Raw genomic sequence first — 57671 nt, forward strand, 5'->3', positions numbered from 1 at the left:
TTCTGGTACTTTCACAGCATAATCAGCTGTAACAATACATTGTTCTGCCATACCACCATCTACTGAATAACCAGCATTCTTAACTTCACGGCAAAATGTTTCTCTACCAGTTATGCAATATTCACAACGTCCACAAGATTGGAACATCCATGCAATACTTACACGGTCACCTATTTTTAGTGAAGTTACATCATCAGCAATTTTCGTAACAATACCTACACCCTCATGACCAAGAATACGGCCATCTGTGTTTCCAAAATCATGATTTGCAACGTGTAAATCAGTATGACAAACTCCACAATACTCTACATCTACTAGCGCTTCACCTGAGTGTAACGGACGTAATTCCTTTTCAATAACTTCAATGTTTGCTTTACTATTTTTATTAACTACTACTGCTTTCATATGTGATCTCCCCTTTAGTGTTTTAGAATTTTAATGAGTTCATCTCACAACTTCTACCTGCACTGTTTCGGCCAATTATTGCACCAAATTTAAATGTTCAATCATCATTACACGTTCATCATAACATGTAATTTTAAAAGCTTATTGTTAAATATTGAACAATATTTGAATTATTAACCAAATGTTTATTTGAAGGGAAAACCGAAATTGCATCTATGTATAGTTTATTAGAACTCTACGCGGGAGTAAAAAACTCAATTAATAAAGATTTTTTAAAACAGGAAATTATAATCATCAAATTTTCACAAAAGACTATTTGCCAATATAAAAAGCCCTTCAATTGAAGGACTTTTTATATTCGTTTCATCGAAATTGTTTCGCGTATACTTTGTAAATTTTGCAATGTCTCTTCTTGGCGTTGTAACGATAACCCAACGTATAAAGTATCTAACAAACTTAACTGTGCTAATCTTGATGAACTTGCTTCTGTACGGAATTCCGTCTCACGTGTTGAAGTATATAATGTAATATTAGCAAGTTGACTTAATGCTGATTTCTGATAGCTCGTAATTGCAATAATGCGAGCTCCTCTTGCTTTTGCTACTTCTAACGCTTCCAGTAACCCTTTATTGCTACCAGAATGAGAAATTGCAATTACCACTGCTTCTTTAGTAAGTAAACCCGCACCCATAATTTGAAAATGTGAATCTGTATGAGCAATACAAGAAATACCCGTTCTCATAAATTTATGATATGCATCCATCGCTATAATACCAGAACCACCATTTCCATAAAACTCAATACGACTTGCATCTTGCAATACCTTTACGGCTTGCTCTAGCGCTGTATCATTTAACAAATGCAATGTATCTTGCAGTCCTGTAATATGCGAATGAAAAACTTTTTTAGCAACAGTTACCATACTATCTTCTGCCGATACTTCTTCATGAATATTTTGCATAGGAGTATGTACAATTTCACGAGCTAATGTAATCTTTAAATCTTGAAACCCTTGAAAACCGAGGTGCTTACATAAGCGGAATATCGTAGCTTCAGAACTATTCGTAACTTCAGCTAATTCTGTAATAGATTTATGTACAACATCTTGTGGATGTTTCAATATATGTTCGGCAATACTTCGCAATTTCGGTGATAAACCATTTAACGAAGCCTGAATCTTTCCAATCCCACTTCTTGTACCTGGCATAGCATATCTTCCCCTTCCATCGTAGTTTTATTGTACCTAATTATAGAAAGAAGAAAAACCTTTATTTAGCACTACTATAAATTGAAACTTTAATCAGTGAGAGTATTGTACATCTCCCACTAATTATAAGCCCGCAAATAGCGGGATAAATTTTAAATACTCCTATGTATTCTGTCGTAACATGGGACATAATTATTCATACTTATTATTTCCCCCGTGCTTCACCGCATATAATGCAGCTTGCGTACGATCATCTACTTCCAATTTAGCTAAAACATTTGAAACATGTGTTTTCACAGTCTGTTCTGTAATATGAAGCTCTGCTGCAATTTCTTTATTACTTCGCCCTTTCGCAATTTCACGAAGTACTTCTTGCTCTCTTTTTGTTAACATGGAAAAAGGGTTCTCTTTTTCTTTCTTAACTGCTGATCGTCCGAATAGTGCTGGTGTTACTTTCGGATGAAAATTCGCATTTCCTTCATGTACTGCAATGATAGAAGCAACAAGTTGCTCTGGTTGTACTTCTTTTAATTGATAACCATCTGCTCCAGCTTCCAGTGCTGGTAAAACATAATCTTGCTCTGAAAAACTGCTTAATATAAGTATCTTTATTGTTTTATCATATTGCTTTATCCGTTTTGTTGCTTCTATACCATCCATCTTCGGCATTGATAGATCCATTAATACTACATCTGGTCTTTCCGTTTGAATGAATGTTAATGCCTCTTCACCATTTTCTGCTTCCCCAACTATTTCAAATTCTTCTCTCGTTTTTAAAAAGAACACAAGTCCTCTTCGAACGATATGATGATCCTCAACTAGTAGTAATTTAATCTTCAATCTTCTTCTCCCCTTTAAACCGGCAATTGAATTTCAATTTTTGTACCCTTTTTCAGCTCAGTTTTTATTTGAAATGATCCCCTCATTAACTGAATACGTTCCTTCATACTTTTTAAACCGAGCGCTGACTCTCTTACGTGATCTTGTATAAATCCTATTCCGTTATCCTCTATGTAAAAATACAACTGGTTATTTTCTATTTTTAAAAGAACATTTACCTTTTCACATGAAGCATGTTTTTTACAATTATGTATTGCTTCTTGACTAATACGCCATAAAACTTCTTCAATTTCATCTCCAATTGAAACCATACCATCAATTCGAACTTCCACGTGGGTCCCTAACAACTTTCCGTAATTTTTAATTGCTTCTGCTAAACCTTTCTCTAATCCTTCCGGTCTTAATTGCCAAATTAAAAGTGTCATTTCTTGTAATGCTTCCTGTGATAATTCTCCAATATAGCTCAACATCTCTTGCAAGTCTCTATCTTGCGTCATATTTAAAGTACCTTTTGCTGTTAGCATTATAGAAAATAACAATTGTTTTACTGAATCATGTAAATCACGTGCAAGTCGATTTCTTTCAGCTACCACTACGTATTTACGTTCTTTCTCTACTAACTGAATACGTTGTATTGTCGTTCCTATTTGAAATGCAATCGATTCTAATAATGCCAATTCTTCCTCTGAAAAGTGTGTTTTTTGAGGTGAGGCTACATTTAATAGACCAAACTTCTCCGATCCAGACCTAAGTGGAATCGTCGCATGATGCGTAACATCTTCTGTCTCTCCCCAATTACACTCAATCGCATCCTCTATTCGCTTACATTCAATAATATTTGTCGCTTTTTCCAATCTGCCATTCACAAAACGCTCTACACACCAGCAGTCCCCTTCACACATCGGCTTCTTCTCTTTCCATGTAAGAGCCGGTGGTAAGTTTTCATCTACAAGCATACGGTGCTTTCCACTTTCATCGATAAAGAATATCCACCCTGTTTGTAAATTCATAACTTGTAACAATGTATGTAACACTTTTTCTAACATGACTTGTAAGTCTGTTGCTTCATTTAATAATTCTGCAATTGCTTTTAATGCTTCTAAACGATGCATCTCTTTTTCTTCAAAGTTCATTTTCATCACCATCTATCATTATAACATTAAGAAATTTCTAAATTCTACAAATAAGAAAGAACTGAATTCCTTCAGTTCTTTCTTTAAATTAATCATTTTATTATTTTTCTATCCAATGTTGGAAGCTAGATTTTTGTTAACAAACTATTCTATTTTAGCTGTCCGATAAAGATTGTCCACCATGGTTATGCTGTAAACTTTCAGTAGTAACGACCATATTTGCTGCTGGCATTTGCACTTGATTCTTATGGAACATAGACATTAATTCAAACCTTACTTGTCTAGAAGTTTCAAAATAATCTTCTGGCTTTATTAAACCTGTAATACAAAATTCATATCCAACATATTTAAGGTTCGGGTTTAAATCTGTGACACCAACATATTTAAACGGCTCAACAGCTTCATCCTCTACTTTATAAAGACTCGAAGCCAATCTTTCATTACAATTAACACAAACTTCTTCTAACAATTCCTTAACTCTTGTAGGATCTTCCTGATAACTTACCGTAATCCGTTCAATTACGCGCATCCATCCTTTATTAAAATTTTGTATCGTCCTAATCTCTCCGTGTGGTATCGTAAGAAGTTTTCCTGACCATTCACGAATTTGCATAAAACGAATACTAATTTCCTCAATTGTTCCTGAATTTGTTCCGTTAAAAGTAACAAAATCGCCAACACGAAACTCTTTGTCCGCTAATCTCGCAAAGCCTAATATAACATCTTTTAACATCTGTTGTGCAGCAAAACCAATAACGACTCCCGCTATCCCTGCACCTGCAATGATACTTTTTATATCTACAAATTGGCTAATTAAATATATGATTAGACTGATGATAATGATATATCTAAAAATAGATCGAATCACACTTTGAATCGTTTGCTCTACCTCTTCATCAAAAAAGCTTGATTTCCTAAAAAACCAATCAATAATACGGTTGATTACAAAAGAGATAATGATTAAAACTAATGCAAATAGTAAAAATCTTAAAAGTAAAAACTCACGTACATAATTAAAAAATTCTTCAGTATACGTTAATAAACTCATCCATCCACACCCTTAACTAATGAAAATTTCATGAAAAACTAATTTATTGTCATACCTTTTGATTTCCTTAAAACTTGTTACACTTTCTTCTATAAATATACCCTTTTTCATTATCTAAAGGGAGATTACATTAGAATTTTTTTATAACCGACTTTATTTTATGACTGCGCTACATATCTCAAAAAAGGAAAATATTAACACAATACCGAATAGTTCATTTGTAAATATTTTGACTCGCGGAGGTTAACTAACAATGGGCTATATCGAAGAACTAAGAGAAGTTATTGGATCAAGACCACTCAATTTATCTGGCGTTGCTGTAGCTGTCTTCAATGAAAAAGAACAAATATTACTACAACAGAGACGAAGTGGTATTTGGGCTTCTTCCGTTGATTCGTTGAACTTGGCGAATCAACGGAAGAAGCCGGAAAACGGGAAGTGCTTGAAGAAACAGGGATTGAAATAGGCTCTTTACAGTTAATAAGCGTATTTTCCGGAAAAGAATTTTTTGTAAAATTACCGAACGGAGATGAATTTTACCCTATAACAATCGCATATCTTTGCAAAGATATTACAGGTGGTACGTTAAAAGCTGATGGATTAGAATCATTACATGTACAATTTTTTGACTTAAATGGGTTACCAGAAAAAATTAGTCCGTTCATAAAAAAACTAATCGAGCGAAACCTCGTCTCAATTTAAACGAAAAAAGAGACCTTTTTAAAGGCCTCTTTTTTTCACTTCACTTCTGCATGTAAGCATGACTTAAAATGTCCAAGTGCAAATTCATGTCCTTGCACATTAAAAGATGCAACTGCCTTTTCGTAAACTACAATTTTAAATCCTTTATTATAAGCGTCTACTGCTGTGTGAAGAACACAAATATCAGTACAAACACCTACAAGATGAACTTCTTCTATTCCTCTTTCTCTTAACTTCATCTCTAAGTTTGTTCCTGCAAATGCACTATATCGTGTTTTATCCATATAATATACATTCTCTGCATTTTTATATGTTTCGTACACATCTTGTAATTCACCAAACAAATCTCTTCCATTTGTACCAGCTATATTATGAGGCGGGAATAACTTTGATTCTGGATGATATACATCATTTTCATCGTGTTTATCGATCGCAAAGACAACATAATCTCCATTTTCAATATATTCTTTCGTTATATGGACAATTTCCTTCTCAATTTCTTGTCCTGGTTTCCCGCATGTTAAAGCACCTTTTTCAGCTACAAAATCATATGTATAATCAATATTAATAAGAGCTCGTTTCATAACCACTATCTCCCCTTCTCCTGTTTCACAGTAAACAATAGAAAATTTGTTATTACGACATCGTATGTACTATTCGACATTTCAAATGAAATACCTACATTTTTCATGTAAAACTTACCTTAACCATTGTTTATCATATAATAGATAAACAATGGTAAAACAAATAGCTCCTATTAACAAATCATGAATTTGCTAATTGAGCGTAATTTGAGTCACCTCTTGGATTATAAACCAAATGACTGACATCGTTAAAATAATCAAGACGATACGAATACATCGATTCACATCTTCAGCCTCTTTCTCTATCATAGTAGAAACAAGTGATTTCTTCCTACTTAATCGTATTAGAAAACGAAACAAGTTATTCACTGTTACATCCTCTAGTATAAACAAAAAAGCACACTACTTTTTGAGTAATGTACTTTTTATTCTTCTTATGACGCTGGTTTTGTTTCGAATGTTGCTTGATTTAAACTAATAACCTTTCCTTTTGGATCATTGTTTTCATACTGAACTGCAGTAATCGTATGACTACCTGTCTCAAGTGTCTTTTCTTTTAATTGTACTGTTGTCTGTGTTGTACTAGTGACTTGATGTTTATCTGCATATACTTGATCTACAAATATAAATGTTTCTTTATCATTTTGAAAATTAGAAAGCTCTAATTCAACATGTTGAATTAAAGTATCCTTTTTGATGAATACAGTTGGTATATTGCCGTTTTCAGAAGTACCATCTGGTGTAATAACTTTTACTTTTCCTTCACCAACTGGTACTGCGCCTTCAGGGAATACTACTATATTCTCATTACTTGCATTTACAACTCGTTCTTCCTGCTTTGATTGCGCATCCTCTTTTTCTTGTGGAGCACCGCAACCGGCTAATAACAATACAGACAATCCAGTGATTATGAATTTTTTCAAAATTCATCCCCCCTGTCATTTCATTATAATTTATTATACAAAAATAACTTTTAAATTTTAAGACTATTTTCAACACTTTCATGAACAAATAGAATCTTGCCCACGATTAATGTATCATACTTTCCTTAATAGAACATTAATTTTTTTTATGAAATAAATAGTAATTCCCTCTTATCTATCATTTTAGCCCAACAAATTAATTACATACCTGTCCAAAATAAAAAGACATTGTTCATTCAATGTCTTTTTATTTTAAGCTTTAAAAAACAAATGTTGTAATCTCATCTACTTCTTTTCTTGGAAGTTTCTTCGGCTTATCTTTCGGAAAACCGAGTGAAATAACCATATTTATTTGTTTTTCAGACTCAATTTGTAAATATTGTCGTAGTTCATCTTGAGCTAACAATACCGGTCCTGTCATTGGACAAGTACCCAGCCCTTTCGCATGTGCAGCCAACATTAAGTTTTGTGCCGCTAAACAGCTACTCTTAATTCCTTCTTCTTCCCAAACTGAATCTGGAACAAAAGCAATTGGATCAAATATCTTTTCGCGAAATTTTGATTCATATGGTGTTGCCAAACACACGATTAATACAGGTGCCTCTGAGAAAGCTGTTGCATATGGTCCAAATGAACGGGTAAGTAATTTCCCTGCTTTCTCTTCTCCGTTTTCTGCCGCTTTTGCCGCAAGTTTATGTAATGCATCCCAAGTCATTTGCTCAATTTCTTTAATTTTCTCTCGGTTCATAATGACCAAGAACTCCCAAGTTTGTGAGTTCGTATCACTCGGTGCATAACGAGCACAATCAATAATTTCTTTTATGTCACTAATGGATACTTCTTGTTCTGTGAACTTCCTAACACTTCGTCTACCGTGAATTACTTCTTTAAAATCTTCATAATTCATACATTAAATCCCCTTTTTACAACGTTTTCAAATCTTGTCCTATGTTTGAATTATATCATGAAAAAAAGCTGGAGGAATACCAGCTTTTTTCTTCAATATTAGTTCGTAACTTTAAATAAACGAATACTTTCTTCATATGCAACTTGGAGTTTCTTTGTAATTGGTCCTCTTTCGCCGGTTCTAAACTGTTCATCACCTATTTGAACGACTGGGAATATTTCAAGTGGTGTCGCTGTAAAGAAGCACTCATCAGCCTCATATACTTCTTGTAGTGAAAATTCTCGTTCTTCTACTTCAATATGTAACTCTTTCGCTAATGTAATAACGAAGTGACGTGTAATGCCGTGTAGAATGAAGTTGTCAGCCGGATGTGTAATCAATTTATTATTCTTCACCATAAAGAAATTTGAATGACACCCTTCAGTTACAATTCCATCTCGTACTAATATCGCTTCTTGATAGCCTTGTTCGTTTATTTTATTTTTAATCATAATATTAGGTAGCAGATTTAAAGATTTTATATGACAAAACTTCCACCGTATATCCTCTTCTACCGTAACTTTTATTCCCAGTTCCATAGCAGCAATTGGTCTTGGAAACGAAACAATATTTGCAAAATATGTTGGTTGCATATTTGACTCATATACATGATTACGTGCTTGAGCACCTCTTGATATTTGCAAATATACATTCCCATCTTCTTGAAATTGATTTTTTTCAATCATTTGATGCAACTCTTCCACTAACTCCTCCTTAGTAAGAGGTGGAATTAGTTTTATTTCTTCCATAGAATTAAAGAATCGTTCCAAATGTAGATCTAATAAATGCGGCTTCCCATCATATAGTCTGAATACCTCGTATATACCATCACCAAATTGAAAGCCTCTCTCCTCTAATGGAATCATCGGCTGTTCTTCCTTCGTATTTACAATTCTTCCGTTAAACAAAATCCAATCTTTATGAGTAGCTTTCATTCATTCCCACTCCTTTATTCCATAATTGGTTTAATTGTACAACTTATCCACACTCAAAAAAAGGAATTTTCTGTATTTTCACAAATAAAAAAGTACATCACCCATTTAAGGTGATGTACTCGACCATTCATTTACTTTAAAAAATATTTTTCAATATCATCTAACATAAGGTTTGCAGCTACAATACCACCTGCTGTATTCCAAATCACTTCATCTACTTCGAATACTTTATTATCTTTAGAAGCCTGTAACTGCTTAAAGAGCGGATCTTCTGTCCATTCTTTCGCTAACGTGTTTCCTTTATTATTCTTATCCGCATCTTTATCAGATGTGAAATAGAATAAGTAGTCCCCGTCCATATTTGGTATTTGTTCTTTTGTAATTCCTTTTATCGCAAATTCATCTTTATCTTGTAATGGTGGTCGTTTAAATCCAATATCATTTAATACAACGCCTGAGAATGAATTTTTTTGATAAATACGAACATCACCTGGGACGAAGCGAATAATTGAAACTTTAGAGTTAATTTTATCACCTAATTGTTCTTTTATTCCTGCAATACGCTTTTTATAATCATTAAGAGCATTTTGCCCTTCTTTTTCTTTATTTACAGCTTTTGTATAAAGCGTAAAGTTTTCTTTCCAATCACCGCGCAATGTTTCAGCATATACTGTTGGCGCGATTTCTTTTAACTGCTCGTATATTTTTTCGTGACGCATTTTATTTCCAATAATTAAATCCGGCTGAAGCTTCATTACTGCCTCTAAATTAATGTCACGCTCAGTTCCTACTACTTTCGTATCTTTTAACTCATTCGCTAAATGAGGATACCATTCATCCCCAGCTCGTGGTTTTGTCGTTCCAACTGGCGTTACTCCAACAGTTAAAAGTGCCTCAGCACCCTCATTCGTTAAAACAACAACTCTTTTTGGTGTACCATTTACTGTCGTTTCGCCCATTGCATGCTTTATACTATATGAATCTTTTGCCTTTACTGATGTATCTTTATCTTTCTTCTCTTCTTCTTTACCGCAACCTGCAATTATGACCATTAATAACATAATGCAAAGTATAAGAATATTTTTAGTGCGTGTCATAAATCCTCCTAGTTGAAAATGATTTTCATTAACATTTAAAGATTAATGTATATCTCATACATTGTCAATAGATATATCAGAAAACTTTTTCAATATATATAATTTCGACCTCATTTTTATTCAAAATATTTTTGTACTTATTTGCTATTCACTTTTTAACCGTAACATGTGAAACATAAACGGACATAAGAAAGTAATTGTAATTCCAGTCAATGCATAACGTACATAATACATATCAGGTATTACTTTTTTTAGTATGAGCTGTATCATTAACATGAAACTAAGGCCTAAAACTGTTTTTACTACTTGTATTTTAAAATTATTATTTTCATTCATTTTAATAAAGTGATTTTCTAACATGATACCAATCGTAGAACCTGTCAAAACTCCAAGTAATTTTAAATTATCTATTTGGTCAGTCATAAAATACATAATGAGTGAAACTGCCAATACAATTCGTTGTAACAATATAAATTTCCTATCACTTAATTCCCCTGTTACTTTCGTATATAAATAAACAACTATGACACTAATTAAAACGGCACCTATTATATCACTGAGCCAATGTACACGTAAATATAGACGAGAAGTAGCAACCAATATTATAAAAATAATTCCAATGATCCAAATGATTCTCTTTTTACATAACATCATAAAAGAGCCCCAAAATGTTGTCGCTAACTGGACGTGTGTACTTGGAAAAGAATAACCTGCAGCTGATTTTTCATATAAAGCCTGAATTCCTTCGTATGTATACGGTCGCGGGATTTTCATGAATTCTTTTACCACTATCCCTATATACCCAGAGAAACAAAGCATAACAATCATATGAAATGCTTTTCTTTTAGAAACGCACCAATATAAAATCGAAATAATGACTAAATACAACGTTTCATTTGCAATACTAGATATAAGTTTAAAAAGTATTGTAAGCACACTTCCCTCCACACTGGTCATCCATTCAAGAAATAAAATATCCAAATTAAACATAAAAAAAACGAAACCTCCCCAAAATTTAATCCTGCTATTTGTCAGCACTTAAGATAAACTAGTTGATTAACATTTCAAATTTATACACCTACTTACGTTACAGATTAAGAATATATAGTACCACATACTAATAATAGATAATATGTTAAATCATCTAATTATTTTTATAAATTTTAATGAAATTTTGAGCTTTATATACAAAAATATCTGTATCTTGTTATCCACTTATTTATATTCCATGTCAAATTGCACCTCGTTGTTTTTTGATATATGGAACTACTATTAAATAAATCAGCATACGTATAACTTTCAAAACCATTACAATTACAAATAAAAAAACCGCCTTATGTAAGGCGGTTTCTATCATTGTGCTTTAACCAATTTAAAATAAATATATACGATTGATAGTGAATATAACGTATGCAAAATAAAAGAAATAAAAGGGCTATTCCAGTGCTACTATACAGCAAACCGAACTTTAAAAAAATATTTAAAAGCGGTGGAAAGTTCGTTATGTTTTGTAATGTAATAAGCATACAAAATAAAAGGAAAAACACAGGGGCATATTGTAATTCATACGGCTTTCTTTTCTTATTCATTCTTTTTCGAATGAACATATGGATTAGCTCTGCTACTATAAAACACCCTCCAATTAATACAAGACCAGAAGTCATCGTCATATATCCACCTGCCTTATATTTATCTCGCACAACTACTCATCGTTATATTTTCTTCACATATATTCCATCTTCTTCATTAAAACCAAAGCTCTCTATGAAAGTTTTTGCTTGTTCTGTTAATTCCGTTTGTAATACCTTTATCTCTTTCACGTTTCTTTCTTTCATCATCGTTTCAAATGTAAAATACGTATTTGTCCCATAACCGTAACTTTGATAATCAAAGTGAATAATTAACTGCGATAAAATTGCACTCTCCTCTTGTACACTATAGTCTATTACACCAATATATGTATCATCAACTTTCACACAATACTGTACTTGATTCTCAGTTAAACTATGTGAGCGAAACATTTCTTTAACAACGCTTTCATTATCTACAGTTACTTTTTCAAACGTAATCATATGTTGTCCATCCTTTTACTATTATTGTATCAATAATACGTCCTATTTATGAAAAAAACCTTAAGACCATATGCGATCTTAAGGTTTTTCTAATTAAACTAAGCTATACGCACGTTTCGTTTCTTCGTGGAACTTATTCGTATCGTATTTATGCTCAACATAAATTTGATGCCATACCATAAACGCAAGTACAGTCCAAATTTTACGGCTATAATCGCCTTTATCTGCACAATGTGCTTCCAGTAAGTTTAATACATACTGTTTGTCGATTAAATGCTCTGTTTTACTCTCGTTTATAATATTGATAGCCCAATCATGCATTTCGTCTTTTAACCAGTGACGAATTGGTACTGGGAATCCAAGTTTTTTACGATCTAATACGTGATCTGGAACGATTCCGCGTGCCGCTTCACGTAAAATAGCTTTCGTAGTTCCGTTAGCAATCTTAAATTCAGTTGGAATTTTAGATGCAACATCAAATACTTCTTTATCTAAGAACGGTACACGAAGTTCTAATGAGTTTGCCATTGTCATTTTATCAGCTTTTAATAAAATGTCACCGCGTAACCATGTGAACATGTCAATGTACTGCATTTTGCTTACATCATCATAATCTTTAATCTCGTTATACAATGGTTTCGTGATATCCATATAGTTAACACTTTCATTGTAATACTTCATTAATTCAACTTTCTCTTCTTCACGGAAGATTTTCGCGTTTCCATAGTAACGCTCTTCAATTGGCGTACACCCACGCTCTAGGAAGCTCTTTCCTTTAAATCCTTCTTTAAGAGCACCACTTAATGCTTTTAGAACGCTCTTACCTGGGCTAGGAATGTAAGAGAACATTTTTAGTGAGTTTGGCTCACGATAAATGTTATAACCACCAAATAGCTCGTCTGCACCTTCACCTGAAAGAACAACTGTTACATGCTTACGTGCTTCTTTTGCAACGAAGTACAATGGTACAGCTGCTGGATCTGCTAAAGGATCATCCATATGCCAAATGATTTTTGGGAACTCATCCATAAACTCTTTCGCTGAAATGAATACGTTATGGTTTTTAACGCCTAATTTCTCAGCAGTTTCTTTTGCAACATCAACTTCACTGAAACCACGTTGTTCAAAACCAATTGAGAATGTTAAAAGATTTGGATTCATTTCTCTTGCGATAGAAGCGATAATAGATGAATCGATACCACCAGATAAGAATGAACCTACTGGTACATCACTGCGCATATGCACTTTTACTGAATCATACAACACATCACGAATTGCTTGGATATGCTCCTCTTTCGTTGCGCTTGAAGCATTGAAATAAGGTTTCCAGTAGCGATGGATTTCCATCTCTTTACCGATTTCTTTTACGAAATAATGACCAGGCTCGATTTTATTAACATCAATTGTTAATGTTTCTGGCTCTGGACCATATTGGTACGTAAAGTAATGTTGTAGTGACGTTGGATTAACGCCTTTATCTTCCATCACATGCATAATACTTTTCTTCTCAGATGCGAAGAATGTAGTATCACCTTGTTGTGCGACGTATAAAGGTTTAATACCGAAGTGGTCACGTGCACCGAAAAGTTTCTTCTCTTCACGATCCCAAATCATAAATGCAAACATACCACGAAGATAGTCTACACATTTTTCTTTCATATGTGCATACAATGCAATGATAACTTCTGTATCAGATTGTGTTGCAAACGTTGCACCTTTTTCAAGTAACATTTCACGTAATTCTACATAGTTGTAAATTTCACCATTAAAAATAATTACATATCGATCATTTTCATAAGTTAGCGGCTGATGTCCTGCCTCTAAGTCAATGATGCTTAAACGGCGGAAGCCAAATTGTACATGTTCATCACGAAAATATCCTTCGTCATCTGGACCACGGTGGAAAATCATCGTGTTCATATTTTCAAATTGATGTTTTTCTGTTTCTGAAAACTCTCTAGGGTTTTCACATAAACATCCTACAAAACCACACATACTTCTTACCCTCTTTCAGTTTTCATTCTGTCTATATACTACTATATCAACCCTATTTATACTAGCATAATCAATTGAATATGGCGACCAAAAACTATAAAAAAATCACTCCATTTCACATTTTTAACAATTTTTTATGAAAACATGAAAACTAGGCAATCACCTTTCTCCGCTTTTGTCATATGATATTGCAAATTGATTTCTAGGAGGGAATACCATGAGTGAAGAAAAAAAAGACTCTTCTCGCCCACCGGTTCGCAATTATTTAAAGCAAATTGATGATTTCTTCGAGCAAACACCACTTCGCAATGTAATCGCTGATTTAAATCATTTTTTCCAAAAAGGAAATCGTTTATTAACATTCCCCGTAGATTTATATGAAGTTGGTGAAGAACTCGTTGTTACAGCTGAACTACCAGGTATACAAAAAGAACAAATTCAAATTGAAATACAAAGTGAATACTTAAAAGTCTCTGTAAAAGAAGAGATACTTGAAGAGGTCGAGGAAGAAACATCTCATAACTATTATCGCCGAGAACGTTCCATTTCAGAAGCATCAAGATTGATTAAATTACCGTACTCAATTAATAAAAAAGCAGCGAAAGCTTCGTATCAAAACGGCGTGTTAGAAATTCGGGCACCAAAACTTCCACAACAACATGACATTTTATCCATAGACTAATGTAAAAAAAGAAGGGTGCTGTGCACCCTTCTTTTTAATCCACTAATCTCTTCATATCACGTATAATGTCTTCGTACGGCGTATTACTAATACCACTATACTTTTTCATTACTTTTCCGTTTTGATCAATTAAATAAAATGATGTACCATGTATAACTTGACCATCCTCAGGTTTATCTACAAGTGATTGGAAATTATCTTTTGAAAACTTTGTAATATCTTCTAATGAATAACCCGTTAATAAATTCCAGTTACTAGTATCCTCTGTAAACTTTTGAATGAAAGCCTTCAAATTCTCCGGCTTATCAAGGTCTGGATCTACACTAAACGAAACAAACTGAACGTCTAATTTCTCTTCTTTGGCCATCTTTTGCAGTTTTGCCATATTGGCAGTCATTGGCGGACAAACTGTTTGGCAATTTGTGAACATAAAATCAGCAACCCAAACTTTCCCTTTTAAATCTTTTGTACCAAATGACTTTCCATCTTGATTTGTAAATTGGAAAGTTTCTAAATCCCAATTCAATGGTTTACGAAGCTTTGAACCCGATCCACTACATCCAGCAAGTACAAAGAGACAAAATACAACCATAAGACCAATTATTTTTTGATAACGCTTCATTTATAAACCTCTTTTCTCTATCCTAAATTTAAATAGGTTATGTTTATCATAACAAAAGTTAACACTACGAGAAAATTGTTTACTACATTTGTTCACGAAATCGTACGAATTTACGTATGTTACTTCTTTATTTCAAGCCAATTACTAGACAAAATTTATTTTTTTACTATTATTTCTCTAAATAGAAGTTGCAAAACTAATTTTATTGTTACTTTTGTAAACGCATCCCCCTATTTTTTAACAATTCCTTAAACATTCATCCATGTTATACACTGTATTCCTTAACAACATTTCGGTACAATACAATTACAACGATTTTAAATGAGGTGATGTTCATGACAAAACGTTATGAAAACATGGATAATGTGAGTACAAAAAAATCAATTCGTTCCTTTATACGTTGGCGAAAAGAACGAAAACAAAATAAAAAGGATTTTTCTTTTTTAGTAGAACAATCACCTGTTAAGCAAAGTAAATTCCTACAAACCAACTTTGAAAAGACGTCTGTAACTTGGATTGGTCATTCCACATTCCTTATCCAAACGAATGGGCTGAATATATTAACAGATCCAGTATGGGCTACTAAATTAAAATTAGTTCCAAGACTTACTGAACCTGGTCTTTCTATACAAGAACTACCTAAAATTGATATTGTCCTCATTTCACACGGTCATTATGACCATTTAGATTTTTCAACGCTTCGCCAGCTAAATGATGATGTTTTATACCTTGTACCTATTGGACTGAAAAAACTATTTACTCGCAAAAAATTTACTCGTGTAGAAGAGTATAATTGGTGGGAAAATACGATCATTAATGATGTTTCCTTTCACTTCGTACCGGCCCAGCACTGGACGAGAAGATCCTTATTTGATATGAATACATCTCACTGGGGGGGATGGATTATTAATAATGAACCAACGAAAGAAACCGTTTATTTTTGTGGTGACAGTGGCTATTTCCAAGGTTTCAAAGAAATTGGCAGACGCTTTTCAATTGATATTGCCCTTATGCCAATTGGCGCTTATGAACCAGAGTGGTTTATGAAAGTATCTCATGTTTCACCTGAAGAGGCAGTGCAAGCTTATTTAGATTTAAACGCTACACACTTTATACCGATGCATTACGGAGCTTTTGCCCTTGCCGATGAAACACCTCGCGAGGCAGTAACAAGGCTCCGAAATAATTGGAATTTACGTATGTTACCGTGGGAACAACTGCATGTACTCTTTTTAGGCCAAACTTTTACTTATAATAGCGCAACAAACGATAAGCAAGTAAATGAAAAAATTGAAACATTACACGTATAACGTAACTACTTATTTTCTATATCCAACATATACTATAGAAAATCATAAAGTAAAACTTTAATCAGTGGGTGTTTTCTATGAATAAATATTTACAGACTCGCTATATCATTAGCGGGAGTGCCTGTATAACCCTTCTTATTTCTTACTTTCTATTCACATAAAAAAGCTACTTGAAAATTCATTTCAAGTAGCTTTTTTATTACTCTGCTAAATACATAAATCCGATTGCACCCGGACCTGTATGAGTACTAATAATAGGCGTTGTAAAGAAAATTTCTGATTGAGCAAATCCACTCACTTTTTCAACAGCCGCTTTTACATTTTCAGCTAAAGGAATTGCTTTCGCATGCGGAATTGCAACAGCTTTTACAACTTTTCCAGCTGTATCTTCCTCAAATAACTTAGCTAACGTTTTTACAATTTGACCTTGGCTACGCACTTTCGTTACAGGGTTATAAACACCATCTTCAAGGCTAGCAATTGGCTTTATATTGAGTAGCGAACCGATAAACGCTTTTCCTTTACCGATACGCCCACCCTTCACTAAATTTTCTAATGTATCTACTACTACATATAAACGAGTATTCTTTCTCACTTCATCTACACGTTTTAAAATTTCTTCTAGTGAGCGTCCTTCATTTGCCATTTTTGCAGCTTCTATTACTTGATATGCTAAAGCATGTGTAATAAATTGAGAATCAACAACTGTTACTTTTGTGTCGGTCATTGATGCAGCACTATTGGCAGTTGCCACAGTACCACTCATTCCACTTGTCATATGAATGGAAAGTACTTCACTTCCATCTTCACCTAACTTGTCATACATTTCTACAAATGTACCCATTGCCGGTTGTGATGTTTTTGGTAATTCCTCTGATTTGATCATTTCTTCAATAAATTCATCAGGTTGTAAATCAACGCGATCTAAATATGTTTGTCCATTTACAGAGATTGATAATGGTAGCACATGAATGCCATACTTTTCGATTACATCCTGCGTTAAATCTGCAGTTGAATCTGTTACAATTTTAATTTTTTGCATATTATATTCTTCCCTTTCCAATACGCTCTCCTTGTTATTATACTAGCATTCCCTGTGCTTTCAACAATTTCGAACAAATTTCACCAAATTAATTATATTTTTATACCTAAAATGAAAAAGACAGAGTTTACTAACCCTGTCCATACTTTGTATCATGCATTTTTTTCAAGGGTATTTGTTTTATATACATTTAAATAATCATTCCACTTCAAACAATTTTGCAAATATTCACGGAAAGAATACGAAAATCTTGGGTGCTTTTGTTTTTGAATTTTTGCAATAAATAATTGAAGACGAGACTGAATTAGAAACGATAATGGATGCTGTGCCTGTAGGACAGGGATTTCGAATATTTTAATACAATCCCCTGTTGAATGAGTGAAATAAAAACTTTTCGTAATCACAATATCAATCCTCTTTTTCATTGGATTTTTGAACTTCCTCTACTTTACGCTGTAACACGTTGTTTAAAGTGGAGACTTCTATGAATACAAAAGTATCCTTAGTCAATCCCTGTAGTCCTTTTGGTTAGAAGATTTATACTCTATTCATCCTCCATCCTAAATATCCGATCAGACAGGAATCCCGCTATCCGTATATTGCTTAATAATTTTAGTATAAACTTAGCAAAGCGCAAAGTTTGTCTAAATTTTGGAGATTCTATAATTTTTTTCTTCTATATATTGTATACGTTTATGTCTAAAGTATAACAAATAAATAAAAAAAGTGCCCTTATAACGAGGCACTTTTCGACTGTATTTCTTCTCCTCTTTTCTTTTTCCGCTTACTGACAATCTTTGATAAAGCGATACTAATTTCATAAATACAAATAAGCGGTACCGCTACTAAACTATGTGATAAAAAATCCGGCGGTGATATACACGATGCAATGATAATTAATGCTACGTAAGCATACCTTCTTATTTTTATTAGCAATTCCGCCGTTAACAGTCCAATACTCGTTAAAAACATGACAACTACAGGTAATTCAAAAATTACAGCAAATGGAACTGTTAAATTAAGAACAAAATGAAAATACTTTTCTGTCGTAAACATCGTATTAAACATTTCATTACCTATCGTAGTTAAAAAATGAAATAAAAACGGCATTACAACGAAATATCCAAAACATAAACCTGCAATAAATAATATAGACAATACCGGTATATACATTACTGTCATTTTTTGTTCATTTGGATGTAAACCCGGTTTTACAAATAACCAAATTTGTATAGCAGCAAAAGGAATTGTACAAACGATAGCAAATACTGTAGCAATCGAGAAAAAAATCCATAATACATCACTTGGACCGAGAACAGTTAATTTCATTGGTAAATCTTTTACTAGCCAAAAATAAATATCCTTCGTAAAAGTAAATCCGATAATTAAAAATAGGACAAAGGATAGTACTGTATATATTACTCGTTTGCGAAGCTCAACAATATGTTCTACTACGCTCATTTCCCGATCTTCCATCTCGTTCACCACACTTTATTTATCCATTTCGAGGAAAATTCATTACATTTTTTCTTTCTTTTCCTTCTCTTGAAATGCATCATCAGTCAATTCTTTCGTTGATTTTTTGAATTCTTTTAACGTTTCCCCTAAAGCCTTTCCGATTTCCGGCAATTTTTTCGGCCCAAACAAAATGAGTACAGCTACTAAAATTAAAATTAATCCTGGAAAGCCAATATTTGAAAACATTTCTCCATCCCCTTTATTAGTAGATTCCTTGTCCTACTATTGCATAATTTTATTTTGTCAAAAAAGTTTGAAAACGTCAACAAATCCATTGCCTTTTGTCAAAAAAATTCAAAAATATAATCAATTATACAAATTTCATTTTCTATTGCCCTTGTGTATGATATGGTAAGGGAAGTGACATATTATTTTATGATAGTAGAAAGGATTTGCATTATGACTGAAAAAATGACACGAATGACACATTTTGTGAAAGAAGAAATTGCAAATGCAATTACACATGGTATCGGTGCCATTTTAAGCATCCCTGCCTTAATTATATTAATTATTCATGCCTCTAAGCATGGTACCGCATCTGCTGTAGTTGCATTTACGGTTTATGGTGTAAGCATGTTTTTACTGTACTTGTTTTCGACCTTGTTACATAGCATTCATCATCCAAAAGTAGAAAAATTATTTACTATACTAGATCACTCAGCCATTTATTTATTAATCGCTGGCACATATACTCCTTTTTTACTTATTACGCTTCGCGGACCATTAGGCTGGACGTTACTCGCTATTATATGGACACTAGCACTCGGAGGTATCATCTTCAAAATTTTCTTTGTACGTCGCTTTATTAAGGCATCAACATTATGTTATATCATAATGGGATGGCTCATAATCGTTGCTATTAAACCACTTTATGAAAATCTAACTGGACATGGTTTTTCACTACTTTTAGCAGGCGGAATTTTATATTCTGTAGGGGCTATATTCTTCCTTTGGGAAAAGTTACCTTTCAATCATGCCATTTGGCATCTTTTCGTTTTAGGTGGTAGTGCGATGATGTTCTTCTGCGTACTCTTTTATGTCTTACCTACAGCATAAAAAAAGGTTTCAGCTTATATTAAGCTGAAACCTTTTTTTATTACTTATGTAATTGTGATGCGATAACATCCTGTGTATGCTTCGTTAATTCTTTAATATCCATATTCGCATACTCTTCAGCTGTAATCGGCTTAGAAATTGTTACTGTTGCATGAGCTGGTTTCATACGGTTTCCATTCGCTTCAAACATTTTATATGTCCCATCTAATGTTACAGGTAAGATTGCTACACCAGATTTTACTGCAAGGTGAAAACTCCCAGCCTTAAACTCTCCAATTTCGCCACCCTTACTTCTCGTCCCTTCTGGGAAGATTACGATTGAATGCCCGTTCTTTAACAGCCCAATTCCATCTTTAATCGCTTGAAGAGATTGACGACGATCATTACGAACCATAAATACACAATTCATAAGTTCCATCCAAGTTGGTACAACTGGAAACCTCTTAATCTCTGCTTTTGAAACAAATCCAATTGGTTTATTTAAGTAACCTAGTAAAACAGGAATATCCATATTACTCTGATGATTACTTACAACTAGTACCGGCTTATCTTTTGGAACATTTTCCAGTCCCTTTACTTCAACTGTCCCACCAGCTACACGTACCATTTTCTTACCAAACCAATTTGTCGTTTTATACACAACATTATCTTTTTCTTGTGGCGACATCGTATTTACTTGTCTTTTCAGACGCCACATTCTCGGTGTAATCGCAATTACGATTAAAATTAAATAAAAGATTTTAAAAAACGTTTGAATCATACAGAACCCCCACCTATTATCATTCCGACCTTCATTATACTAGACAAACGAAGGAAAAAGAAGAAAAAATGTCCAAACAGCAAGTGCTTGGACATTTTCAAGTATTCTATATTAGAAACGTTTTGCTAATTCACGAGCATTAGCAATTGCTGCTTCTTTAATTTCTGGTGCTTTTTCAGGGTTTGCATTCATACCTTCAACTGCAATGTATTCAGTTTCATTTACACCAATGAATCCTAATACTGTTTTTAAGTGATTGCGGCCGAAGTCTACAGCTGCGTATGCTCCTTCAGAATAAACGCCACCTGTTGCTTGAATGTGAAGTGCTTTTTTGCCTTCTAATAAGCCAACTGGGCCATTTTCAGTATACTTGAATGTTTTACCTGCGATTGCTAAGTTATCTAGGTATGCTTTTACTACTGGTGGATAGCTAAAGTTCCACATTGGAGTTACGAATACATAACGATCCGCATGCATAAATGTTTCTAAGTTTGTGTTCATTGCTGCAACTTTTTGTTGTTGAACTTCAGTTAAAGTTTCAAAGCCTTCACCTGCTGCAAATTTACCCCAAGCAGCAAATACATCCGCATCGATTGCTGGTACTGTAGTGTTGAATAAATCAATTGTTACAACTTCGTCTTGTGGATGTTCGTTTTTATAAGTTTCGATGAAAGCTTCTCCTACTGCCATTCCGAAAGAACCTTCTGCTGAATTTGGATTTGCTGTAATAAATAGTACTTTTGTCATTGTATTCTCTCCCTTTTACACATCTTATCTTTAATTTGAGATTTATAATTCGAAAGTAAATAACTTACCTTATGTAAGTATAATACAAAAAGTTATGTTCAATGTCAATAAAAAATAGCTACTTTTTTTTCGTAAGTTAATAAACACTATCTTTTCAATATGTTTTTGGTGAAACAAAAAACTACCTCCACATTCCATGGAGATAGTCTTCATCATTTTCTATTTTTGAAACACATGTTTCACTTTTTCAGCTGGAATATTACTTCCGCCTCTACCTTTTACATCTTCAATCATCATTGTAATGACCATATCTGGTGAATTTAAATCAAATGCAGCGAACCAGCCTAGTTCTTTTCCTTCGGCCTCTTTTGATACTTTTAATTCCGCTGTACCTGTTTTTCCAGCAAGAGTCATTCCATCAATTTTAGCAATTTTCCCAGTACCATCTGGATCATTAATTACTTTCGTCATAGCAGTTTTTAATATATCCTGATTTCCTTTTGAAATGACATTCTCTTTCCAAACTTTCGGTTGCTTATCTGTTTTAATAATATATGGAGAAGGTATGTTTCCATCATTAACAATTGGTGCGTACGTTAACGCTAGATGGAGTGGCGTCATTAATACTTGCCCTTGTCCATAACCTGTGTCTGCCATTTGAATATCATTTTTAATACCACCATTTGCGATTTTAGAAGCTGGGAATCCATATTCAATTGGTAATTTCTCATCGAATCCGAACTTTTTCGCTTCACTCATAAATTTATCTTTTCCGATTTTCAAAGCCTCTTGTGCGAAATAAATATTATCCGAGTATTTCATTGCCTTATCAAAATCAATTGGATTTGCATCTTTTACACGTGTTACATAATAATTACCCCAAGAAGAATCTTTCGTCCATTTTAATCCTTCAATTTTTAACTCTTCTTTTGGATCAATTGTTTTCGTTTCAAGACCGATTGCAGCTGTAATCGGCTTAAATACAGATCCTGGAACTGATAATTGTGTAAATCGATTCGTCATCGGTTTTTTCGGATCATTATATACCGCATCAYGTTGCGCTTTTGACGCCCCTCTTGTAAGGGTATTTGGGTTATAAGCTGGTGTGCTCACTAGTGCAAGTGTTTCTCCAGTCTTTGGATTAATTGCTGCACTTGACCCTACCTCATTTTTCATTTCATTATAAATTTCGCTTTGAACTGCACTGTCAATCGTTAAAGTTACATTTTCTCCATCAACAGCATCTGTTTTTGCTAAATTTTTAATTTCTTTTCCTTGTGCATCTTCTATGAAGACACGGCCGCCTTTTTTACCGCGTAGCTTTTCTTCCAGTACTTGCTCTAAACCAGCTTTACCTACTGGATCATCTGCTTGATAGCCTTTTTTTTGTAGCGTTTTTAAATCTTCAGCATTCACTTTTCCAATATAGCCAGTAAGATGTGCTGCTTCTTCTCCTAATGGATATGAACGAATATTGACTGGTTTTGTTGCAACACCCGGTAAATCTATGTACGTATTTTGTGTTGCTCCTTCAGGCAATATTCCCATTGGTACAAGGTAATTTGGTTTTACCCATTTAGCTGCTAGTTTTTGATCAATTTCTTCTACAGACATATTTAGCAACTTCGCTACCGTTTCTTTCGTTTGCGGAGCAGCATCCCCTAACTGTTCAGGAATCAATCCGATTTCAGAAGCTTTACCATTTACCGCAAGATATTTACCATTGCGGTCATATATTTCTCCACGTTTTGGCTCTGTCGTTTGCATGCGCACTTTACTATCTTTTGTCATCCCTGGGAAGATAAAATCAGGAGTCCAATCTATTTTCCAAGATTCTTTATCTCCATCTTTTTCTTTCACCATTTTTGCTTCATGACCAAAAGTGATTTTACCGCCAACTGTATCCATACTTACTTTAAAAGGAACAGGACCTTCATCTTTTTTATCTTCTTTTACTTCCCCTGTTTCTACTTTTAAATCTTTCACTTCAATGCCAGCATAAATTTTTTCATATTTCTCAGTGAAATCTTTCTTTGAAATATCTTTTTTTGCCTTTTCTGATAATTGATCATACATTTCTGCAAATTTTTGTTTATTCCATGCTTTTGCATATGTATCAAACGCTTCTTGTGGTTTTTCTTCTTTACCACATCCAACTAACATGAATGTTAAGCAAAGAAAAAGAATCCCCCATATCTTTCTCAATCGATTCTCCTCCTCTTTCTACATCAATACTTTAGAAAATATTAGCATTTTTACATGCTACCATTCATTATAGCACTATCGAATCTCATCTATAAACCTATATTGATGGATACAAATAAAAAGATTGATGCGAATATTCACATCAACCTCTATTATTATTGTTGCTTTTCATATACATGATAATAGTACGTATACGGATTTTTTTCATCCGTTAACCCTTTTTCAACAAAAATTTCTTTCCAATTTGCCATATCGATTTCTGGGAAGAATGTATCTCCTTCAAATGCATGATGAATTTTTGTTATATATAACTTGTCTACGTATGGTAAAAAGAGATCATAAATTTGCGCTCCGCCAAAAATAAAAATCTCTTCTTCATTTTTGCATAGCTCAAACACTTCTTCTACAGAATGTGCTACTTCACAACCTTCAACATGATACCCTTCATTACGAGTTACAATGATATTACGTCTTCCAGGCAGTGGTCTACCAATCGCTTCATAGTTTTTTCTTCCCATAATAAGCGAATGACCCATCGTTGTTTTCTTTACATATTGTAATTCACTCGGTAAACGCCAAGGTAAATTATTATCTTTACCAATTACTCTATTCTCGTCCATTGCGACCATAAATGAAACTATCATCTTTTCATCTCCTCTACAATTACACTGCAACCGGTGCTTTAATTGCTGGGTGTGGATCATATCCTTCAATCGTTAAATCTTCCATTTCAAATTCAAACACAGATTTCACATCTGGATTTAATGCAAGTTTTGGGAACGGACGTGGTTCACGTGCCAATTGCTTTTCCACTTGCTCAAAATGATTCGTATAAATGTGTGCATCTCCAATTGTATGAACAAATTCTCCCACTTCAAGTCCGCATTCATGTGCAATTAAATGTGTTAGTAGTGAGTAACTTGCAATGTTAAATGGAATTCCAAGGAATATGTCACCACTTCTTTGATATAACTGACAAGAAAGTTTGCCATCCGCTACATAAAACTGGAATAGCGTATGACAAGGTGGTAATGCCATACTTGGTACATCTTCAGGATTCCAGGCAGAAACAATTAGGCGACGGGAGTCTGGCGTTTTTTTAATCATTTCAATTACATCTTTTAATTGATCAAGCGTCTCACCAGCTGTCGTTTTCCAGGCACGCCACTGCTTTCCGTATACATCTCCTAAATAACCATATTTATTCGAGAAATCATCATCTTCTAAAACGTTCTTTTTAAACAATTCCATTTGCTCATCGTACTGCACTTTAAATTCCTCATCTTGTTGTGAGCGAAGACCGAAATCAGTCATATCAGGACCAGTATACTCATCGCTTTCTACCCAGCTCTTAAATGCCCATTCATTCCAAATATTATTATTATGCTGCAATAAATAACGAATATTTGTATCACCTTTCATAAACCAAAGCAGTTCACTTGCTACAAGGCGAAACGGCACTCTCTTTGTCGTTAATAAAGGAAAACCTTTACTTAGATCAAAACGCATTTGATATCCAAATACAGATACAGTGCCTGTCCCTGTACGATCTTCTTTCTTCGTACCATGCTCCATTACATGGCGGCATAAATTTAAGTATTCATATTCAGCATGTTTCATATGTAGTAAAACCTTCTTTCAATCTTATATGAAATTTATCATAACATGAAAAACAGTGAATTAAATAATCCTAATGAATAAAAATATATTTCTATATAAACAGAATTCTACTTCAATATATTTTTACAAAATGTAAATTTATAATCACCTGATCCTAAATCCCTTCCAACGTCATGTTCTGCTTTCCATTTTGTTTCGTCTATCCGTAATGTAGCGCTTGTATTAGCTGGTACAGAAATATATAAAAAGGCTTGTTCCTTTTCTACACGCCACTCAATCTTAATTTCTCCATAAGCTGTCTCACGTTTTACTTTAACCCATTCTATATTCGAATCAAAATGTGGTTGTACATAAAAATGTTTATATGCAGTTTTTGTCTCATCCATTTCTAATCCAATAATATATCGGTATATCCATTCAACAATAGAGCCATATGCGTAATGATTATAAGAATTCATGCTATCATTCCAAAGTGTTCCATCCTCTTTCACGCCATCCCAATGTTCCCAAATCGTTGTGGCACCTTTTTTCACTTGGTATAACCATGATGGATAATCTTCATAAAATAGAAGCTTACAAGCAAGGTCATGCCGGTTAAACTTGCTTAATATTAAATTCAAATACGGTGTTCCTATAAAACCTGTTGTTAAATGATTTTTATTTTCTTTTAATAGCTCAATTAAGCGATTAAATACTTTCTCATTCACATCATCTTTCACTAGTTCAAAAAGAAGTACTAATATGTGAGCTGTTTGTGTATTTGAAATTAACCTACCATTTGGTGTAACGAATTCATTTTGAAATGCTTGAACAATATTCCCATGTAACTCTGCATATAATTTAGCATCTGTATTTTCACCTAAAATCTCAGCAATCCTTCGTAAAAGCGATGTAGAATAGGCATAATAAGCTGTCGCAATAAAATGCTTGTCTGTTCCGCCTTCATATACATCTGGTTTCGTATCTAATGCGAGCCAATCCCCTAAATGATAGCCTGTATCCCATAAATACTCGTTCTCACCTTGTGAACGTATGTAATCTATATACTTCTTCATACTGTCATATTGTTCTTTTAAAATCGATACATCTCCGTAATGTAAATAATGAACCCACGGGCATATAATTGCTGCATCGCCCCAACCACCAGAAGTATGTAAATCAAAATCCGCTCTTTTCCCAAAAGCATCTGGAATAACTAAAGGCACAGCTCCATTAACATTTTGATCTAATGATAAATCTTGGAGCCACTTTTTAAAGAATAATTGTACATTCATAATTTGCGTAGCTGTCCCAATGAACATTTGTGCATCTCCGGTCCATCCAAGTCGATCATCTCGCTGCGGACAATCTGTTGGCACATCAAAAAAGTTCCCTCTTTGAGACCATTCCACATTATGATGAAGTTGATTGATTAATGGATTAGACGTTTCAAATTCAGTCGCTTTTTCCATATCCGTATGTAATACAACCCCTTCAAAATCTGCTATTTGAGGTGGCTGGGTTAATCCACTTATTTTCACATACCTAAAGCCTTGATATGTAAAATGAGGTTCAAACGTTTCCTCTTCTTCTCCTTTTGCTATATACACTATTTTTTGTTTTGCCTTTCGGAGATTTCCGGTGTAAAAACTACCGTCTTTATTCAATATTTCAGCATGATGCAATTCTATCTTTTGGCCAATATAAACATGACGGACTGTAAATTGAACCCAACCTACCATATTTTGCCCCATATCAATGAGCCATTCGTGATTCGGTAGTTTTGAAATAGAAATCGGTTTAATAATTTTCATTTTACGAATTGCTTCGTTTTCTTGCGCAACAATTATTTGTTTGGAATGCTCAATTACTTCAACATCTTCTAGCCCTTGCCTACTTTCTTCTATCCTAGCGTCGTAAACCTCCCCTTCATAAATTTCTGAATACAAAATTGGGCTTGGAGTTACCTTCCATGTTTCGTCTGTTACAATTTTTTCTTTCGTTCCATCTTCATACGTTATATGTACTTGAGCAATTATCACACGTCTTCTACCGTAATAATTACGTACATGATGCATGGTAAGTGGTCCCTTATACCATCCATTACCTAGCAGAACCGAAATAGTATTGTGCTCACCCTTTAATAAATGCGTTATATCATACGTTTGATACAGTACTCTCTTATCATAACTTGTCCATCCAGGGGTAAAATAACAATCTCCAATGCGCTCTCCATTTATAGAAGCCTCGTATAATCCTAAACTTGTGATATATAAACGCGCTTTTTTAACTACTTTTTTAATAGTAAAATTTTTATTAAAGGACATAACTTGCGCTCGTTCTTTTTTCGCGGCAATCCAGTTCCCGCTCCAGTTATCTTGCCCTTGTAATCCAGTCTCCCAAAATGCTACTTCTGACCACGATGATTCTTCTCCGTAATTATCCCATACCTTTACCCGATAAAAATAACGCGTTTCCGCTCTGTATGAAAATGAATTGATTGGTATATGTAAACTTTGATCTGTTTCTACTTTTCGCGAATCAAACATTATAATTTCAAAATCTCTATCTTTCGCAACCTGCAATTGATAAGCAAGTTTTTTTACATTTCGGTTACTCGACTCAAGCAGCCAACTCATTTTAACAACTTTTGAATCTATACCTATCGGATTTTTTTTATTGTCGCAAAGCACTCTCTTTATTGTTAGCACACTTCTTCACCATCTTTTCTATATCTTAATTTAAATTAATTATAATAAAATTAAAATTCTAAATAAATAATAACTTTATTCATTCTTACAAAATTATTAACTTTCCAAATTTATAAAGGTTTTCATTTTCTATTACCGAAAGTATAGTGCGGTAGGATAAAATTTATATTTGGAGGTTAGAAGTATGTCTAAAATTGAAACTCCTGTTATGACTTCTTTACAAACAACGGTTGAAAAAATGATGAAGGATTTAAATGTTCCTGGCACTGCTATAGCTGTTATAAAAGATGGTGAAGTCATTATTTCAGAAGGATTTGGCTATCGTAATATAGAGACAAAAGAGGCTGTTACACCGAATACTCGGTTCGCAATCGGTTCCTCAACGAAAGCTTTTGGTACACTTTCATTAAGCTTGTTAGCACAACAAAATAAGTTTAATTGGGATACTCCTGTCCAGACTTATATACCTAACTTCTCTTTATCTGAACTACTTGCTAGCTCACAAGTTACCGGACGAGATTTAGCTTCTCATCGAACTGGTGTAAGCCGTCATGAGGCTCTTTGGTATAGCTCTTCCTTATCTCGAAAAGATCTCGTTGAAAAAATAAAATATTTACCACTTGATGCTCCGTTTCGTACAGCATTTCTTTATAACAACTTAATGTATGCGACAATTAGTTATATTGTAGAAAACATTACGAATCAAACATGGGAACAATATGTTGCAGAACATATTTTAGAGCCTTTAAATATGGATCAAACAAACTTCTCTGTTACAGACTCACAAAATACAGATGATTATGCATTACCTTACGTTGAAAATGACGGTAAACTAAAAGAAGTTCCATTCCATAACATCGATACAGTCGGCGCTGCTGGGTGTATTAATTCTACAATTGAAGATATGGCAAATTGGGTCCTTCTTCACTTAAACGAAGGGAAATTTGGAGATCATGAATTAATCTCCTCTGAATTATTACAACAAATGTATACACCACATAATTCCATTCCAGATCAACCAGTTTTATCACTTCCGGAATCTCCATTAAATAGTTACGGTCTTGGTTGGTTTATTAGCGCTTACCGTGGTAATAAGGTAATTCATCATGGCGGTAATATTGATGGGTTTTCAGCACTTGTTTCATTCATACCAACAGAAAACATAGGCCTTGTTATTTTAACGAATGCTGGAGGCACATTACTACCTACTTATCTCGCTAATCAAATTTATGACGAACTACTTGAAGTAGAATCCATTGATTGGCATGAACGTGCTGTAGAAGATACTGAAAAAATGAAGGAAATGATGAAAGAAGCAACTGAATCCATTCCTGAACAAATTGAAGGGACTACACCTTCTCACAGGTTAGAGGATTATACCGGTACTTTCGAGCATCCTGCATATGGAACATTACAAGTATACAAACGAGATGATTCGTTATATGTACAATTTATGGAGATGGATATTCAATTAGCTCATCATCATTACGACATCTTCTCTGCAAAAGTTGATTTATTCCAAATGAAAATGAGTTTATTATTCGCTTATGAAATGAATGTAAGTGGTGAATTCCCATCCCTTCAGTTACATGTACCAGCTATGTTAAGTACGCAGCCGCTTGTATTTAAGAAAATTAAATAAATATTTTAATAGAGGGAAGATAACACTTCCCTCTATTCCCCTTTTCTCTATGCAAAAAAAGGATAATACGTAAAGGATACAGAATTCTATTATTCAACTAATTAAATTACCAGGAGGAAAAGCTGTGTATACAGAAATTTTCAAAGAAATTGTTTCGATCACTCATCACGATTATTCAGGTTGTATAGATAAGAAAGGATGGGACGATCCTACTACATATTTACAGACAGTCGAGAAACTAGAGAAACAAGGAGAACTAACACCAATACAATTTACTGAAATTGTACGTGATTACTTACTAGACTTTAAAGATAATCATATGTTTTTCAAAATGAACTCTAACAATCAACCACTTAACAGTGCTGGCTTCCAAGTGAAAAGATACGAAGACCGCCTATATACTACATCCACTTCACAAGAAATAAGAGTGAAAAAAGGGCAGTCTATTCTAGCATTAGATAATATGAAAATCCCTGAGTTAATAATAAAATATAGGAAATATTTAAATGCGAATACATATGAACGTGAAAAATGGGATTATGTTTTATTACAATCATCAACTTGTACACTTATAAATGAAGATGGCGTAATCGAAACCATTACTTTACAAAAGTATAAACAAAATGAATACACGCCTATTTATTCATTTAAACAGCATAATAAAGACACACTCTTAATTACTTTGACTGATTTCGCAAATACTGAAGCGATTAATAAATTATTAGACTCACACAAAAATGAGCTTAATTCTTTTCCGAACTTAATTATTGATGTGCGTTTGAATCGTGGTGGAAGTGATGATGCATTTTTTAAATTACTTCCTTACTTATTCGAAGACAAAGAGATCTCCCTTTTAGATCCTTCAGATACAATGCAATTAAATCATACAGAACGAAACTTTCATTTACGTATGAAAGACATCAAAATGGAAGATTACGATTCTTTAGACGAACTTTCCAAATTATTCACTGATATATTTATTCAAGATTTAAAAAAGAATTATAAAAAAGGATTCGTTACATTTGATACTTCTGAGTTACCAAAAGAACTTCAATCATTAAAAATACACGGGAGAAAATCACCTAATAGAGTAGTTATATTAACAGATGTTACATGTGGAAGTTCTGGTGATTCTTTTGTAGAAGTTGCAAAAAAATCATTGAAAGTAAAAGTAATAGGTCGTCCTACTGCTGGTTTAAATGATTATTCTAATTTAGCGGTAATGGAATGGGCTGATACATTCGCACTTTACTACCCTACTTCACGGCTCTCTATTATAGATAAAGGCGAAGGAATGTCCGGAATTGGTATACAGCCGCATATACATATCCCGTGGACTCCGGAACATATACAAGAAGATGTTGATTTAAAATTAGCATTACAACTGCTTCAAAACGAAGAATGGTAAAAAATAAAGGTAGATGTGAATCACACCTACCTTTTCTATTTCATCTTAATCTTCTCTGGTTGAAACCAAATTGGCTTTAATGACTCAAAGTCTTTATGATCTTCTAAAACGATAGTAAGACGCTCTAACGTATCCTCTAACATATGTGGTGCTGCTCGTAAGGACCACACAATTGATGAGAAAACTGTCATGCCAACGTACACCGCATATAAGTTCCAGAACTCCTCTGGTATTCCCCCATTAAAGTAGCCTTCTATTTGTCCGATTGAATACGGAATACTAATGTCTCTTGCAAATAGTGCAATTTTTACGAAATCATGAAGTGGGTCACCCCAATCATAACCATTAAAATCAACAACACCTACATATTTCGCATCACGTACAATTATATTTTCTAAATGAAAATCATCGTGTTGAAATCGATTTGGGCGGTTCTTTAAATATATTCCATTTTCGTCTATAAACTTTATGATTTTATCATCATTTTTTATTTTTATTCCACATGTTTTATATGCCTCTACATATTTTCGATGTTTTTCCATTGCTCTTTCATACCATGGAAGGATATCCTTAGGAGCTTCATATGTATGCATTTTTGCTAAATCTTTTCCTGCTTCTATACCAATATCATATTGTTCTTTTGGTGTATATGTAGGCAATAGTTTCTTCGCATCTTCCCCTTCTAAATATGAAAAAATACCATAGCATAAGTCTTCCTCTGCCAATAAACCCATTTCAATTGGTTTTTGAGCTTGCACACTACGTTTTTGCATTTCATTTAAAATTTGAAACTCTATTTTCTTTCTTTCATACTCTTTTATATCGCCTGTCCGTAATAAATATTTTTCATTATTCGCTTTCGTAATGATATATTTCTTATCAGGTGAGAAACCTTTAGAAATTTCTTCAATATTAACTGCATCTTTTACTATCTGTATATTGTTTTGCCATGCTGTAATTGTTTTCATTTTTATTCCCCTTACATTTCTACATTTGGTGTATACGCTACTTCTACAATAAACCCATTCGGATCTTAAAAAGAAATGGACTCCTCTAAATCCGATACCCAAAATTCAATATGATGAATAGCTGATTGAAGTGTATTCATATTAAGAATATGCCCCTTGTACTATTTGCACAATTTCCATTGGTGTATTGACCATGTAATCTGGTGCATCTTTTTTCACTGTTTCAATAACATCATATCCCCAAGATACCCATATTACATTCACCCCAGCCTTTTTACACGCTGCTACGTCTCGCTGTTCGTCACCGACGTATAACATATCTTTCTCTGTTATTTTTTTCGATTTTAAAAATCTTTTTATCATTTTATCTTTACCGAACAAATTTTTAGAACAATATACCTCTTGTATATTTTCTATATCATTATTGTGTAAAAATGCCCGAATATGCTCTTCTGAGTTAGAAGATATAACGGCAATTCCGTATCCTTTTTTATGCAGTTCATCTAATACATCCTTCATCCCATGAAACAAAATAAGATCTTTTATAGCGGGTTGATACAATTTATAAAACTCCAGCGCTAATATCGGTAGTTTATACAATGGTACATCAAGTTGTTTACATCTCTCTGGCATCGTTAATTTACGTAAATACTCAATTTCTTCTTCCCTTACCGTTTTATATCCGTGCTTTTCAGCAATTTGATTATAAATTGGTACAAATATATTTTGTGAATCTACTAATGTGCCATCAAAGTCAAAAACAATATATTTTTGCATCCCCATACTCCCTTTGCTTCTTTTTCTAAACCTATCTTATTCAACACCGTAGTTGTCTAAACCTTCTATATACATAAAAAAGAACAAGATTTTCTCTTGTTCTTTTTAAGAAAGCCACTTTGGCGGTATATTCGTATTCCAATAAATATTCCCTAATTCATGGTGTCCTGAGTACCCATCATCAAAACGGTGATAGTGGAAATTAAAATAATAACCATCTTGCGGTGGATGATCTCTTCTTACATGAAATCGCAATAAGTCATTTCCTGATTTCGTGTCATACACATGAAAAATCTTTTCATTATTTCCGCCAGCTGGTCTTTGAGAAATCGCTAATGATTGCAATGACTCCTCTGGCACATCACTTGCAAGCTCAGCAATTGCCTCTTCAATTTTCGGTAATATTACATCTTTAAACTCATCTTCAATTACTGGACCAATTTTAGTGCCAAACTTTTGCATTGACTGCTTCTCTGCTTCTTGCATTGCGTACGTAATAAAAGTATCAGTGGTTAACCTGTCATTCGTTTCTTCATATGTATAGGACGTACTCTCCAAATTTTGTTGCCCAGCTGTGCTCGTAGGCTTGTCCGCAGCTTTGGCATTATCAAGCAATATGGAAGGAGGCGTCACTAAACCAAATGTAAATACGGTAATTAATGCGACTAAGGTTTTTCTAAACCAATTTGGCATGTATGTTCCCTCCCCTTTCACTCATTATATTTTATATAACGGTTGTTCCTTCTATTATACAAAATGATTGTAATTTTTGCACTTTACAATTTTGTTAACGTTCACATATTTTTCACTTGAATATGAAATTGTAAGATTTCATACAATATAAATACAACAACAATGAGGAGGCAATCCGATGACTTTAGATGTCATGTATTCCGCCGCAAGCATACTCGTTTTGGTATATTTTCTTTATCAATGTGTAACAGATTAAAAAAAGAGCCATTTTTCGGCTCTTTTTCTATGATAAAAATACAATCCAACCAATCCATACTATAAAAATAATCCCGGCAATTACAGCTAGTAATAAATCAAAATGAGAAAGTATAACTATTCCATACAAAAGCAGTACTGGAAGTAATAAATAGCGATCGGCCTTCCATCTTAACAATAATAATTTTCCTTCATCACAATATAGATGGAGAAACATTTTTTTCGTAAATTCATTCCAATAATCGCGCGCATAACGAGAAATTCCAACTAAAGCAAATGCAAGAATAATAGCTGCAATCCACCTCGGACTCATAATAATACTGACGGTGCTTATACATACAATTTGAATATAAAACATTCGTGCACTACTTGTACGGAAAAATTCTTTTAAAAAGGATTCAACAATACGAGATTCCTTTTTCTTCCCTAAAAACTTTTTAGAACGCGGAAACATCCACGGTTTTTTATTCGAACTACTCGGTTTAGCTGTATGACCACCAACTTGCATAATCCCACTCGTCCAGCRCATACTTTCTTCTTTCTCTTTCTCAACTTCTTTAAAAAAGCAATTTTTATAATTCAATTTTTCTTTTATCAACCCGATAATTAGAAAAACTGCTAGACCGATACTTAGTATAGAATAAACTGGATTTGTATAAATAAGAAACAGACTCAATCCAAAAAAGGTTAAACTTATAGAAAAAATTACATTTTTTATAATCCATAGTAGCCATCGTTTCCCCACACGTACATGAATAAATCTCGTTAATAACGACAACAGAAATCGAAATACAGTAAAAAATAGCCAAAATAATACGACTTGTATTTTCGTCACTCCGATACTTTTCATCAACACTGGTAACATAGTAACTACTACTATTACATTCGTTATAGCTATTCGAATAAACGTATATGTCATACCATACTGGATTAACTTTTGCATGTGAGCGGGATACGAAATTAAAAATAAACTATCTGCTTGTTCAAAAAATGAACGAACTCCTCTTGAATATGTAATCACATAAAATGCGAATAGACCTAATCCGAAATAAACTGTCTCTCCCATCGATAATTCTTCTATCCATAGTGAACGATAATAAATCCCCATAAATATAAGTGCTGGAATAATAATATATAGCGCAACTGTCCAATCAGTTATAGAACGTATGGACTTCCATTTACGCCTCAGTTCATGACGCAATCTTTTATAAAATTGTTGTTTAATCATGCTGTTCACGCCTTACGATTACATCAAAGCAGTCTAATAATGAACTCCCTGGCATTTCTGCTAACGCCTGGATAGATTCTAGATTTCCATCTGCGACTAATGTACCTTGTGAAATGAGTAAAAATCTCTCACAAATTCTTTCAGCTGTGTCTAATACGTGCGTACAAAGTAATATACCTGCGCCACCTTCTTTTTCTTTATATAAATAACTTAAAAACTCTTTCGTAGCTACTGGATCTAAACCGATAAAAGGTTCATCAATGATATAAAAATCTGGTTCAGTTAAAAATGCCAAAATGAGCATCGATTTTTGTTTCATACCTTTTGAAAACTTTGATAAATACTCATGTTTATGTTTATCCATTCGAAACATATGTAATAACTCTTCTGCTTTTCTTTCCCAGCTTCCTACTTCGTTCTCGCGAGCAGCCATTAATAGTTCGATATGTTCCCAAAGCGTCAAATAATCATAATATGTCGGGTGTTCCGGTACGTATGCATAAGGATTTTTCTTTTCACCAAATGATATTTCACCATTCATATTTACAAGTAAACCGAGCATCGTTTTAATCGTCGTACTCTTCCCGGCACCATTCGCACCAATAAGTGCAACTAATTCACCTTTTTCAATTGAAAAGGCAATATCATGAATTGTCTTTTCCCCTATATCATATCCGGCAGAGCGAATATTCACTTCTAACATACATTCCCCTTCTTTCCATTTCCAATACAATCAAGGAAAAGAATAACATATAACCATCTATATATCATTATAAAATATTTATTTTCATAGCAGGAATACATACTTTTTGACAGAATATTTAATGTTTGATTACATTTAATTGGAGTGGATAATATGTCTTTTCAGATTCGTGAAGCTACGATAGACGATATAGATGCACTTTGTTCTTTAACAACAGAATTAAAAGGTTCCTCTATTTCGTATGAAGATATGAACAACCGATTGCAATTCGTACAAATGAGTCCCTTTGATTTTTTATATGTTTATGAGGAAGAAGAAACCATATGTGGATTACTTGGGTTTCGTATTCGTGAAAATTTAGAAGATGTAACTCGTTATGGGGAAATTTCAATTATTAGCGTTGATTCTACAATACGACGAAAAGGCATTGGGCAAGTATTAATGGATTATGCTGAGCAATTAGCAAAGACACATAATTGTATAGGCACATGGCTAGTCAGTGGAACAAAAAGATTAGAAGCACATCCTTTTTACAAAAAATTAGGATATGAAGTGAATGGATATCGATTTGTGAAACATTTTTAAACTACTTATAAATGGAAAGGACTATAGCTATGACAAACATTGAAGCTATTTTTATTGATCGTGACGGTACAATTGGTGGTGACACTACAATACATTATCCAGGCTCTTTTACATTATTTCCTTTCACAAAAGCAGCTCTGCAAAAACTAAAAGCTCAAAATATAAAAATTTTCTCTTTCACAAATCAACCAGGTATCGCAGATGGGATAGCAACTGTAGCTGATTTTGCACAAGAATTAGAAGACTTCGGTTTTGATGATATATACGTATGTCCTCATAAACACGGTGATGGTTGTGAATGCCGTAAACCAGGTACAGGTATGCTGCTGCAAGCAGCTGAAAAACATGGGCTTGATTTAAAAAAATGCGCTGTAATTGGTGATCGTTGGACTGATATCGTTGCAGGCGCAACAGTACATGCGACAACGATATTAGTTCGAACAGGCGCTGGATATGATGCTTTACATACGTACCGAGACAAATGGGCACATATTGAACCAAACTACATTGCAGAAAACTTTGAAGATGCTACAAATTGGATTTTAAATCAACAATAATACAAATTAAAAGAGACGTTTTCACAATGAAAACGTCTCTTTTAATCTTATATTTTTTTAAAACGTTAATTCATAATGGAAATAACGATTATCTCTCAAATAACCATTTTCAGCATATAATCGCTGTGCTGATAAATTATCAATCTCCGTTTGTAATTTTACACCTTTTGCACCATTTTCTAATGCAAATTCTTTAGCAGCTTCTAATAATTTTTTACCTGTTCCTGCTCCGCGCTTAGTTGCTTGTACAAATAAATCATTTAAAATCCATAATTCTTTCATCGAAATGGAAGAAAATGATGGATATAATTGTGTGAAGCCAATATATTCGCCGTCTTCAACTGCCACAAAAATAACGGATTCTTTTCTCTCGATTCGACTTCGCAAAAATACTTTTGCTCCTTCTAAATCGGAATCTTGTCTATAAAACATACGATAGTTATTAAAAACTGATGCTAGTCCATCTAAATCTGCAATTGTTGCCTCATATATTCTCATTTTACTCCATTCCCCTTCCAATACTGTCTCATTATATCCGTTGCCCATTTAGGCTGTACAATTTCTTCTTCCGGCATAAACTCTTTCATTATCGGCTTTATATCCAATATAGGTGTGCCATCAATAGCATCTAACCCCTCAACAATAATTGATTTACCCTCTCTTTTGATCACCTTTACAATTGTTGCTCCTATGCGATTCGGACGATTTTTCCCGCGCTGTGCAAAAATGCCTACTTTAGGATAATCATTATTATTTCTAGGATGTCTAGCAAAATATTGAATTTGTTCATCAGTTACTTTATGAAAATAAAAAACAACTTCAATATGAGAAAAATCTTCAATCCCTTGTATACTTTCCTCAGTATATATTTCAGTTAAAGTAATATAGGATCTTACTTCTCCCCACTCATCATCTTTTATTTCCTTTCTTTCATTATGTACAAATGCGATTGGTTGAACTGAAAACATACGCATTCCCCCTTAAATGTAACCACTTACATTATAAAGTATTTTCAGAATGTTTTCCACAAACGTGAACTAGGTTACATAATATAATTATGATCTATTTCGTAAAGCCAAATTAACTGCTTCAACTGCATGTATATAAGTTGTGTCGAATATCGGAACTGATACGTCTTCCTGCTTTATTAATAATCCTATTTCTGTACAACCTAATATAATTCCTTGGGCCCCTTCTTGTACTAGCTCTTCTATAACTCTTTTATAATACTCTCTAGATTGAGATGTTATCTTTCCTAAACATAATTCTGTATATATTACTTCGTTTATCTTTTCTCTATCCTTTTCTGATGGAACCATTACTTTTATACGATTCTCTTCTATGCGTAATTTATAAAAGTCTTGCTCCATTGTATATTTAGTTCCAAGCAAACCAACCCTTTGAATATCTTTCCTTTTAATTTCTTTCGCAGTTGCATCAGCGATATGTAAGACTGGAATATGAATATTCTCCTTTATTTTCTCAACTACTTTATGCATTGTATTTGTGCAAATAATTATAAAATCTGCTCCTCCCCTCTGTAACGAATATGCCGCATTTCCTAATATTTCTCCTGCTCGATTCCAATCTCCGTTAGACTGGAATCGTTCAATCTCTTCAAAGTCCACACTATTAATCATACATTTTGCTGAATGTAATCCTCCCAATCTCTCTTTTATTTCTTCATTTATGATTCGATAATATTCAGAAGTTGATTCCCAACTCATACCACCAATTAAACCTATTGTCTTCATTACACAACACCCACCTTATACTGTTTTTTAAAACTAATCACAACATTTTATTATGTATATTATACACAATAAAACAAGACTTTACGTTTATAATATAAAGTCTTGTTTTAACTATTTCCAAGGAAATTTTATAAGAATATTCTGAATTATTTTTTTGATGTTTTTATAAAATCTTCATATTGATAATGAAAACATTCTCGATACAACTGTTTAATTTCATCATATGATGGCACACGTGGATTATTTGCTGGACTTCCACTTTCAATTGCATCTGATGCCATTTTAGAAATAGCTGTTTCAAATTCAACTTCACCAATTCCGTATTCTTTTAAATTTGGAATACGAAGATCAAAACAAAGTTTTTTTATTTCCCTCAGCGTGTAGTCGGCTACTTCTTCATCACAATAGGAATACAAATCTTTATTTAAACAACGTCCAATATCCGCTAGTCTTTTTACTGCACTAATTTTTGTATATTGTAAAACTGTAGGTAATAGTATTGCATTCGATATACCATGTGGTACATGAAATAACGCTCCTACCGGCCTTGACATTCCATGAACTAACGTAACAGATGCATTGGAAAATGCGATTCCAGCTTGTAAGGAAGCAATCATCATCGCTTCTCTTGCCTCCATATTCTCTCCATCCTCATATGCAATACGTAAATATTTCATAATACTTTCAATAGCGGAAAGTGCAAGTACATCGGTAAGTGATTGTGAAACTTTAGAAATATATGCTTCGACTGCATGACATAATGCATCTATCCCTGTTGCTGCTGTAATATGAGGTGGTACCGAACGTGTTAATATTGGGTCAATAATCGCTACTTGCGGTGTGAAATTTGGATGCTTCATCATCATTTTTACATCTGTTCGTTTATTCGTAATTACTGCTACACTTGTTACTTCCGATCCAGTACCAGAAGTTGTCGGGATTGCAATTAGTGGTAGCGGATCGTTGTCTATTTCCATATCTTTTTGGACATAATCTTCCACTTCTCCACCATTTGTATATAACACCGCAACTGCTTTCGCTGCATCAATACAACTTCCACCACCAATACCAATAATAAAATCACACTTTCCTTCTTTACAAAGTGTTAACGCTTCTAACACGTGTATATTTGTAGGCTCAGCATTTACTTTATTATATGTACTAACAGTAATACCTTTCGTATTTAATTGTTGTATACACCTCTCAACATATCCTAAATTCTCCATAATTGTATCCGTAACTATAAACGCTCTTTTCCCCAACTTCTTAGATTGTTCCCCCAGCTTTTCAAGCGAATTTCTTCCATATAATACGGACTTCGGCATACGAAACTCAGCAACTTCTTGCAAGTACTCCACCCCTTCTTACCCTAATTAATGTTTTAGTTTATAAAATATCGACTTAATAAATTCCTGTTGCAGTATAGAATGCAATTACTAAAAATACGGCAACCGTTTTCAAAACTGTAATGGCAAAAATATCTTTATATGACTGTTTATGTGTTAAACCTGTTACTGTAAGAATAGTAATAATAGCTCCGTTATGTGGTAATGTATCCATTCCTCCCGATGCCATTGACACGATACGGTGCATTACTTCTAATGGAATATCAAATTGATTGGCCGCTGCAATAAACTTATCTCCCATCGCACTTAAAACAATTCCCATTCCTCCTGATGCAGAGCCTGTAATTCCAGCTAAAATATTCGTCGTTACAGCTCCATTCACTAGAGGATTTGTGAATGTGGCAGAAATGCCGTCTCTCATAATCGCGAAACCTGGAAGTGCTGCGATGACACCACCGAATCCAAACTCAGCACCTGTATTCATCGTTGCAAGTAACGCTCCACCAATACTTGTATTCAATCCAGCTTGAAATCCTGTTACTACTCGTTTCCAATATAATAATAACGTTGTTACAATACCTATAATAAGTGCTAATTCTACTGACCAGATTCCAACTACTGCACTTAATTCTACTTTTCCAAATGCTTTCATACCAATTTCAGAAAAATCAAAACCATCTGGATACCACTTCGGTATCATAATAGTAAAAACTTTATTCATTACACCTACTAAAATAAGTGGTATAAAAGCAATCACTTGCTGAACTCTTGTAATTTCAATGCTTTTAAGCACCGGCATATCTTTTTGTTCTACTTGCAAAGAAGCTGCCATTTCAGTATCCCCATCGTTAAAACCAAAATACCCTTCTCCTGCCGCCTTCGCCTTCTTACGTCTACTCTCTAAATATAGTAATCCTAACGTCAGTACAAAAATTGCCCCTACAATACCCAGTATCGGTGCAGCATAAATGTCCGTTTTAAAAAATGTTGTAGGTATTACGTTTTGAATTTGTGGTGATCCAGGTAGCGCATCCATCGTAAACGTGACCGCTCCAAGTACAATCGTTCCAGGGATTAAACGCTTCGGAATATTCGCTTGTCGAAACAGCTTAGCTGCGAACGGATATACAGCAAACACTACTACGTACACACTAACGCCACTATACGTTAAAATAGCACCCATTAATACAATCGCTAAAATCGTACGTTTTTCACCAACTAACTCTATAATTGTCTTTGCAATCGAGTCTGCAATTCCTGACATTTCTACTACTTTCCCAAATATTGCCCCAAGTAAAAATACAGGGAAATATAGTTTAATAAACCCTACCATTTTCTCCATAAAGATATTCGAAAAGAAAGGTAATACAAAACTAGGCTCTGTCAAAAATACGGCAAATAATGCAAATATCGGTGCAAATAAAATAACAGAAAACCCTCTATATGCTACAAACATAAGTAAACTAAGTGCTAATAATATAATAACTAGCTCCAATCATACCCCTCCTTTAAACTGAAAATTCAAAATTTTATTGATAAACTTCTACTAATCTTTTATTTCTGACATCCCTCCTCTTATTCATACAAATTTTTCATGCTAAAAATGTCTAATTATAAGTATTCGATTACATATGAAAAATCCCTTTAAACATAAAGTGAAACTTTAATCAGTGGGGGTTTTGTTCATCCCCCACTGATTATTAGTTGAACCAATCGGACGTTTACGGACAGTTGATCCCCACCTAACTTCTTTGCTCCAACTGAATTTTGAGGTGGGAGTTTTACTGTCCGTTAACGCGGGATAAACGAATTCATCGTCATACGTTATAAAGGGATTGCTAGTCTCTATATTTACTGCTTTATCAAACTATTGTCTACACAAAAATGATGTAGTTCTTTTACATCATTTACTATATGAGTTGCACCAACTTCAGTCAATTCTGTTTTACTACCATAACCGTATAAAACGCCGATTGAAGCAATTTCATTATTATTCGCACCGATTATATCGTGCTTTCTATCTCCAATCATAACAATTTCTTCTTTATTTAGGCCTTCATTTGTTTGTAAAATATGAGCAATGATTTCTTCTTTTTTTATTCTCGTACCATCTAAATTACTTCCAATTATACCTTCGAAATAATTCGTTAGTTGGAAATGATCTAGTACTTGTTTTGCAAATACAGTAGGTTTTGAAGTTGCTATAAATAAACGATTTCTGGTATCTTTTAATTGTTTTAAAAGATTTGGAATACCATCGTATACCTTATTTTCTAACAATCCACGCTGCTTTAAATATTCTCTGAAATAAAAAACAGCGCGTTCTACTTCTCCTTCATTCATATTGTATCTCTCTATGAATGATTGCTGGATGGGTGGACCAATAAATGAATCTAACTCGCTTACATGTAATTCTTCAATTCCAACCTTTTTTAATGCATATAATACTGAATTTATAATTCCTTCTTTCGGATCCGTCAATGTTCCATCTAGGTCAAATAGAAATGTTATGTACAAATTTAATCCCCCGCTCCTATTTACTTTACATATTATATAGAAGGCTTTTTCATGCCTACCTTTTACTATACTACCATTATTTATCTTTTCGGAAATTTCTTCTTCTATGTCACATACGTTCAGTTACAAAATGTAATAGATATGATAAAGTAAAAAAGTTACAATTAACTAAATAGAAACTGGTGAACTAAATGTCAATTACCTTAATATTTATTCTGGCTTTCACAATTATTATCCACGCAGTCGAAACAAGTTCTTATAGTATTCGATTAGCCGGTGTTCGTTTAAAAAAGATTGTCGTTGCCTTATCCGTCGTAGGGATGGTACTGCTTATTTCAAGAACATCTAACTTACTACAAGCCTTTTTAATTGGCGGGATTGTCGATGAAGCAAAACTAGATTCTTCTATTGATTTAGAGCATATTATACGGCTCGTTCTATTATCTGCCTCTGTCGGTACACTGCTTGCGATTATTCTGTATCCAACTTTGACAAAACTATTTGGATATGTCATTCGAAACTTTGAAACAGACGGTTCTTTCATTCGAATGATGAAAACAAATAACATTCAAAAATTAAAGTATACAAAAAAATATGTACGATTTCCAAAATTAGAAATGATTCATAGACTACGTATTGGTGGTATTCCAAAACGTATTATGCTTATTAACATGTTTGCTACTGCAATTTATACAGCTGGTGTTCTTTCAGCCCTTTACGCTTCTTTTTTAAATCCAGATTATGCAACAAATGCAAGTACAGCTTCTGGACTTGTGAATGGTTTCGCTACTATTTTATTAACAGTGTTACTTGATCCACGTATTGCACTTTTAACAGAACGTGCTTTACAATCAGAAAATGGCGTTGAATCTATGAGTAAAATGTATGGTTGGCTAATGATATCTAGACTTCTCGGTACATTATTAGCACAGCTACTATTTGTACCAGGTGCTTACTGGATTTTATGGATTATTGAACTGATGCATTAATTTACTAGAAAGGTAGATTTATCAATGAATATAAAAACAGAGCAAGATATAATTCGCTTAATAGAAAACGACGAATGGATGATGGATATATTACAAATGGCAAAATCACTAGAGCTACCAGATTGGTGGATTTGCGCCGGATTTGTTCGCTCTAAAATTTGGGATACTTTACATGACTACGAAATACGAACGGCTACACCAGATATTGATGTCATTTATTTTGATCAATTACATACAGATGAGGTATATGAGCAATCACTAGAGAAAGCACTGGTAAATATGGATGCTTCTATACCTTGGTCGGTAAAAAATCAAGCTCGTATGCATGTAGTGAATAATATGCCACCGTATTCTTCTTCTGTTGATGCTATTTCTAAATTTCCTGAAACAGCAACTGCTTTAGGAGTTACACTTGATGAATTAAACAACGTCATATTAACGGCCCCATGCGGTATTGAAGATGTACTTTCCTTACAAGTGAGGCCAACAGCTCATTTTCTTGAAACAAAAGAGCGATTACATATGTACAACACTAGAGTTAATAAAAAGAAATGGCAAAACATATGGCCTAACATTGCAATCACTTATCCTAAAATCTAAAAAAGGAGCTTCTCATTATACGAAGCTCCCTTTCTATTTTATTTCAAAAACTGAATGACTATTTCCGCAAATCGATCTGCTTCTTCATAATGCGGTGTATGACCACTCTCTTCGAATACAATACAATTCCCATTTTGAGCATCTTTATTAAATATTTCAATTTGTTTTTCACACGTTACTGCATCATGTTTTCCTACAATTAATAACATTGGATTTTGTATATCTTTTATTTTTTGTAATAATGAAGTATGAACTGCTCCTTCTATTTTTAATCTATCAAAATGAATTTTGGAGCGATTTGAAAATACTTCCCACTCTTCATTACTATACAAACTCTCGTCTGTCACATCTTCCTTATAATTGTAAATCTCCATTCTATTTTCTTCTAATTCATTGCTTATTCTTATATAAGCTTCTAGCAACTCTTCTGAAGTAGCATTGCTAGATGAATAAGCGATAGACTCTTCTGCTACTTCTTCTTTTCCATACTTTTTTAATAAATGCCCTGTCTTTTGTAACAAAGCTCTACTTGTTAATGCAAAATCGAAAGTTGGCGCTTCAAATATGATTTTCTCTATTGAACTTGGATATATCGACGCATATAACAATGCTAAATATCCACCGAAAGAATGTCCAATGACAGACCATTTCTCAATTTGTAATACTTTTTTTAGTTCCTCACAGTCTTCAATCAAATCATTTAATCCAAAAGCTTCGTCCTCAGTAATTTCTTCTGAGCGACAAACACCTCTTTGATCTATCATTATTACATATAAAGAATCTTTTAAACGTTCCGCTTGATGAAATGAAAAATCATAGCAACTTTCTCCTGGTCCACCATGCAAGTATAGGACTGGTTTATTTTTAGGATTTCCATGCGTTTCAACGTATAGTTTTTCCCCTCTAATATTCATATATTTTCCTACTTCTATCAAATTCGCTCTTATGACCATCACCTTCTTTTTTACTGAATATTATAACATTTAATTTTAAATAATCCCTATTACATTTAAAAAGACGATGATTATTGCAAGTGGTGCTATAAATCGAAGTAAAAACGCCCAACAAATAAATACTTTCTTTCCATAATTTCCACCTACAAAAAACTCTGCTTCTAGTACCTTCTTTTCCATTTTGAATGAAACGAAAATACTAATAAATAGTGCACCAAGTGGCATTAGTATATTACTAGATAAGAAGTCTACTGCATCAAAAATATTCTTTCCGAAAATCGTAATATCACTCCATACTCCAAATGATAACGCGGATGGTATACCTACTAAGAAAATGCAGAAACCGATTATCCATGATAATTTCGTTCTTTTTTCTTGTTCACCATTTGCTAATGCTGAAACAACTGTCTCTAATAGAGAAAATGCCGATGTTAATGTCGCAAATGTAAATAGTGCAAGAAATACTGTTAAGAAAATTCCACCGAATGGAATTTGACTAAATACTGATGGTAATACGATAAATAGTAATCCAGGCCCTTCTGTTGGCTCCATTCCTAATGAAAATACGGCCGGAAAAATAGCAAGACCTGCAAATAATGAAACAAATAGATTCAATCCAACAATTGTTATTGCTGATTTTGGTAAGCTTTCTTTTTTATTTAAATAGGAACTATATGTGACCATAATAGAAATCCCGATACTAATTGCAAAGAAAGATTGACCCATTGCGAACAAAATACTTTCTGAAGTAATCTTTGAGAAGTCTGGTTGTAAGAAAAACTTCACACCTTTCATTGCGTTATCTAGTGTTAGTGAGCGAACAATAAGAGCGACAAATAAAACGAACAACGCTGGCAACATATATTTACTTGCTTTTTCAATTCCATTTTGTACACCTTTTGATACAACCCAAATCGTAATGAACATAAAAGCGAAATGTCCCATAATTGCCCAAGTCGGATTTCCAATTGTTTCAGTAAATAATGCTCCGTAATTTTGTCCTGGAATAATAAGTTGTCCTGTTAGTCCTCTGAACAAATAAATGAATACCCATCCACCTACAACACTATAAAACGAAAGTAATATAAAACACGTTCCGACGCCAAGACGTCCAATCCAGTGCCACCCTGTATTTGGTGCAATACTTTTAAATGCTCCAACTGCTTGTTTCTGTGTACTGCGACCAATCATAAATTCAGCTATAAGTAGCGGTAGCCCAATTAATACAGTGAATAATATAAAGATTAAAAAGAATGCTCCTCCCCCGCTTTTCCCAGCGATATAAGGAAACTTCCATATTGCGCCAAGTCCAATTGCCGATCCAGCTGCAGCCATTATAAAACCTAATTTCGAAGTCCATTGCTCCGTCTGTTTCATCTTATTTTCCTCCTAATTAAATCTTTTTATATAAATAATAGAATTTTATAAACCAGTCCAAATAAACCCTCCATTTCTATTTCCATAAAATAAAAAAATGGCCCAACGTCTCTATATAAAGAGACGCTAAGCCATTTACTTAACGCGGTACCACTCTTATTGATTCCATTATGAATCCACCTTAGTAGTAATCGTTTGATTACAAACCTAATATCGAAGGTTAACCGTTAAGATTTACTAAGAATGTGATTCCGTTCCACCTTACTGCTCCTAGGCGAGTTCAGGATGTCATTTGACTATGTCACACCAACCCATAGCTCTCTGTACAAATATACGACCTTACTACTCCTATTCAACACAATTAAATATTTAGAATATATTTTCTTTTGAAATTAATATGAAGTATATCGGTTATATTTGTAACTGTCAAGGGTTATATTAAAATTTGTTGAGAAACCTTTTTATTATCCTTCGTCATCATCACCACTATCAGCAGTACCTTCTTCTGGATCATCGTTATCTTGTTGTTGCGATGACTCCTTTTGTTGAATAGCGTTATTTACCGCTGTAGTAGACGACTCCACCTGTTATTGGATGTACTCTTACATCAACCGTTAAAACGTACTTTACGATGACTTCAAAACATAATACAACCCTTTAGTTTTTCCTCTACTATCGTCATACACTGTACAAATCCATTACAGTCTATAAAATTTAACACTTAATACACTTATAAAATTATACGTGTACCAACTTATTTCTACGCTAAAACACAAAAAGCACTTGTTGCCTTTAATTGACAATCAAGTGCTTTAAGTTCATATGTTTTTAAGTAGCATAAATTTGTAAGTTTTATAGTAACAGTATGACACCTTTTATATGTCATAACAACTACTACGTTAAAACTTACGAGTTTGTACGATTTGGTTAGTTTTATGTCCATTCAATGTCTTTATATTCGTCGCACAGTAAAATGTCATCTCGCCTAAGCTCGTACTTCTTTTCCTATTCTATCATTGCACATAATACACTATGATGGTACAACCATCATGAAGTATATACTTTTTAACAGCCTACTATTTTTCTGTACACTACATAACATGTTTTAAATTAATTACAGCAATACTTTGTCACTCCTGTATGCAAATGCTATTATACAAATAGATGCTAAAACTTTCATGAGTTATTAATTCAGTTTAAATATATCTATTACTATAAATTTTTTAAAGTTTATTATTTTTCACTTCCTCAAACCACTCATCAGCAATATGGCTAGCTGTTTTAACTTCATCATTCGTATATACTAAATCATACTTATATTGAGCTTTAAACTTGCCACTATGAACATCATATATCAATTTCATCTCAGTTGGCATGTCACGCTCATATTCTTTGCATAATTCTTCAATTTTCTCAATATCTTCACATATAATGCGTAATACCATAGACTGTCTTTTAGTAGAAACATCATATCTTTCGTCTTCATCTTCCAATGCATCATTTACTTTATGACGTTCTACATACTTATTGTTAATGCAATAAAAGAAACTTCCCGAAATAATTCCTTCCTCACGCGAAGCATAAACGTACACTTTATCCGCCCTATCTTCAACATATTCCATACATATAGATATCATATCTGCTTGCAATTCACTAAATTTATCTTCAAATTCTTTCATACTACTTTTTCACTCCTTAAATCAATTTTTAATAACTCTGAAGTCTGCCTTACCATCAATCGAGTAATTAACTATAAATTCCTTTGGACGCATATCATTGCCATGATAAATTATTTCAACATCAACTGTTACTTCTTTAGGGGGTTTTTCTTTCAAAGCTGTAGCCCATTCATTTTCAATTTTCTTATACTGCTTCATATTAACATCAGATAATTGCGAAACTAAATTGTCAATTTTAGGTGATCCTCCAAATCTATCACCAGCCAAATGTCCTGCATGATCTTGCCCTTTTACTTTTCCTAGTGTATTTTTGCTATGTGATAATCTCTTCTCTCTCTCAGTTAATTGTAACTTATCTGTTTCAAATTTTTCAATTCTTCCAAGATTATCTGTTTCATAAAAGTAATCATACTCTCCCGTTTTATATCTAATATTAGGCTTTAATCTATTTTTTCTTCCATTTGTAAAATGTTTCCCTTTGTCCACAAATGTTTTAACTTCACTTACAGTACTGCCGCCTTTACCCGTACCCTTAACAACCTTACTCTCCATATACTGATAAGCCTCTTTCAGAGAATACTGTCCTCCTCCTGAGACCTTTCCTACTCCAGCCATGGCGAAGCCTTTTCCCTCGCCTGGGATCCATTTGTATTCCAGTAATGTTTTTACTGCGTGCTGGATCTTTTCATTCCCTTGCAAGAAGGTTGTTTTTACGGTTGTGGCACCTTTGTTCCATAGACTTCCGATTTTATCGGCAAATCCTTTTGCTGTGGAGGCTACAAAGTTTACACCCTCTTTTACTTTGTGGCTGGCTGTTTTTATACCATCGACGGCTGCTTTTCCAGCTTTTCCGGCTACCATTGTTACGCCTTCACCTAGTCTTTTTCCTGCTTTTACAATTGTCTTCCCAAAGCTAGAAGCGACATACTTTATTCCTTTTCCAGCAAGACTTGCCACTTTTCCAACAGGAACAAAGTTTAGGAGTGTCCATCCTGCGGCGATGAGTCTTTCTTTTGATGATAATTCTTTTCCTGTAATAGGGTCTTTACCGGTAACTGCACGAATTGCATCATTTACTCCAATGAATTCAGCTGCTCCTTCTACTGTCTTTTCCCACCATGATTTTTCATTTTTCTTTTCTGTTTTATGGGTTTCTTTCAATTTTTCATTTTGTTTCTTTTGATATTCTTCATCTGCTTGACGAAACTTTTGAGCGATACGCCGTAATTCTTTTTCTGTAACTTGTAAGTTACGTATGTACGATTCCATGAGACTCATTGATCTCATATATTCCCCATAAAAATGCTGACTCGTTGCCCCTTGCCATTGCATTTGAATACTAAACATAGATTGATTGAGATTTTGTTGTATATTCTGGCTGTGTGTTTGCATCTCTGATATGTTTTTGGCAATTTGTTCGAGTTGTTCAGGTTTGACCTTAGTTTCCAAACCTTCTCCCACCTTCCTCTATTTTATACCAAAAAGAAATAGAACTGCATCAATTTTTACTTATTCTCTTTAGAAAAAACATCAAAAATACTGTTATCACAAATCGCTTCAATTTCTTCCTTTACAAATAATTTTTGAAATTTTGTTCCTGGGTTTAATATTACATTTGCCTCTAAATCTATCGTCTTTAATAATTCAACTGCATTCATAGAGACATACGGACATTCTTCTGGAATAACCATTTCTAAATGTTTCAAATCAGAATACAGTGGTAACATTAATCCTTCTACCATTTCAAAATAATGAATTTGCAATTGTGTATTTTCAGTTGAAATCAAATTTCCTTCTTCATCTACAGTTGTATCGCCCTCTACCGAAGCAACAACGTACAAATTTGATTTCTGTAATAACTCATAAAAACGAACTCTTTTTTCTTCGTTCTGTAAAGCTTCCACTAACGCCTCATCTAATGGACAAATTTCTAGCAAACTCATTGAACTTCACTCCTTATGCGAAATAATTTCGCCATCTTACGCAAAGTAAGATGGCGAATGTTAAATCTAATTATTTTTGAACGTTTATAGCTTTAATTTCGTCTAATTGTTTCATTGCTTTTTGGCGCAATTCTCCATCAATTGTAGCTGAATATATTGGTCGAGTTAAAAACTCGAAACATTTATATGCATTATTACTATCATTTTTCTTTAAATACTCTTCACCTGTGTCTAACATTTCTTCAGAAACAGCCTTCATAAATTTATTTACAGGCTCCTGCTGATACCCTAGCATCATTGATTGATGTGTTAATTCAATTACTGATGCTAAATCTTCAATAGTGTTTACATGATTAGCCCTTTTATTTGCAGCATCAAATGCACTTAAATATTCAATGGCAGCTTTGGCTTTATCTTTCATTCCAGTCAGTTCAATGCCTGGCGTCTTATAAAGAATTTGATAAATTTCTAATGCTGATAAATAATTACTTTTTTCCGCTTGCTCCGCTTCATATAATACTTCATTTACAACTTTAGTGAATCCTTTTACATCATTTACCCCGCGATTTGAAGCTTGTCCGAAGTAATGTAAAGCATCAAAAAGTTTTCCTGGCTCATTCGCTTTTGCACTCGCTATTTGTATTAGCTGAATCCCTTCCATCTTTCTTGATGCACTATCAATCATACTCATTCCGTTAATTTGGCCAATAGTCTTATCGATATCCTTTAATTGTGCCAGTAATGTGTATGATGGTAGCACTGTTTTTTCTACCTTATTTTGCCACCCTGTTGTTCCATTCATTTCATTCCATTCATTTTCTGTCTTTACCCATAATTTATTCGCATAATTAACCATTTCTTCTCTTGAACGTTCTAATGGGTGTTTTGTGCGAATTGCATTCGCAATATTCAATACAGCTGTATAATACTCTCCCATATTCGCAGCCTCTATTGCTTTTCTTTCAAACATAAGTGGCATTAATAATTTCTTAGCTTCATCTTGAACGGATTTTTCAACCCCTGCTGTATTTGCTAATAAATTTGCTTTATTTAGAGCAACTTCCACTGAAGTAGTAGGAGCTTTTATTTGTCCTTGAAGTCCCTCTACAGCCACACTAAATTGCTGATCTAGTTTTTCTTTTTGTTGATTGTTTGCATCAGTAATCGATTCATTTACTAATTTTAATGTCTTTTCATATTGTGGATTTTCAGAATTTAAATATGTTTCGATTTGCTCAATTGCTTGATCAATTCTTTTTTCTTTTTCTGATTTTTCTGGTTTCATTTGATCAACTGTATCTTTGCTATCTTTATTTTTATGCTCTATCTTTTCCTTGTTTTCTATATTGCTTTTTTCACTTTCAATTGATTGATCTTTTTTATCTTTCTCACTAGCTATTTCTGACGCTTCAATCTCAACCTTATTATCTTCTTTAACCGCTTTTTCTCCATTACTGCTAGTTACAAGTTCTTCCTCTGTACCTACGTTTTCCTTAGTACCATTATTAGATGTCACTACCGGTTTATCGATGTTAATATTCTTTAATTCTTCTTCTAAAAGTTTGTAAAAAATCTTCTCTACATGTTGATTTGCAGCTTCTACTATTTTTGGATCCACACTTTCGAGCACTGATGTGACTAAATAATATTTACTTAAAGCTTGTTCTAAATAGACTAGATTCTCCGGATTATACGGATCTTCCAACCAAAGCCCTTCCTCATATACAGCTTTATCAAATATTAACTTTCCAACAAATTGAACATACTCTTTCTGTTTTTCATTTAAATACTTTTGTAACTCTTGTTGTGTTGTAACTTTTTCCTTAAGTGTATTCATTTGATTACGCAAATAAAATAATTCACTTTGATTCGAATAATTCTTTTTATTAGCTAAAATTTCTCCCAAATTGTCCAATGTTAGTCTATGATTAGCCAGCGTTTTTGCATTTGACTCCTTATTTAATTGAGATATAAGTGTCAAATCTTTCAGTTCCTCGGAATATTCAGCTAACATATCTAATTTATTAGAGTCTTGCTTTTTCCCGTAATACTCATTAAAGAATACAGATGAATATTTCTCTCCATTTCCAGCATACCACTCTACTAAAATATCTCCAGTTATTGGGGATACAATAATTTGATCATGTGATACAGGTGGTTTTGGCTTCTCTGGTTCTTTATCATCACCTGGTTTTGGTTTCTCCGGTTCTTTATCATCACCTGGTTTTGGTTTCTCTGGTTCTTTATCATCACCTGGTTTTGGTTTCTCTGGTTCTTTATCATCACCTGGTTTTGGTTTCTCTGGTTCTTTATCATCACCTGGCTTTGGCTTCTCTGGTTCTTTATCATCACCTGGTTTTGGTTGTTTCTCTGGTTCTTTATCATCACCTGGTTTTGGTTGTTTCTCTGGTTCTTTTTCACCACTTGGCATTTTCCCATCACCTGGTGTCTCTCCACCACCTGCTGTTTTTCCATCACCCGGTGTTTTCCCTTGATCCACTAAATTATCTAGCGATTTTTTACTTGGCTCTGCCACAGGTCCAACCATATTAGTTGGTAAATCTAGTTTCTGTGGAGTTGGTGCATCCGATAATTTGATTTGTGGATCTTTCTTTTCCACCGATACTTCATCTGGTTTATATGTTACTGGCGTAATTGGTGATTTATTATTCCCAATTAAGTCTGCTAAATTAATAGTTGGTTTTTCGCCGGGTTTTTCATCTTTTTTTGCAGGATCAGCAACTAAATTTGGGAACATAGACTGTAAATCGCCCCCTGTAATACGATCATCTTTTTTCTCTTCTGTATTACTTGCTAGTTTTACTTGTTCTTTTCCTGCTGTCTTAAAGCCTTTGTCATACACAAGATATCCTGATGTTCCTAGTAATGCTACCGACATTACGGATATAGCGACTTTTTTCCCTAAGTTATTATTGTTTTCCTCCATGTCCTTTTCCCCTTTTCCTATCTTTATTGAATCCAACCGTTTGCTTTCATTTCTGTTAGTTTTTCTTGCGCAGCTCTTACTTCGGATTCATTTTCATTTGCTTGCACTGTTTTTCTTAAGAAACGACTTGCTTCCTCGTATTTTTTCTGTTTAATTTTAAACATCCCGAATGCAAAATTCACATGTGGATTTTCATCGTTTTGTGCGTATGCTTCTGTGAAAAGCTTCTCTGCTTCATTCCCTTGTCCCACTTTATCGTATAAAATCCCTATATTTACAAGCGTATTTATGTCGCGTGTTCCACTGCTGACAACTCTATTGTAAGCTTCTAACGCTTGCTGATATGCAGCAGTACTCTTTGCACCATCTCGCGTTTCATAAAATTGACCCGCTTCGTAATACACAATTCCTAGTTGATTTAACAACTCAATATTTTTCATATCTTTTTGAATCGCTACTTGTAAAATGTGAGATGCTTGTTGATAATTCATTTCTTTCTTCGCACTATCAATTAGATTTGTTTTATTCCAAAGCACATATAAATTTGAAAGTTCAATTGTATATATGGCATTCTTTGAATCTTGCATAATAGCTTCTTTAAAGAAAGATTCTGCTTTATCTAACTGTACCGTTGCGGTTGATAATTGACCTTTTAAATACGAAACAATTGCTTTATCTTCATTTGTTTTCGTACTCATTTTGACAATAACATCTTCCGCTTTTTCAAATTCTTTCATTTTCATATGACTTACAGCTAAATCTCGCATTGCATCTTTTTTGTATGGTTCAATTCCTTTTGCATTATTCGCTAGCGCTTGTTCAAAATTTTGCACTGCTTCTTGATATTTTCCAATGCGGAAATTCGCTGAAGCTAATAGATAAGCAGCTTCATTATTTTCTTTATCGATTTCTCTATCTTTTATTAGTTTTGTAATATAATCGATTGCAATTTTATTTTTCCCTTCAGCAACGTAAATCGTTGCTAATTGGAGATATGCCTCGTCTTTCCCCTTCACAGCAATTGCCTGTCCAACAGCTTCTTCTGCTTTTGTATATTTTTTATCATCATAAGCTTGTCTTGCTTGTTCCATAAACTTTTGATATTTAGCGTTTGTTGTGTAGAAATAAAACAACGTCGAACCACCTATTACAATAACTGCAGTTGAACCAATAATCAAAATCCGCTTTTTATTCTTTTTCCACCATGTAGAAAAAGGTGATGGTTCACTTTGTTCATGCGCTACTGTAAGTGGTTGATTCGATGCTTTTGCATTTAAAATCTCATCATCTATATCATATTCCACTTGTTTTTTTGTTTGTTTTCGGCTCTGTAGAATGCTAGTTGGCACTGTAATTGTAGCTGCTACTTCTTGCTGCGACTGTGTTCCTTGCTCTTCTTCTATCTCTTTAATAATGCTTTCAATTTCCTGTTTTAACGCCTGATCAATGTTTGGAAATTGTACGATTCGTGAATAGACGAAACAAGCAAATGCTGCATTGTTTTCTCGTTCCAATTCAGTAGCTAATTCCAAATAATGTTGTAGGACCATTTTATTATTTATTTCAGGCTCTTGACTCTCCATAGTTTGAATGATATATGCGAGTTCTTTTTGCAGAGCTGTTGATGGATTGAGTGAATTGAAAATTATTTTATATTCATATAATGCCGCTTGTTTAAATCCTCTCTCTTCTAATAATCTTGCAATTTCCAAACATTTTGATACAAAAAGAGAGTGTTCTTCTGCTGACTGCCTTTCCGCATCAATTTTTATTCTTTCTCTCGCGCTATTAAATACCTCGTACCACTGTGCAAAGCTTGGGCATTCTGCGAAAGAATTACTACTCCATGCCTGCTTAAATAATTTTGCAATTTCCCCGTTCCATTGATTATGTAATACTTGCTGAAGTAACGTATACCTTCCACATTCTGTCTGCATTTCTTCCGTTTTAAAGTAGCTTGCATCCGTCCATTTTTTATTTCGAACTTCTTCACTACACCAACTTAATATTTCTCCCAATAAAATAGCGCCTGCAAATCGATCGGCTTCTTTTTGCCATACTCCACTTTTTAAATACATTGGTGCGTAACCCGCTGAACCTGCTGGCAATAACGAAGGTCTTTTCGTTTTTGGGCCATACATTTGCTCAACATCAACAAGTTCGATATAGTGTTGACCTTCAATTGCATTTTCACTTAAGAAAGGTACGAGTACGTTGCTAGACGATAAATCATTATGAGCAACTTCATTTCCCTCCATCATTTTAAGTGTTGTAAGAAATGCTTCTGCAATAAAGAAACATTGTTCTTTTGATAACACTCGTTGTTCTTGTAAAATATCAGCCCAAGTTGGACCTTCAATCCAAGGCATTACAATACTATTAGCAAGATCTTCTGATTTTTCGATAGCAGATATATGTTCTTCTGTAGTAACGATATAGCGTGAACATACTTTCAGACCCGCTAAAGAAGAAAGTGGTTTCAGAAATGCTAGTTGATGTTTTTCCTCACGATAGCGTTCCTTAAAAACCTTTAATGCAATTCGGTCCACACCATTTTCTTGTTGTAATTGATATACTGTTCCTTGTCTTCCTTCTTGACCATAGGGCATTTCAATACCAATTACAGCTGGGTGTTTCTCAAAACGATACACATCTTTATTAAGGTTAATTTTTTCTCCTACTTCTGGTCGGAATCCCATTTTATCCCCTTACTCTCGTATAGCAATTTTTCAAAAAAAGACCAGGAACAATAGCTCCCGGTCTTTTGCGATTGTTCTATTCTTAGTATGCGTTATCTGTGTTACGGAATTTATCAGCAATACGTTTTAAATCTGTAGAAATCCCCTCTAAAATTGGAATATATTGTTGCATTGCTTGTTTAGATTGAATAAATTCTCCACGGAATTTCGCTTGTGTTGCCCCAGCCCATTGACCTTCTAAACTATTAATGTCGCCCTCAAGTCTATTAATTTGGCTTTGAGCTTCTCCTGCTGCGTTTTTAAAATTTCCTGAGATTCTTTCAAGTTCTTCTGGTGTGATTTTAATTTCTGCCATCGTAATAATTTCCCCTTTCAAATCATAAATGATACAACAATTAGATTATAAACTATATTCATACAATTTTAAAAGAGTTAAATTACAAAAATATTCTATTTTCTAGTAATTTAACCCTATTTTAATATTATTTCACTTTTAATTCTGACCATTTCACACTAATTTTATCTGTCATCGTGCGAAGTAAATGTAATGGTGTATATGCACATTTTATTTTGATTGGCTTTCTACGTATGCAATATCCATTCCCACTTAATAATTCTTGATCCATTTCAGTATGTGGCAGTTTCATATTAAAGAAATACACATCGTTATTTTGTGTCGTTCCCAATAAATAACCAATACTTCTCTTTCTAATTTCTGCAAACCATTTTTCATGAGAATAGCTATTTAGGCTAGACGTAGTAGCGGCTGTCATAAAGTGAATCCCTTTATTTTTACAGTTTTGGACTATTAGTTCCATTTTATTTTTCGCCTCATAATCAGTAGATAATATAGTTAACATTTGATCGATATCATCAATCGCAATGATTATTCGCTTATATGAAATCTCCACTGTTGCATTTGGATCTATCGAAGGCATTATTGGTTCTCTATTATTTATTAGCTCTAACAATTCATCTAACATTTCTTTTAATTGCATACCATCTGTAACTTTCTTCTTCACATGAGGTAAATCTCCAAGAGCTAATAAGCCTGTAGGTCTTTCACCAAGGTCTACTAAGTATAGCTCAACCTTTTCAGGAGAGTATTGGTATGTAGTAGTGAATAGAAGTGTTTGTAATAGCGATGTTTTTCCACCTTCTATTCTTCCCCCAATAAATATATGACTCATTTCATCTAAAGAAAAACTTTGCAAACGAATATCCTCTGTTTCTATACCTGCTGAAATATGAGCTCTTTCTAATTTTTCAATCATATGTTCTACAAATATTTCTTTAGGTACCATTGGAATAGCTTTTGCTTTTTCACCATTCCTTTCTTCATTCATTTTTTGAATAATTGTTTTTAATTGTTGAGAGTACTCAATTTCACTTTCCCCAATAAACGGCAATGCTGCTTGGAATAATTCCGGCGGTTGCCCTTTCATTAATCCACGGCCAACAGGAACTTCAATTAATGGGAATTTAGGTCTGCCAACTAAGTTATGATATTCTGTTCCATCTTGCAATTCAAATGTAAGTGCCATCGGTATATTATTACGAACACGATCGAACATATCTATTGTTTGATTCAGAGAAAAATAGAAATATACTCCGTATGTGCTTGATTCACGCAATAATAATTCTAATACTTCATTTTCTTTCTCGAATTCATTTTTGAATCTTATATAACCATCTACCATCACTACTATTGCTGGTATTTTCTTTTCTACCATTCGGTTATACATAGAGAATGATTTTGCACCGATATTAGAAAAGCTCTCTTTTCTAATCGTGATTTCCTTCTTTAAAAATCCGAATAGACGTTTCATTTTCTCATTTTCGCCTTCTTGTATAATCCCGCCAATGTGAGGTAAATCTCTAAAATCTAAGAACATTCGACCAAAATCAATAA

General features: G+C 33.7%; 54 protein-coding genes, 3 pseudogenes and 1 other annotated feature (2 of these 58 running past the window's edge). Of the genes and pseudogenes, 10 read left to right on the forward strand and 47 right to left on the reverse strand.

Translation table 11 applies throughout. The annotated features are described in order from the left end of the window. The 5 genes from adhP to AC1DMU_RS19720 form a co-directional block, all read right to left on the reverse strand. Positions 1–405: the beginning of an alcohol dehydrogenase AdhP gene (gene adhP / locus AC1DMU_RS19700; RefSeq protein WP_000649116.1), read on the reverse strand. 633 nt of this gene lie to the left of the window's left edge; 405 of the gene's 1038 nt are visible here — the first part of the coding sequence; its start codon is at positions 403–405; the stop codon falls past the left edge of the window. 352 nt (positions 406–757) lie between these two features. Continuing rightward, the gene (locus AC1DMU_RS19705; protein WP_088063262.1) at positions 758–1612 is read right to left on the reverse strand and encodes a MurR/RpiR family transcriptional regulator; all 855 of its coding nucleotides are present in this window, start codon (positions 1610–1612) and stop codon (positions 758–760) included. A gap of 192 nt (positions 1613–1804) precedes the next feature. Further along, positions 1805–2452 (reverse strand): response regulator, encoded by a 648-nt coding sequence (locus tag AC1DMU_RS19710; protein WP_048541220.1) that lies wholly within the window; start codon positions 2450–2452, stop codon positions 1805–1807. A 14-nt stretch (positions 2453–2466) separates the two neighbouring features. Then, on the reverse strand, positions 2467–3585 hold the full coding sequence (locus AC1DMU_RS19715; RefSeq protein ID WP_088063261.1) for a GAF domain-containing sensor histidine kinase: 1119 nt from the start codon (positions 3583–3585) through the stop codon (positions 2467–2469). Between the two features lie 154 nt (positions 3586–3739). Then, entirely contained in the window at positions 3740–4633 is an 894-nt protein-coding gene (locus AC1DMU_RS19720; protein WP_088063260.1) for a mechanosensitive ion channel family protein, read from the reverse strand. 253 nt (positions 4634–4886) lie between these two features. On the opposite strand from AC1DMU_RS19720, the pseudogene AC1DMU_RS19725 reads away from it, so the two are divergent. After that, a pseudogene (locus AC1DMU_RS19725) lies at positions 4887–5335 on the forward strand (NUDIX hydrolase). Between the two features lie 35 nt (positions 5336–5370). Here the strand turns inward: AC1DMU_RS19725 and AC1DMU_RS19730 are convergent. The 10 genes and pseudogenes from AC1DMU_RS19730 to asnB form a co-directional block, all read right to left on the reverse strand. Then, complete coding sequence (locus AC1DMU_RS19730; protein ID WP_476941549.1) at positions 5371–5919, reverse strand: cysteine hydrolase family protein; 549 nt, start codon at positions 5917–5919, stop codon at positions 5371–5373. A gap of 114 nt (positions 5920–6033) precedes the next feature. Then, positions 6034–6288: pseudogene (locus AC1DMU_RS19735) on the reverse strand (hypothetical protein). A 65-nt stretch (positions 6289–6353) separates the two neighbouring features. Beyond that, positions 6354–6842 (reverse strand): putative periplasmic lipoprotein, encoded by a 489-nt coding sequence (locus tag AC1DMU_RS19740; protein WP_048541213.1) that lies wholly within the window; start codon positions 6840–6842, stop codon positions 6354–6356. Positions 6843–7101: 259 nt separating this feature from the next. Continuing rightward, positions 7102–7749: a nitroreductase family protein gene (locus tag AC1DMU_RS19745; RefSeq protein WP_046955687.1), complete on the reverse strand. Its 648-nt coding sequence runs from the start codon at positions 7747–7749 to the stop codon at positions 7102–7104. Positions 7750–7847: 98 nt separating this feature from the next. Continuing rightward, complete coding sequence (gene dat / locus AC1DMU_RS19750; protein WP_088063259.1) at positions 7848–8723, reverse strand: D-amino-acid transaminase; 876 nt, start codon at positions 8721–8723, stop codon at positions 7848–7850. A gap of 131 nt (positions 8724–8854) precedes the next feature. Beyond that, entirely contained in the window at positions 8855–9820 is a 966-nt protein-coding gene (locus AC1DMU_RS19755; RefSeq protein ID WP_088063258.1) for an ABC transporter substrate-binding protein, read from the reverse strand. A 144-nt stretch (positions 9821–9964) separates the two neighbouring features. Further along, a complete protein-coding gene (locus AC1DMU_RS19760) occupies positions 9965–10810 on the reverse strand; it encodes a phosphatase PAP2 family protein (protein ID WP_088063257.1) in 846 nt (281 codons plus the stop codon). Between the two features lie 344 nt (positions 10811–11154). After that, positions 11155–11484, reverse strand: a complete 330-nt coding sequence (locus tag AC1DMU_RS19765; RefSeq protein WP_046955685.1) for a hypothetical protein — start codon at positions 11482–11484, stop codon at positions 11155–11157. Positions 11485–11532: 48 nt separating this feature from the next. After that, positions 11533–11892 carry a GNAT family N-acetyltransferase gene (locus AC1DMU_RS19770; RefSeq protein WP_048541207.1) on the reverse strand — a complete coding sequence of 120 codons (360 nt, stop codon included), beginning with the start codon at positions 11890–11892 and terminating at the stop codon, positions 11533–11535. Between the two features lie 93 nt (positions 11893–11985). After that, positions 11986–13887, reverse strand: coding sequence for an asparagine synthase (glutamine-hydrolyzing) (asnB, locus tag AC1DMU_RS19775; RefSeq protein WP_000333826.1), 1902 nt, complete (start codon positions 13885–13887; stop codon positions 11986–11988). Positions 13888–14104: 217 nt separating this feature from the next. On the opposite strand from asnB, the gene AC1DMU_RS19780 reads away from it, so the two are divergent. Next, positions 14105–14569, forward strand: a complete 465-nt coding sequence (locus AC1DMU_RS19780) for an Hsp20/alpha crystallin family protein (protein WP_001288088.1) — start codon at positions 14105–14107, stop codon at positions 14567–14569. 34 nt (positions 14570–14603) lie between these two features. On the opposite strand, the gene AC1DMU_RS19785 is transcribed toward AC1DMU_RS19780, so the two are convergent. Then, positions 14604–15191, reverse strand: coding sequence for an SCO family protein (locus AC1DMU_RS19785; RefSeq protein ID WP_046959312.1), 588 nt, complete (start codon positions 15189–15191; stop codon positions 14604–14606). Between the two features lie 335 nt (positions 15192–15526). Between AC1DMU_RS19785 and AC1DMU_RS19790 the strand changes: the two genes are divergently transcribed. Beyond that, positions 15527–16501, forward strand: a complete 975-nt coding sequence (locus tag AC1DMU_RS19790; RefSeq protein WP_088063256.1) for an MBL fold metallo-hydrolase — start codon at positions 15527–15529, stop codon at positions 16499–16501. 199 nt (positions 16502–16700) lie between these two features. Here the strand turns inward: AC1DMU_RS19790 and AC1DMU_RS19795 are convergent, their stop codons facing one another. The 4 genes from AC1DMU_RS19795 to AC1DMU_RS19810 form a co-directional block, all read right to left on the reverse strand. Then, entirely contained in the window at positions 16701–17543 is an 843-nt protein-coding gene (locus AC1DMU_RS19795; RefSeq protein ID WP_033657798.1) for a DegV family protein, read from the reverse strand. Positions 17544–17695: 152 nt separating this feature from the next. Then, complete coding sequence (locus AC1DMU_RS19800; RefSeq protein ID WP_000629012.1) at positions 17696–17947, reverse strand: DUF2535 family protein; 252 nt, start codon at positions 17945–17947, stop codon at positions 17696–17698. A 328-nt stretch (positions 17948–18275) separates the two neighbouring features. Continuing rightward, on the reverse strand, positions 18276–19019 hold the full coding sequence (gene tatC / locus AC1DMU_RS19805; protein ID WP_088063255.1) for a twin-arginine translocase subunit TatC: 744 nt from the start codon (positions 19017–19019) through the stop codon (positions 18276–18278). A 42-nt stretch (positions 19020–19061) separates the two neighbouring features. Then, positions 19062–19247, reverse strand: coding sequence for a twin-arginine translocase TatA/TatE family subunit (locus AC1DMU_RS19810; protein WP_000492443.1), 186 nt, complete (start codon positions 19245–19247; stop codon positions 19062–19064). A gap of 213 nt (positions 19248–19460) precedes the next feature. On the opposite strand from AC1DMU_RS19810, the gene trhA reads away from it, so the two are divergent. Beyond that, positions 19461–20117: a PAQR family membrane homeostasis protein TrhA gene (gene trhA, locus AC1DMU_RS19815; RefSeq protein WP_000136880.1), complete on the forward strand. Its 657-nt coding sequence runs from the start codon at positions 19461–19463 to the stop codon at positions 20115–20117. A 40-nt stretch (positions 20118–20157) separates the two neighbouring features. Here the strand turns inward: trhA and AC1DMU_RS19820 are convergent, their stop codons facing one another. The 6 genes from AC1DMU_RS19820 to AC1DMU_RS19845 all read right to left on the reverse strand — a co-directional run bounded on the left by AC1DMU_RS19820 (position 20158) and on the right by AC1DMU_RS19845 (position 28139). Continuing rightward, positions 20158–20877, reverse strand: a complete 720-nt coding sequence (locus tag AC1DMU_RS19820; protein WP_088063254.1) for a lysophospholipid acyltransferase family protein — start codon at positions 20875–20877, stop codon at positions 20158–20160. Between the two features lie 111 nt (positions 20878–20988). After that, positions 20989–21624 carry an FMN-dependent NADH-azoreductase gene (locus tag AC1DMU_RS19825; protein ID WP_088063253.1) on the reverse strand — a complete coding sequence of 212 codons (636 nt, stop codon included), beginning with the start codon at positions 21622–21624 and terminating at the stop codon, positions 20989–20991. Between the two features lie 219 nt (positions 21625–21843). Beyond that, complete coding sequence (gene pbpC, locus AC1DMU_RS19830) at positions 21844–23829, reverse strand: penicillin-binding protein 3 (protein ID WP_476941550.1); 1986 nt, start codon at positions 23827–23829, stop codon at positions 21844–21846. Between the two features lie 155 nt (positions 23830–23984). After that, complete coding sequence (locus tag AC1DMU_RS19835; protein WP_061679531.1) at positions 23985–24473, reverse strand: dihydrofolate reductase; 489 nt, start codon at positions 24471–24473, stop codon at positions 23985–23987. 19 nt (positions 24474–24492) lie between these two features. Next, positions 24493–25449 (reverse strand): thymidylate synthase, encoded by a 957-nt coding sequence (locus AC1DMU_RS19840; RefSeq protein ID WP_088063252.1) that lies wholly within the window; start codon positions 25447–25449, stop codon positions 24493–24495. A 107-nt stretch (positions 25450–25556) separates the two neighbouring features. Continuing rightward, positions 25557–28139 (reverse strand): family 78 glycoside hydrolase catalytic domain, encoded by a 2583-nt coding sequence (locus AC1DMU_RS19845; protein ID WP_476941551.1) that lies wholly within the window; start codon positions 28137–28139, stop codon positions 25557–25559. Positions 28140–28323: 184 nt separating this feature from the next. Here AC1DMU_RS19845 and AC1DMU_RS19850 point away from each other — a divergent pair, with 184 nt between their 5' ends. Both AC1DMU_RS19850 and AC1DMU_RS19855 read left to right on the forward strand, forming a co-directional pair. After that, positions 28324–29781, forward strand: a complete 1458-nt coding sequence (locus tag AC1DMU_RS19850) for a serine hydrolase (protein ID WP_088063250.1) — start codon at positions 28324–28326, stop codon at positions 29779–29781. Positions 29782–29905: 124 nt separating this feature from the next. Then, the gene (locus AC1DMU_RS19855; RefSeq protein WP_088063249.1) at positions 29906–31189 is read left to right on the forward strand and encodes a S41 family peptidase; all 1284 of its coding nucleotides are present in this window, start codon (positions 29906–29908) and stop codon (positions 31187–31189) included. A 35-nt stretch (positions 31190–31224) separates the two neighbouring features. Here AC1DMU_RS19855 and AC1DMU_RS19860 read toward each other — a convergent pair whose 3' ends face one another. From AC1DMU_RS19860 to AC1DMU_RS19880, 5 genes are all read right to left on the reverse strand, one after another. Continuing rightward, positions 31225–32157 (reverse strand): aminoglycoside phosphotransferase family protein, encoded by a 933-nt coding sequence (locus AC1DMU_RS19860; protein WP_088063248.1) that lies wholly within the window; start codon positions 32155–32157, stop codon positions 31225–31227. A 141-nt stretch (positions 32158–32298) separates the two neighbouring features. After that, entirely contained in the window at positions 32299–32934 is a 636-nt protein-coding gene (locus tag AC1DMU_RS19865) for an HAD family hydrolase (RefSeq protein ID WP_141540980.1), read from the reverse strand. 105 nt (positions 32935–33039) lie between these two features. Next, positions 33040–33627 carry a YpjP family protein gene (locus AC1DMU_RS19870; protein WP_001134418.1) on the reverse strand — a complete coding sequence of 196 codons (588 nt, stop codon included), beginning with the start codon at positions 33625–33627 and terminating at the stop codon, positions 33040–33042. A 283-nt stretch (positions 33628–33910) separates the two neighbouring features. Continuing rightward, entirely contained in the window at positions 33911–35110 is a 1200-nt protein-coding gene (locus AC1DMU_RS19875; protein ID WP_476941552.1) for an ABC transporter permease, read from the reverse strand. After that, positions 35103–35813, reverse strand: coding sequence for an ABC transporter ATP-binding protein (locus tag AC1DMU_RS19880; protein ID WP_088063245.1), 711 nt, complete (start codon positions 35811–35813; stop codon positions 35103–35105). The genes AC1DMU_RS19875 and AC1DMU_RS19880 overlap by 8 nt, the downstream gene beginning before the upstream one ends. Positions 35814–35966: 153 nt before the next feature. Here AC1DMU_RS19880 and AC1DMU_RS19885 point away from each other — a divergent pair, with 153 nt between their 5' ends. Further along, entirely contained in the window at positions 35967–36398 is a 432-nt protein-coding gene (locus AC1DMU_RS19885; protein WP_088063244.1) for a GNAT family N-acetyltransferase, read from the forward strand. 29 nt (positions 36399–36427) lie between these two features. After that, positions 36428–36955 carry an HAD-IIIA family hydrolase gene (locus tag AC1DMU_RS19890; protein WP_060488621.1) on the forward strand — a complete coding sequence of 176 codons (528 nt, stop codon included), beginning with the start codon at positions 36428–36430 and terminating at the stop codon, positions 36953–36955. Positions 36956–37012: 57 nt separating this feature from the next. Here AC1DMU_RS19890 and AC1DMU_RS19895 read toward each other — a convergent pair whose 3' ends face one another. The 6 genes from AC1DMU_RS19895 to AC1DMU_RS19920 all read right to left on the reverse strand — a co-directional run bounded on the left by AC1DMU_RS19895 (position 37013) and on the right by AC1DMU_RS19920 (position 42572). Further along, positions 37013–37453 carry a GNAT family N-acetyltransferase gene (locus AC1DMU_RS19895; protein WP_048540883.1) on the reverse strand — a complete coding sequence of 147 codons (441 nt, stop codon included), beginning with the start codon at positions 37451–37453 and terminating at the stop codon, positions 37013–37015. Continuing rightward, positions 37450–37923 carry an SAM-dependent methyltransferase gene (locus AC1DMU_RS19900; RefSeq protein ID WP_088063243.1) on the reverse strand — a complete coding sequence of 158 codons (474 nt, stop codon included), beginning with the start codon at positions 37921–37923 and terminating at the stop codon, positions 37450–37452. Before AC1DMU_RS19900 ends, AC1DMU_RS19895 begins: the two co-directional genes overlap by 4 nt. An 87-nt stretch (positions 37924–38010) precedes the next feature. Beyond that, on the reverse strand, positions 38011–38709 hold the full coding sequence (locus tag AC1DMU_RS19905) for an aspartate/glutamate racemase family protein (RefSeq protein ID WP_088063242.1): 699 nt from the start codon (positions 38707–38709) through the stop codon (positions 38011–38013). A gap of 146 nt (positions 38710–38855) precedes the next feature. Then, on the reverse strand, positions 38856–40058 hold the full coding sequence (gene eutG, locus AC1DMU_RS19910) for an alcohol dehydrogenase EutG (RefSeq protein ID WP_088063241.1): 1203 nt from the start codon (positions 40056–40058) through the stop codon (positions 38856–38858). 52 nt (positions 40059–40110) lie between these two features. Further along, positions 40111–41550 carry a GntP family permease gene (locus tag AC1DMU_RS19915; protein ID WP_087982563.1) on the reverse strand — a complete coding sequence of 480 codons (1440 nt, stop codon included), beginning with the start codon at positions 41548–41550 and terminating at the stop codon, positions 40111–40113. 356 nt (positions 41551–41906) lie between these two features. After that, positions 41907–42572 carry an HAD family hydrolase gene (locus AC1DMU_RS19920; protein WP_088063240.1) on the reverse strand — a complete coding sequence of 222 codons (666 nt, stop codon included), beginning with the start codon at positions 42570–42572 and terminating at the stop codon, positions 41907–41909. Positions 42573–42763: 191 nt separating this feature from the next. Between AC1DMU_RS19920 and AC1DMU_RS19925 the strand changes: the two genes are divergently transcribed. Next, a complete protein-coding gene (locus AC1DMU_RS19925) occupies positions 42764–43561 on the forward strand; it encodes a lipid II flippase Amj family protein (RefSeq protein WP_087982567.1) in 798 nt (265 codons plus the stop codon). Between the two features lie 24 nt (positions 43562–43585). Beyond that, entirely contained in the window at positions 43586–44161 is a 576-nt protein-coding gene (locus AC1DMU_RS19930) for a nucleotidyltransferase family protein (protein WP_087982569.1), read from the forward strand. Positions 44162–44199: 38 nt separating this feature from the next. Here AC1DMU_RS19930 and AC1DMU_RS19935 read toward each other — a convergent pair whose 3' ends face one another. From AC1DMU_RS19935 to essC, 10 genes and pseudogenes are all read right to left on the reverse strand, one after another. Then, positions 44200–45114 carry an alpha/beta fold hydrolase gene (locus tag AC1DMU_RS19935; RefSeq protein WP_088063238.1) on the reverse strand — a complete coding sequence of 305 codons (915 nt, stop codon included), beginning with the start codon at positions 45112–45114 and terminating at the stop codon, positions 44200–44202. 36 nt (positions 45115–45150) lie between these two features. Then, complete coding sequence (locus tag AC1DMU_RS19940) at positions 45151–46491, reverse strand: sodium-dependent transporter (protein ID WP_088063237.1); 1341 nt, start codon at positions 46489–46491, stop codon at positions 45151–45153. Positions 46492–46607: 116 nt separating this feature from the next. Then, positions 46608–46856: a binding site (T-box leader), on the reverse strand. Positions 46857–46955: 99 nt separating this feature from the next. Beyond that, positions 46956–47118 (reverse strand): annotated as a pseudogene (locus AC1DMU_RS19945) (PepSY domain-containing protein); the annotation flags it as partial. Positions 47119–47714: 596 nt separating this feature from the next. Further along, positions 47715–48170: an immunity protein YezG family protein gene (locus AC1DMU_RS19950; RefSeq protein WP_088063235.1), complete on the reverse strand. Its 456-nt coding sequence runs from the start codon at positions 48168–48170 to the stop codon at positions 47715–47717. A 21-nt stretch (positions 48171–48191) separates the two neighbouring features. Further along, positions 48192–49619 carry a WXG100 family type VII secretion target gene (locus AC1DMU_RS19955; RefSeq protein WP_088063234.1) on the reverse strand — a complete coding sequence of 476 codons (1428 nt, stop codon included), beginning with the start codon at positions 49617–49619 and terminating at the stop codon, positions 48192–48194. A 56-nt stretch (positions 49620–49675) separates the two neighbouring features. Beyond that, a complete protein-coding gene (locus AC1DMU_RS19960; RefSeq protein WP_088063233.1) occupies positions 49676–50113 on the reverse strand; it encodes an SseB family protein in 438 nt (145 codons plus the stop codon). Positions 50114–50183: 70 nt separating this feature from the next. Further along, positions 50184–53060 (reverse strand): hypothetical protein, encoded by a 2877-nt coding sequence (locus tag AC1DMU_RS19965; protein WP_215559059.1) that lies wholly within the window; start codon positions 53058–53060, stop codon positions 50184–50186. A gap of 23 nt (positions 53061–53083) precedes the next feature. Next, positions 53084–55759 carry a tetratricopeptide repeat protein gene (locus tag AC1DMU_RS19970; RefSeq protein ID WP_088063232.1) on the reverse strand — a complete coding sequence of 892 codons (2676 nt, stop codon included), beginning with the start codon at positions 55757–55759 and terminating at the stop codon, positions 53084–53086. Positions 55760–55841: 82 nt separating this feature from the next. Next, positions 55842–56114, reverse strand: coding sequence for a WXG100 family type VII secretion target (locus tag AC1DMU_RS19975; protein WP_002141592.1), 273 nt, complete (start codon positions 56112–56114; stop codon positions 55842–55844). Between the two features lie 127 nt (positions 56115–56241). Then, positions 56242–57671, reverse strand: partial view of a type VII secretion protein EssC gene (gene essC / locus AC1DMU_RS19980; protein ID WP_142291722.1) — the 3' end only. It continues 2578 nt past the right edge of the window; only the last 1430 of its 4008 coding nucleotides appear in the window; the start codon falls outside the window, past its right edge; the stop codon is at positions 56242–56244.

Source organism: Bacillus sp. 01N45, from assembly GCF_056399205.1.

Bases quoted from the DNA above. Each gene is read 5' to 3' on its own strand.
- AC1DMU_RS19705 (WP_088063262.1), bottom strand. From the start codon at position 1,612: ATGCCAGGTACAAGAAGTGGGATTGGAAAGATTCAGGCTTCGTTAAAT.
- AC1DMU_RS19715 (WP_088063261.1), bottom strand. From the start codon at position 3,585: ATGAACTTTGAAGAAAAAGAGATGCATCGTTTAGAAGCATTAAAAGCA.
- AC1DMU_RS19720 (WP_088063260.1), bottom strand. From the start codon at position 4,633: ATGAGTTTATTAACGTATACTGAAGAATTTTTTAATTATGTACGTGAG.
- AC1DMU_RS19730 (WP_476941549.1), bottom strand. From the start codon at position 5,919: ATGAAACGAGCTCTTATTAATATTGATTATACATATGATTTTGTAGCT.
- AC1DMU_RS19745 (WP_046955687.1), bottom strand. From the start codon at position 7,749: ATGAATTATGAAGATTTTAAAGAAGTAATTCACGGTAGACGAAGTGTT.
- dat (WP_088063259.1), bottom strand. From the start codon at position 8,723: ATGAAAGCTACTCATAAAGATTGGATTTTGTTTAACGGAAGAATTGTA.
- AC1DMU_RS19755 (WP_088063258.1), bottom strand. From the start codon at position 9,820: ATGACACGCACTAAAAATATTCTTATACTTTGCATTATGTTATTAATG.
- AC1DMU_RS19760 (WP_088063257.1), bottom strand. From the start codon at position 10,810: ATGTTTAATTTGGATATTTTATTTCTTGAATGGATGACCAGTGTGGAG.
- AC1DMU_RS19765 (WP_046955685.1), bottom strand. From the start codon at position 11,484: ATGACTTCTGGTCTTGTATTAATTGGAGGGTGTTTTATAGTAGCAGAG.
- AC1DMU_RS19770 (WP_048541207.1), bottom strand. From the start codon at position 11,892: ATGATTACGTTTGAAAAAGTAACTGTAGATAATGAAAGCGTTGTTAAA.
- asnB (WP_000333826.1), bottom strand. From the start codon at position 13,887: ATGTGTGGTTTTGTAGGATGTTTATGTGAAAACCCTAGAGAGTTTTCA.
- AC1DMU_RS19780 (WP_001288088.1), top strand. From the start codon at position 14,105: ATGAGTGAAGAAAAAAAAGACTCTTCTCGCCCACCGGTTCGCAATTAT.
- AC1DMU_RS19785 (WP_046959312.1), bottom strand. From the start codon at position 15,191: ATGAAGCGTTATCAAAAAATAATTGGTCTTATGGTTGTATTTTGTCTC.
- AC1DMU_RS19790 (WP_088063256.1), top strand. From the start codon at position 15,527: ATGACAAAACGTTATGAAAACATGGATAATGTGAGTACAAAAAAATCA.
- AC1DMU_RS19795 (WP_033657798.1), bottom strand. From the start codon at position 17,543: ATGCAAAAAATTAAAATTGTAACAGATTCAACTGCAGATTTAACGCAG.
- tatC (WP_088063255.1), bottom strand. From the start codon at position 19,019: ATGGAAGATCGGGAAATGAGCGTAGTAGAACATATTGTTGAGCTTCGC.
- AC1DMU_RS19810 (WP_000492443.1), bottom strand. From the start codon at position 19,247: ATGTTTTCAAATATTGGCTTTCCAGGATTAATTTTAATTTTAGTAGCT.
- trhA (WP_000136880.1), top strand. From the start codon at position 19,461: ATGACTGAAAAAATGACACGAATGACACATTTTGTGAAAGAAGAAATT.
- AC1DMU_RS19820 (WP_088063254.1), bottom strand. From the start codon at position 20,877: ATGATTCAAACGTTTTTTAAAATCTTTTATTTAATTTTAATCGTAATT.
- AC1DMU_RS19825 (WP_088063253.1), bottom strand. From the start codon at position 21,624: ATGACAAAAGTACTATTTATTACAGCAAATCCAAATTCAGCAGAAGGT.
- AC1DMU_RS19835 (WP_061679531.1), bottom strand. From the start codon at position 24,473: ATGATAGTTTCATTTATGGTCGCAATGGACGAGAATAGAGTAATTGGT.
- AC1DMU_RS19840 (WP_088063252.1), bottom strand. From the start codon at position 25,449: ATGAAACATGCTGAATATGAATACTTAAATTTATGCCGCCATGTAATG.
- AC1DMU_RS19850 (WP_088063250.1), top strand. From the start codon at position 28,324: ATGTCTAAAATTGAAACTCCTGTTATGACTTCTTTACAAACAACGGTT.
- AC1DMU_RS19860 (WP_088063248.1), bottom strand. From the start codon at position 32,157: ATGAAAACAATTACAGCATGGCAAAACAATATACAGATAGTAAAAGAT.
- AC1DMU_RS19865 (WP_141540980.1), bottom strand. From the start codon at position 32,934: ATGCAAAAATATATTGTTTTTGACTTTGATGGCACATTAGTAGATTCA.
- AC1DMU_RS19870 (WP_001134418.1), bottom strand. From the start codon at position 33,627: ATGCCAAATTGGTTTAGAAAAACCTTAGTCGCATTAATTACCGTATTT.
- AC1DMU_RS19880 (WP_088063245.1), bottom strand. From the start codon at position 35,813: ATGTTAGAAGTGAATATTCGCTCTGCCGGATATGATATAGGGGAAAAG.
- AC1DMU_RS19885 (WP_088063244.1), top strand. From the start codon at position 35,967: ATGTCTTTTCAGATTCGTGAAGCTACGATAGACGATATAGATGCACTT.
- AC1DMU_RS19890 (WP_060488621.1), top strand. From the start codon at position 36,428: ATGACAAACATTGAAGCTATTTTTATTGATCGTGACGGTACAATTGGT.
- AC1DMU_RS19895 (WP_048540883.1), bottom strand. From the start codon at position 37,453: ATGAGAATATATGAGGCAACAATTGCAGATTTAGATGGACTAGCATCA.
- AC1DMU_RS19900 (WP_088063243.1), bottom strand. From the start codon at position 37,923: ATGTTTTCAGTTCAACCAATCGCATTTGTACATAATGAAAGAAAGGAA.
- AC1DMU_RS19905 (WP_088063242.1), bottom strand. From the start codon at position 38,709: ATGAAGACAATAGGTTTAATTGGTGGTATGAGTTGGGAATCAACTTCT.
- AC1DMU_RS19925 (WP_087982567.1), top strand. From the start codon at position 42,764: ATGTCAATTACCTTAATATTTATTCTGGCTTTCACAATTATTATCCAC.
- AC1DMU_RS19930 (WP_087982569.1), top strand. From the start codon at position 43,586: ATGAATATAAAAACAGAGCAAGATATAATTCGCTTAATAGAAAACGAC.
- AC1DMU_RS19935 (WP_088063238.1), bottom strand. From the start codon at position 45,114: ATGGTCATAAGAGCGAATTTGATAGAAGTAGGAAAATATATGAATATT.
- AC1DMU_RS19940 (WP_088063237.1), bottom strand. From the start codon at position 46,491: ATGAAACAGACGGAGCAATGGACTTCGAAATTAGGTTTTATAATGGCT.
- AC1DMU_RS19950 (WP_088063235.1), bottom strand. From the start codon at position 48,170: ATGAAAGAATTTGAAGATAAATTTAGTGAATTGCAAGCAGATATGATA.
- AC1DMU_RS19960 (WP_088063233.1), bottom strand. From the start codon at position 50,113: ATGAGTTTGCTAGAAATTTGTCCATTAGATGAGGCGTTAGTGGAAGCT.
- AC1DMU_RS19965 (WP_215559059.1), bottom strand. From the start codon at position 53,060: ATGGAGGAAAACAATAATAACTTAGGGAAAAAAGTCGCTATATCCGTA.
- AC1DMU_RS19970 (WP_088063232.1), bottom strand. From the start codon at position 55,759: ATGGGATTCCGACCAGAAGTAGGAGAAAAAATTAACCTTAATAAAGAT.
- AC1DMU_RS19975 (WP_002141592.1), bottom strand. From the start codon at position 56,114: ATGGCAGAAATTAAAATCACACCAGAAGAACTTGAAAGAATCTCAGGA.